Annotated in this window: 50 protein-coding genes and 1 pseudogene (1 of these 51 only partly in view); 19 read left to right on the plus strand and 32 right to left on the minus strand. The window is 67.9% G+C overall.

Translation table 11 applies throughout. From position 1 onward, the window contains the following. On the plus strand, window positions 1-1470 hold the 3' portion of the coding sequence (locus ACR65J_RS14035) for a pyruvate dehydrogenase (RefSeq protein ID WP_440169967.1). Its footprint begins 279 nt before the window's first position; only the last 1470 of its 1749 coding nucleotides appear in the window; its start codon lies off the left edge, out of view; it ends in the stop codon at window positions 1468-1470. A 138-nt stretch (window positions 1471-1608) separates the two neighbouring features. On the opposite strand, the gene ACR65J_RS14040 is transcribed toward ACR65J_RS14035, so the two are convergent. After that, window positions 1609-2466: a hydroxymethylpyrimidine/phosphomethylpyrimidine kinase gene (locus ACR65J_RS14040; RefSeq protein WP_440169970.1), complete on the minus strand. Its 858-nt coding sequence runs from the start codon at window positions 2464-2466 to the stop codon at window positions 1609-1611. A 202-nt stretch (window positions 2467-2668) separates the two neighbouring features. On the opposite strand from ACR65J_RS14040, the gene ACR65J_RS14045 reads away from it, so the two are divergent. Then, the gene (locus ACR65J_RS14045; RefSeq protein WP_440169972.1) at window positions 2669-3397 is read left to right on the plus strand and encodes a queuosine precursor transporter; all 729 of its coding nucleotides are present in this window, start codon (window positions 2669-2671) and stop codon (window positions 3395-3397) included. 57 nt (window positions 3398-3454) lie between these two features. Here the strand turns inward: ACR65J_RS14045 and ACR65J_RS14050 are convergent, their stop codons facing one another. From ACR65J_RS14050 to ACR65J_RS14075, 6 genes are all read right to left on the minus strand, one after another. Further along, window positions 3455-4204, minus strand: coding sequence for a dienelactone hydrolase family protein (locus ACR65J_RS14050; protein WP_440169975.1), 750 nt, complete (start codon window positions 4202-4204; stop codon window positions 3455-3457). Window positions 4205-4239: 35 nt separating this feature from the next. Continuing rightward, window positions 4240-5526, minus strand: coding sequence for a tRNA guanosine(34) transglycosylase Tgt (gene tgt / locus ACR65J_RS14055; protein WP_440169978.1), 1287 nt, complete (start codon window positions 5524-5526; stop codon window positions 4240-4242). 69 nt (window positions 5527-5595) lie between these two features. Further along, complete coding sequence (locus tag ACR65J_RS14060) at window positions 5596-6324, minus strand: SRPBCC family protein (RefSeq protein WP_440169980.1); 729 nt, start codon at window positions 6322-6324, stop codon at window positions 5596-5598. A gap of 95 nt (window positions 6325-6419) precedes the next feature. Next, window positions 6420-7451, minus strand: a complete 1032-nt coding sequence (locus ACR65J_RS14065) for a DUF6707 family protein (RefSeq protein ID WP_440169982.1) — start codon at window positions 7449-7451, stop codon at window positions 6420-6422. Between the two features lie 88 nt (window positions 7452-7539). After that, window positions 7540-8079, minus strand: a complete 540-nt coding sequence (locus ACR65J_RS14070; RefSeq protein WP_141158190.1) for an NUDIX hydrolase family protein — start codon at window positions 8077-8079, stop codon at window positions 7540-7542. A 9-nt stretch (window positions 8080-8088) separates the two neighbouring features. Further along, complete coding sequence (locus ACR65J_RS14075; RefSeq protein ID WP_440169985.1) at window positions 8089-8841, minus strand: VOC family protein; 753 nt, start codon at window positions 8839-8841, stop codon at window positions 8089-8091. Window positions 8842-8946: 105 nt separating this feature from the next. Between ACR65J_RS14075 and ACR65J_RS14080 the strand changes: the two genes are divergently transcribed. Beyond that, window positions 8947-9549: a YdeI/OmpD-associated family protein gene (locus tag ACR65J_RS14080; RefSeq protein ID WP_440169988.1), complete on the plus strand. Its 603-nt coding sequence runs from the start codon at window positions 8947-8949 to the stop codon at window positions 9547-9549. Window positions 9550-9565: 16 nt separating this feature from the next. Here the strand turns inward: ACR65J_RS14080 and ACR65J_RS14085 are convergent, their stop codons facing one another. Continuing rightward, window positions 9566-10924, minus strand: a complete 1359-nt coding sequence (locus tag ACR65J_RS14085) for a glycoside hydrolase family 76 protein (RefSeq protein ID WP_440169991.1) — start codon at window positions 10922-10924, stop codon at window positions 9566-9568. A 134-nt stretch (window positions 10925-11058) separates the two neighbouring features. On the opposite strand from ACR65J_RS14085, the gene ACR65J_RS14090 reads away from it, so the two are divergent. Then, a complete protein-coding gene (locus ACR65J_RS14090) occupies window positions 11059-11853 on the plus strand; it encodes a 3-hydroxyacyl-CoA dehydrogenase (RefSeq protein ID WP_440169994.1) in 795 nt (264 codons plus the stop codon). Next, window positions 11850-13055, plus strand: a complete 1206-nt coding sequence (locus ACR65J_RS14095; RefSeq protein ID WP_440169996.1) for an acyl-CoA dehydrogenase family protein — start codon at window positions 11850-11852, stop codon at window positions 13053-13055. The genes ACR65J_RS14090 and ACR65J_RS14095 overlap by 4 nt, the downstream gene beginning before the upstream one ends. On the opposite strand, the gene ACR65J_RS14100 is transcribed toward ACR65J_RS14095, so the two are convergent. After that, complete coding sequence (locus tag ACR65J_RS14100) at window positions 13052-13894, minus strand: DUF1684 domain-containing protein (RefSeq protein ID WP_440169999.1); 843 nt, start codon at window positions 13892-13894, stop codon at window positions 13052-13054. The genes ACR65J_RS14095 and ACR65J_RS14100 overlap by 4 nt on opposite strands. Here ACR65J_RS14100 and ACR65J_RS14105 point away from each other — a divergent pair. From ACR65J_RS14105 to ACR65J_RS14115, 3 genes are all read left to right on the plus strand, one after another. Beyond that, window positions 13893-14525: a hypothetical protein gene (locus ACR65J_RS14105; RefSeq protein WP_440170001.1), complete on the plus strand. Its 633-nt coding sequence runs from the start codon at window positions 13893-13895 to the stop codon at window positions 14523-14525. The two genes, ACR65J_RS14100 and ACR65J_RS14105, sit on opposite strands and share 2 nt — an antisense overlap. A gap of 113 nt (window positions 14526-14638) precedes the next feature. Beyond that, window positions 14639-17446 (plus strand): phosphoenolpyruvate carboxylase, encoded by a 2808-nt coding sequence (gene ppc / locus ACR65J_RS14110; protein WP_440170003.1) that lies wholly within the window; start codon window positions 14639-14641, stop codon window positions 17444-17446. A 121-nt stretch (window positions 17447-17567) separates the two neighbouring features. Then, window positions 17568-17873: a hypothetical protein gene (locus ACR65J_RS14115; RefSeq protein WP_440170006.1), complete on the plus strand. Its 306-nt coding sequence runs from the start codon at window positions 17568-17570 to the stop codon at window positions 17871-17873. Here ACR65J_RS14115 and ACR65J_RS14120 read toward each other — a convergent pair. Continuing rightward, window positions 17870-18493 (minus strand): DedA family protein, encoded by a 624-nt coding sequence (locus ACR65J_RS14120; protein ID WP_440170008.1) that lies wholly within the window; start codon window positions 18491-18493, stop codon window positions 17870-17872. The genes ACR65J_RS14115 and ACR65J_RS14120 overlap by 4 nt on opposite strands. A 34-nt stretch (window positions 18494-18527) precedes the next feature. Between ACR65J_RS14120 and ACR65J_RS14125 the strand changes: the two genes are divergently transcribed. Further along, window positions 18528-19058 (plus strand): O-acetyl-ADP-ribose deacetylase, encoded by a 531-nt coding sequence (locus tag ACR65J_RS14125; RefSeq protein ID WP_440170010.1) that lies wholly within the window; start codon window positions 18528-18530, stop codon window positions 19056-19058. Here ACR65J_RS14125 and ACR65J_RS14130 read toward each other — a convergent pair. Next, window positions 19030-20037: an RluA family pseudouridine synthase gene (locus ACR65J_RS14130; protein WP_440170140.1), complete on the minus strand. Its 1008-nt coding sequence runs from the start codon at window positions 20035-20037 to the stop codon at window positions 19030-19032. The genes ACR65J_RS14125 and ACR65J_RS14130 overlap by 29 nt on opposite strands. Before the next feature lie 112 nt (window positions 20038-20149). Between ACR65J_RS14130 and ACR65J_RS14135 the strand changes: the two genes are divergently transcribed. Next, window positions 20150-20788 carry a helix-turn-helix domain-containing protein gene (locus tag ACR65J_RS14135; protein WP_440170013.1) on the plus strand — a complete coding sequence of 213 codons (639 nt, stop codon included), beginning with the start codon at window positions 20150-20152 and terminating at the stop codon, window positions 20786-20788. Then, the gene (locus ACR65J_RS14140) at window positions 20785-21477 is read left to right on the plus strand and encodes an SRPBCC domain-containing protein (protein ID WP_440170015.1); all 693 of its coding nucleotides are present in this window, start codon (window positions 20785-20787) and stop codon (window positions 21475-21477) included. The genes ACR65J_RS14135 and ACR65J_RS14140 overlap by 4 nt, the downstream gene beginning before the upstream one ends. Before the next feature lie 47 nt (window positions 21478-21524). Here ACR65J_RS14140 and yczR read toward each other — a convergent pair whose 3' ends face one another. After that, window positions 21525-23006 carry a MocR-like transcription factor YczR gene (gene yczR / locus ACR65J_RS14145; RefSeq protein WP_440170018.1) on the minus strand — a complete coding sequence of 494 codons (1482 nt, stop codon included), beginning with the start codon at window positions 23004-23006 and terminating at the stop codon, window positions 21525-21527. 60 nt (window positions 23007-23066) lie between these two features. On the opposite strand from yczR, the gene yczE reads away from it, so the two are divergent. Beyond that, window positions 23067-23687: a membrane protein YczE gene (yczE, locus tag ACR65J_RS14150; RefSeq protein ID WP_440170020.1), complete on the plus strand. Its 621-nt coding sequence runs from the start codon at window positions 23067-23069 to the stop codon at window positions 23685-23687. Window positions 23688-23705: 18 nt separating this feature from the next. Here yczE and ACR65J_RS14155 read toward each other — a convergent pair whose 3' ends face one another. The 3 genes from ACR65J_RS14155 to ACR65J_RS14165 form a co-directional block, all read right to left on the minus strand. Further along, window positions 23706-24536, minus strand: coding sequence for an Fpg/Nei family DNA glycosylase (locus ACR65J_RS14155; RefSeq protein WP_440170022.1), 831 nt, complete (start codon window positions 24534-24536; stop codon window positions 23706-23708). After that, a complete protein-coding gene (locus ACR65J_RS14160) occupies window positions 24529-29661 on the minus strand; it encodes a DNA glycosylase AlkZ-like family protein (protein ID WP_440170025.1) in 5133 nt (1710 codons plus the stop codon). The genes ACR65J_RS14155 and ACR65J_RS14160 overlap by 8 nt, the downstream gene beginning before the upstream one ends. Window positions 29662-29786: 125 nt before the next feature. Further along, window positions 29787-31373 carry an FAD-dependent oxidoreductase gene (locus tag ACR65J_RS14165; RefSeq protein ID WP_440170028.1) on the minus strand — a complete coding sequence of 529 codons (1587 nt, stop codon included), beginning with the start codon at window positions 31371-31373 and terminating at the stop codon, window positions 29787-29789. A gap of 190 nt (window positions 31374-31563) precedes the next feature. On the opposite strand from ACR65J_RS14165, the gene ACR65J_RS14170 reads away from it, so the two are divergent. Further along, window positions 31564-32037: a DUF4383 domain-containing protein gene (locus ACR65J_RS14170; protein WP_440170030.1), complete on the plus strand. Its 474-nt coding sequence runs from the start codon at window positions 31564-31566 to the stop codon at window positions 32035-32037. Window positions 32038-32160: 123 nt separating this feature from the next. On the opposite strand, the gene ACR65J_RS14175 is transcribed toward ACR65J_RS14170, so the two are convergent. The 3 genes from ACR65J_RS14175 to ACR65J_RS14185 form a co-directional block, all read right to left on the minus strand. Beyond that, window positions 32161-32817, minus strand: a complete 657-nt coding sequence (locus ACR65J_RS14175) for a DUF4232 domain-containing protein (RefSeq protein WP_440170032.1) — start codon at window positions 32815-32817, stop codon at window positions 32161-32163. A 102-nt stretch (window positions 32818-32919) separates the two neighbouring features. Then, on the minus strand, window positions 32920-33681 hold the full coding sequence (locus ACR65J_RS14180) for a YcnI family copper-binding membrane protein (RefSeq protein ID WP_440170035.1): 762 nt from the start codon (window positions 33679-33681) through the stop codon (window positions 32920-32922). A gap of 79 nt (window positions 33682-33760) precedes the next feature. Beyond that, window positions 33761-34393 (minus strand): hypothetical protein, encoded by a 633-nt coding sequence (locus ACR65J_RS14185; RefSeq protein WP_440170037.1) that lies wholly within the window; start codon window positions 34391-34393, stop codon window positions 33761-33763. 182 nt (window positions 34394-34575) lie between these two features. Between ACR65J_RS14185 and ACR65J_RS14190 the strand changes: the two genes are divergently transcribed. Continuing rightward, on the plus strand, window positions 34576-34923 hold the full coding sequence (locus ACR65J_RS14190) for a hypothetical protein (RefSeq protein ID WP_440170040.1): 348 nt from the start codon (window positions 34576-34578) through the stop codon (window positions 34921-34923). Between the two features lie 121 nt (window positions 34924-35044). Here ACR65J_RS14190 and ACR65J_RS14195 read toward each other — a convergent pair whose 3' ends face one another. Further along, entirely contained in the window at window positions 35045-35668 is a 624-nt protein-coding gene (locus tag ACR65J_RS14195; RefSeq protein ID WP_440170042.1) for a TetR family transcriptional regulator, read from the minus strand. Between the two features lie 82 nt (window positions 35669-35750). Between ACR65J_RS14195 and ACR65J_RS14200 the strand changes: the two genes are divergently transcribed. Then, entirely contained in the window at window positions 35751-36530 is a 780-nt protein-coding gene (locus ACR65J_RS14200) for an SDR family NAD(P)-dependent oxidoreductase (RefSeq protein WP_440170045.1), read from the plus strand. Between the two features lie 101 nt (window positions 36531-36631). Here ACR65J_RS14200 and ACR65J_RS14205 read toward each other — a convergent pair. The 8 genes and pseudogenes from ACR65J_RS14205 to ACR65J_RS14240 all read right to left on the minus strand — a co-directional run bounded on the left by ACR65J_RS14205 (window position 36632) and on the right by ACR65J_RS14240 (window position 46380). Further along, window positions 36632-38348 (minus strand): annotated as a pseudogene (locus ACR65J_RS14205) (thiamine pyrophosphate-dependent enzyme). A gap of 38 nt (window positions 38349-38386) precedes the next feature. Continuing rightward, the gene (locus ACR65J_RS14210; RefSeq protein ID WP_440170048.1) at window positions 38387-39904 is read right to left on the minus strand and encodes an amino acid permease; all 1518 of its coding nucleotides are present in this window, start codon (window positions 39902-39904) and stop codon (window positions 38387-38389) included. Between the two features lie 46 nt (window positions 39905-39950). Next, the gene (locus tag ACR65J_RS14215) at window positions 39951-40892 is read right to left on the minus strand and encodes a glutaminase (protein ID WP_440170050.1); all 942 of its coding nucleotides are present in this window, start codon (window positions 40890-40892) and stop codon (window positions 39951-39953) included. Next, window positions 40889-42484: a PucR family transcriptional regulator gene (locus tag ACR65J_RS14220; RefSeq protein ID WP_440170053.1), complete on the minus strand. Its 1596-nt coding sequence runs from the start codon at window positions 42482-42484 to the stop codon at window positions 40889-40891. The genes ACR65J_RS14215 and ACR65J_RS14220 overlap by 4 nt, the downstream gene beginning before the upstream one ends. 242 nt (window positions 42485-42726) lie before the next feature. Then, window positions 42727-43485 (minus strand): maleylpyruvate isomerase family mycothiol-dependent enzyme, encoded by a 759-nt coding sequence (locus tag ACR65J_RS14225; protein ID WP_440170056.1) that lies wholly within the window; start codon window positions 43483-43485, stop codon window positions 42727-42729. Continuing rightward, window positions 43485-44312 carry a fumarylacetoacetate hydrolase family protein gene (locus tag ACR65J_RS14230; RefSeq protein ID WP_440170059.1) on the minus strand — a complete coding sequence of 276 codons (828 nt, stop codon included), beginning with the start codon at window positions 44310-44312 and terminating at the stop codon, window positions 43485-43487. Before ACR65J_RS14230 ends, ACR65J_RS14225 begins: the two co-directional genes overlap by 1 nt. After that, window positions 44312-45454 carry a cupin domain-containing protein gene (locus tag ACR65J_RS14235; RefSeq protein WP_440170062.1) on the minus strand — a complete coding sequence of 381 codons (1143 nt, stop codon included), beginning with the start codon at window positions 45452-45454 and terminating at the stop codon, window positions 44312-44314. The genes ACR65J_RS14230 and ACR65J_RS14235 overlap by 1 nt, the downstream gene beginning before the upstream one ends. A gap of 119 nt (window positions 45455-45573) precedes the next feature. Further along, on the minus strand, window positions 45574-46380 hold the full coding sequence (locus ACR65J_RS14240; protein WP_440170065.1) for an IclR family transcriptional regulator: 807 nt from the start codon (window positions 46378-46380) through the stop codon (window positions 45574-45576). A 48-nt stretch (window positions 46381-46428) separates the two neighbouring features. Between ACR65J_RS14240 and ACR65J_RS14245 the strand changes: the two genes are divergently transcribed. From ACR65J_RS14245 to ACR65J_RS14260, 4 genes are all read left to right on the plus strand, one after another. Then, window positions 46429-47724 carry an MFS transporter gene (locus ACR65J_RS14245; protein ID WP_440170067.1) on the plus strand — a complete coding sequence of 432 codons (1296 nt, stop codon included), beginning with the start codon at window positions 46429-46431 and terminating at the stop codon, window positions 47722-47724. Continuing rightward, the gene (locus tag ACR65J_RS14250) at window positions 47717-48964 is read left to right on the plus strand and encodes an FAD-dependent oxidoreductase (protein ID WP_440170070.1); all 1248 of its coding nucleotides are present in this window, start codon (window positions 47717-47719) and stop codon (window positions 48962-48964) included. Before ACR65J_RS14245 ends, ACR65J_RS14250 begins: the two co-directional genes overlap by 8 nt. Window positions 48965-49079: 115 nt before the next feature. After that, the gene (locus tag ACR65J_RS14255) at window positions 49080-50120 is read left to right on the plus strand and encodes an LLM class flavin-dependent oxidoreductase (RefSeq protein WP_440170072.1); all 1041 of its coding nucleotides are present in this window, start codon (window positions 49080-49082) and stop codon (window positions 50118-50120) included. A 37-nt stretch (window positions 50121-50157) separates the two neighbouring features. After that, complete coding sequence (locus tag ACR65J_RS14260) at window positions 50158-50784, plus strand: alpha/beta hydrolase (RefSeq protein ID WP_440170074.1); 627 nt, start codon at window positions 50158-50160, stop codon at window positions 50782-50784. A 15-nt stretch (window positions 50785-50799) separates the two neighbouring features. Here the strand turns inward: ACR65J_RS14260 and ACR65J_RS14265 are convergent, their stop codons facing one another. From ACR65J_RS14265 to ACR65J_RS14285, 5 genes are read right to left on the minus strand one after another with little or no spacing between them, the layout of a single operon-like run. Next, window positions 50800-51414, minus strand: a complete 615-nt coding sequence (locus ACR65J_RS14265; protein WP_440170076.1) for a TetR/AcrR family transcriptional regulator — start codon at window positions 51412-51414, stop codon at window positions 50800-50802. Between the two features lie 50 nt (window positions 51415-51464). Further along, window positions 51465-52646 (minus strand): NAD(P)/FAD-dependent oxidoreductase, encoded by a 1182-nt coding sequence (locus ACR65J_RS14270; RefSeq protein ID WP_440170079.1) that lies wholly within the window; start codon window positions 52644-52646, stop codon window positions 51465-51467. After that, window positions 52643-52840, minus strand: a complete 198-nt coding sequence (locus ACR65J_RS14275) for a ferredoxin (protein ID WP_440170081.1) — start codon at window positions 52838-52840, stop codon at window positions 52643-52645. Before ACR65J_RS14275 ends, ACR65J_RS14270 begins: the two co-directional genes overlap by 4 nt. Next, a complete protein-coding gene (locus tag ACR65J_RS14280) occupies window positions 52837-54006 on the minus strand; it encodes a cytochrome P450 (RefSeq protein WP_440170083.1) in 1170 nt (389 codons plus the stop codon). The genes ACR65J_RS14275 and ACR65J_RS14280 overlap by 4 nt, the downstream gene beginning before the upstream one ends. A 44-nt stretch (window positions 54007-54050) precedes the next feature. Next, a complete protein-coding gene (locus ACR65J_RS14285) occupies window positions 54051-55775 on the minus strand; it encodes an MFS transporter (protein WP_440170086.1) in 1725 nt (574 codons plus the stop codon). Between the last annotated feature and the right edge of the window lie 102 nt (window positions 55776-55877).

The raw sequence follows: 55877 nt of genomic DNA on the forward strand, positions 1-55877 counted from the left end.
AACCGCTCCGGCGCGCCGGTGGTGGCCATCGCCTCGCACATTCCCAGCAAGCAGATCGGCACCACTTTCTTCCAGGAAACGCACCCGGACCGGCTGTTCAACGAGTGCTCGGTATATTCCGAGCTGGTAAGCACCGCGGAGCAGGCGCCACGGGTGATGCACAGCGCCATCCAGCACGCGCTGGGACTTGGGGGAGTCGCCGTCGTCACCCTTCCGGGCGACATCGCAGGCCTGGAGGCCGTGGGCCCCACGCCGCTCCCGGCTACCTTCCGGCCGGCCAGCCTGGTGCCGGACCCGGCCAGCGTCCAGGCGCTCGCGGACGCCATCAACGACGCCGGCAAGGTGGCCATCTTCGCCGGCGCCGGCGTGGAGGGGGCGCACAGCGAACTGATGGCGCTCGCAGAACTGGCCAAGGCGCCGGTGGGGCACTCGCTGCGCGGCAAGGACTTCGTCCAGTACGACAACCCGTTCGATATTGGAATGACCGGCCTGCTGGGCTACGGGGCCGCGGCGGAAGGGATCGAGGACGCCGACCTGCTGGTCCTCCTGGGCACCGACTTCCCATATGACCAGTTCCTGCCGGACACCCGGACAGCGCAGGTGGACCGGGCCGCGCAGCGACTGGGCCGCCGGACCGACGTCGACATCGCCGTCCACGGGGACGTGCTGCCGACGCTGCGCGCGCTGCTCCCGCTGGTGAAGGCGAAGAAGAGCCGCCGGTTCCTGGACCAGATGCTCAAGAAGCACGACCGGCTCATGAACAAAGCCGTGGGCGCCTACACCCGGAAGGTGGAGAAGAAGCAGCCCATCCACCCGGAGTACGCGGCGTCCCTGCTGGACCAGGTGGCCGCTGAGGACGCCATCTTCACTGCGGACACCGGAATGTGCAACGTCTGGACCGCGCGCTACATCAATCCGCTGGGCACCCGCCGGCTGATCGGGTCGTTCCTGCACGGCTCCATGGCCAACGCCCTGCCGCACGCCATTGGCGCCCAGCTGGCGTACCCCGGCCGGCAGGTCATCTCGGTCTCCGGCGACGGCGGCCTGTCCATGCTGCTGGGTGAGCTCATCACGGCCGCCGCGTACAAGCTGCCGGTCAACGTGGTGGTGTTCAACAACTCCACGCTGGGCATGGTCAAGCTCGAGATGCTGGTGGACGGGCTGCCCGATTTCGGCGTGGACGTCCCGGACGCCAACTACGCGGCCGTGGCACAGGCGCTGGGCTTCCATGCCGTCCGGGTCACGGATCCGGCGCAGATCGAATCGGCGTACCGGGAGGCGTTCGCGCACCCCGGCCCGTCGCTGGTGGAGCTCATTACCGACCCCAAGGCGCTGTCCATCCCGCCGAAGATCTCCGGTTCGCAGGTGATCGGGTTCGCCACCGCCATGTCCAAGGTGGTCCTGAACCGCGGGGCGGGCGAGGCAGTGAGCATGGCGCGCAGCAACCTGCGCAACATCCCCCGGCGCTGACCGGGGTCCAAACCCGCCATCAGATTCTGCCCTTAAATCCGGAACGCGTCTGCAGTGAGTGCAGACGCGTTGCGGATTTAAGGGCGAAAAGTGATGGGGCGTCCTGGGTTTGGAGCCTGGAAGTGATGGGGCGTTTGGTCAGCGGGCGCCGCCCTGCCACAGGGCATCGAAGGGGGCGCCGGAGGCAACACGGTTGCGGATGCCGGCGGTGACGAACTGCTTGGCGGTCCGGGCGGCGTCCAGCGGCGACGCGCCCTTGGCCAGTTCCGCCGTCACGGCGGCCGCGAGCGAGCAGCCCGCACCGGACACCGCCACTTCGCCCACCTTGGGGGCGCTGAGGACTTCGAGGGTTTCGCCGTCATAGAAAACGTCGACGGCGTCCGGGCCTTCCAGCCGCACCCCGCCCTTGGCCAGGACTGCTGCGCCGCTGAGCTCGTGGATACGCACGGCAGCGGCCTTCAGCGACTCCACGTCCGTGATGTCCAGGCCGGACAGCGATTCCGCTTCGAAGTGGTTGGGTGTGACGAAGGTGGCCAGCGGCAGGATCTGCGCTTTCAGGGCCTGGTCCGTGTCCAGCGCGTGCCCCGGCTCCTGGCCCTTGCAGATCAGCACCGGGTCCAGGACAACGTTGGCGAAGCTGTTCGCCTGCAGGGCGCCGGCCACGGTGTTGATGGTGGCAGGGCTGCCCAGCATGCCGATCTTCACGGTGTCCAATGGCGAAGGTGCGCCCGACGCGGGACCGTAGGCCGCCGTCGTCGCCTCCAGTTGGTCGGCGATCACCTGCTGGTCCACCGGCACGAAGCGGTGGTTCCAGCTGTCCTTCGGATCAAAGGACACAATGCAGGTCAGGTTGGCGATGCCGAAGACGCCGAGTTCCTGGAAGGTCTTCAGGTCGGCCTGGGCGCCGGCGCCACCGGTGGCTTCGGAGCCGGCAATGGTGAGGACGACGGCGGGAGGTGCGGCGGACAGCGTGGCGTCAGGGGAAACGGAAGTCATGCACCCATCCTGCCACCCGCCGTCGGACGCCCTCCATGTGGTGACGAACAGCGGACCGCAGCCGGAAGTGTTCAGGGCCACAAGCGGTGGACGATGTCCCTGAACGGGTCCGGCTCGGCGCGGTGCGAGAATGACCCGAGTGCTAATACAACCGGCCGCCCAGCTCGGCAGGCCGGCCAACCACTCCTGAACGGATCCCTCGATGACCCCTGCCCCAGGCCACAGCGCCGTGCCCCAAACCGTCCGGCCAACTGCCGCAGGTCCAGCCGCCAGATTCGCGGACATAGGTTCGCCCTACTTCGGGATCATGCTGGCCGCCATGGCAGTGGTGCTGATCCTGTCGAACATCGGAGCGTCCAAAGGCGTGGCGTTTGGGCCCATCGTCACCGACGGCGGCTTTTTCCTCTTCCCCCTCGCGTACATCCTGGGCGATGTCATCAGCGAGGTCTACGGCTTCAAAGTGGCCCGCAAGGCCATTCTCACCACCTTCGGGCTCTCCGTCTTCGCTTCCCTCTGCTACTGGGTGGTCATTGCGTTGCCCGGCTTCGACGACGAGTACGGAGCTGCCAAGCAGTCAGCCCTTGAAGGCGCACTGGGCCCGGTGCCGCAGATCGTCCTGGCCTCGCTGCTGGCATTCCTGGCCGGGCAGACCATCAACTCCTGGATCCTGGTCCGGATGAAGGCCCGCACCGGGGAGAAGTCCCTGTGGGCGCGGCTCATGGGCTCCTCGGGGGCCGGGGAGTTTGTGGACACGCTGATCTTCTGCAGCATCGCCGCGCCCGTCATCGGCATCGCCGACTTTGGCAGCTTCGTGAACTACGTGCTGGTGGGCTTCGTTTACAAGACCTTGGTGGAGTTCCTCTTCGTCCCGGTCACCTCGCTGGCCATCAACTGGGTCAAGAAGCGCGAGCCCAGTTACGGCGCCGCCTGACCGGAATCCTCCGGCTTGCCGGCAGCTTTCCGGCGAGTTCGACGGCGGACGGCCGGCTTAGGCCTTCAGCGTCCCGTCCAGCAGGGCGCGCAGTTCCCGGAAGTGCCGCTCGGTGGCTTCGGGGTGGAAGGCGGAGGTGTCCGCCATGGTGTAACCGTGCGGCGCCCCTTCGTAGACCTCGTTGGATGCCTCAAGTCCCGCATCCTTGAGAGCCTCGCCCAGGCGGGCAACGGCGTCGGGGGCCATGCTCCGGTCGTGGTCCGCGTGGCCGAATACGAACCGCGCCCGCGCGTTGCCAAGCCCCAGGTGCGGACTGTCCGAATCCTCCGTTGCCAGCCCGCCGCCATGGAAACCGCCGCACGCCGCCACCGCATCCGGGTGCGAGGTGGCGGTGCGGACCGCGAGCCGGGCGCCCATGCAGTAGCCGGTGGTGCCGATGGGACCCGCGGCCACGCCGTCGAGCGCCGCCAGGGCCGAAACCCAGGCATCAATGTCCGGAAGGGCCTTGTCCGGAGTCAGGCGCCCCACGCGGGGGAAGGCAGCCTTGCCGGCGGCTTCCCTGCCCTCCTTGGTGGACATGTCCCCTGCCGGAGCCAGTTCGGCAGCCGTTCCTTCCCGGTAGAAGACGTTGGGTGCGAGCACCACGTAGCCCCAGGCGGCGATGCGCTGCGCCATCTCCTGGATGCGCGGGCGCAGGCCGAAGGCGTCCATGTAGAGGATGACGCCAGGAAATGGGCCGGTTCCGGTGGAAGGACGGGCGACAATGGCTTCGGCAGGGCCTGCAGGGGCCTCGATCTCGATGAGCATTTGGTCAGGATAGCGGAGGGACCCGGGAGCCACGCTCAGGAGTAGTACCGGCCCAGGGTCTCGGCCTTGAATTCGAAGAAGGTGCCGGACTCGATGGCCAACCGGGCGTCGTCCACCATCTTCACCACGAACCGCTCATTGTGGATGGAGATCAGGGTGGCGGACACCATTTCCTTGGCCTTGAACAGGTGGTGGATGTAGGCCCGCGAGTAGTTGGCGCAGGCGTAGCAGTCGCAGCCTTCCTGCAGCGGCCCGAAATCGCGTTTGTACTTCGCGCCGGAGAGGTTGAACCGGCCGTACGGGGTATAGAACGCGGAGTTGCGTGCCACCCGGGTGGGGGAGACGCAGTCGAAGGTGTCGGCGCCGTTTTCGATGGCCGTGAAGATGTCGTCCGGCTCGGAAATGCCCAGCAAGTGCCGCGGCTTGTCCTCCGGCAGTTCCTCGTTGCACCAGCGCACGATGGTGCCCAGGTTTTCCTTCTCCAGTGCCCCGCCGATGCCGAACCCGTCGAACGGCATGGCACCAAGATCGCGGCAGGCCTTCCGGCGCAGGTCCTCGTACTGGGCGCCCTGGATCACGCCGAACAGTGCCTGGTAGGGCTTGGCCGCCCGTTCCTCCGTCAGGCGGAAGTGCTCCTCGAGGCACCGCTCGGCCCACAGCCGGGTGCGCTCCAGTGATTCCTCCTGGTAGCGCCGGGAGTTCTGCAGGGTGGTCAGCTCGTCGAACGCGAACATGATGTCCGCGCCGATCTGGTGCTGGACCTGCATGGAGATCTCGGGCGAGAAGCGGTGGCGGTCCCCGTTCAGGTGGGACTTGAACCAGACGCCGTCGTCGTCGATGTGCGCCAGGCGTTCCTTGCCGGGGGCCACGGCGTCATCGGGGCCGGAGGTATCGACGGACTTCATGTCGATGACCTTCTTGAACCCCGAACCCAGGCTCATCACCTGGAACCCGCCGGAATCAGTGAAGGTTGGGCCGGGCCAGTTCATGAAGGCACCCAGCCCGCCGGCCTCGTCCAGGATGTCCGGGCCCGGCTGCAGGTAGAGGTGGTAGGCGTTGGCCAGCAGCGCCTGCGCGCCCAGGCCGGCCATGGACTCCGGGAGCACGGCCTTCACTGTGGCTTTGGTCCCGACGGCGATGAACGCCGGCGTCTGGATCGCACCGTGCGGGGTGGTGATGGTGCCGGTGCGGCCCAGGAATTCCCCGCCGTTTTCAGCCTTTTGCGCTGCCGACGCTGGGCAGGACTCCGTCAGGCGGGTGCCTACCGTGAAGGAGAACTGTGATTGGGTTTCAGGCAGGGCGAAAGCGGGGTTGGCTGGCACCGTACCAGTGTGCCAGCAAACCGTCCGCGGCCCGTAAACGCGGGCCTCGCAGCCCGCGTGCCCGTAAGCTCAGCTGGCCGGCTCCGAGGCCGGGTAGTTACCGGACCGCCAGGTGTCCCAGGATTTCCGGATGGCGTCGAAGGCGCCGGCGCCAAGATCGTACGTGGAAGCGATGATCAGCGAGCCTTCACCTTCCGCGCGGACATCCTTGATGGCTGGATGGTCTGCCACCACCAGCAGCCCCTCGCCGTGCTCCGCGTAGCTGTGTACCGTGAGCCCTACCTGGTGGCTGGTCCGGTACCAGACCTTGCCGCTGATCTCTTCGCCGGTGTCCAGCGTCAGCTGGTACGGCTCACCCGGCGCCGGCAGGTCCGCCAGTCCCAGCTTGTCGATGGCGGAGCCCTTGCCCTCGGTCAGGTGCAGGAACAGGGTGTGGCGCTTGCCGTGCGGGTGGCGTTCCAGGGCGAAGCGGAGCTGCTGCAGGAAGGTCAGCCAGCCCTGTGTGATGTCCTCGTCCCAGGCAGCCCATTCGGAGTCATGGTCCATGGCGCCGCGGGTGACGCTGACCCGTGTTCCGCCGGCCTCCGGGTGAAGCTCAAACGTGTCCCCGCCGTGCACGGTGAGGCTGGTGTGGTCCGGGGCTTCCTGCACGTCGCTGGAAAAGTAGATCTCCTTGATCTCGGATTCCAGGTCCTCGGCCTGCCAGCCATGCCACTGGGCCACCTTGGACGGTTCACGCAGCATGGTCCAGACCTGCGGCGCGTCGGCGTTGATCACTACGCTGAGATTGTTGGTCATAGCCCCGAATGTACGCCCCGGACATAGCCTCGGGTAGGGGTAATTTCCCTACGCCGGGAGGCGCCTGCAAGGCAGCCCGGAAGACGCCCCGCGGGTCAGGAGCGGACGGCCTCCAGCTCGTTGCTGATGCGCCGTTCCAGTTCGGACATCCCAATAGTTTCCGAGCCGCCGTGAGCCCGCAGGAACAGCAGTGATTCCAGCCGCAGCAGCCGCCATTCACGCTCCGCGTCCTGGTTGGAGTTGTCGATCGAGCGGAAGATTTCCTTGTCGTACAGGTTGGGCTCGTTGAGCGAGCGCTGCCGCACCTTGGCCGCCATCCGTGCCTTGAACGGGTCCGTCTCCTGGTTTTCCGGGGTGCGGATCAGTTTCTCGTAGACCTCGGCGCGTTCGTCCTGGCCATCCTGCCGGCAGATGTAGCTGGCCAGCGCGAGGGCTGCCTCCACCGAGGTCCACCGGCCCGGGTTTCCGTCATAGGGCAGCACGGTGATCAGGTCCGCCACCGACAACGCGCCGTCGGCGTCCTTGAGCGCGATGAACAGTTCGTGCGCCAGGTCGCTGAGGTCCTTCAGGCAGCTTCCCGACTTGAAGTTGACGCCCTTGGAGAGCCTGTCGGTCAGGAGCAGGACGCCCTCCGCATCCGGGTGCGCCTCCGCGGCGGCCTCCACCACGGACTCGGGGGTGCCGGCCGGTGCGGGGATGAGTGCCAGTTCCTCCTCGCTGGGCCCGGTCACCGCGGGCGGCACGGGCGGGAGGGGAGGGACGACGACGGCGGGCGCCACAGCGATGGGCCCGGTCCCGGCGCCGGGCTGCTCCTGCGGGCCGTCGTTGGGTGCGCCGGTCTCCACCGGCGGTGTGGGCTCCGGAAGGTTGGCCGGCAGCGGAAGCTGGGTGACGTCGTCGTGCGCTCCGTCCACCACGGTGACCATGGTGCCGATGGCCACCCGCAGCGTCCCGCCGCCGGAAAGGCTCGCCAGCACCAGTGCGGGGGAGCCGAAGTCGTCGTGCTCAAGCTCCACCTGGTCGATTTCGGCGGTGCGCCGGCCGTCGGGGAGGAGGATGTGGCTGCCGGTGGTCAGAGATCCAGCCTGCTGTTCACGGTGGTGCCTGGCGGCTGGTGATTCGGTCATGGGAGTCCTTAAGTTCTCTTGCGGTCCGCCCTACAGTCTACAAAGGCGGGCACTCAAAACCGGGGACCCCCACGTCCCGGCGGGGTGGTCAGAAGCCCACGCCGGCGAACGCCAGGGCCTGCCGGATCAGGCCGCCGCGGCCGCCGGAAAACTCCATCTGGACGCCCGGGCTGAGGACTTCCTCCGGGGTCATCCAGGTCAATTCCAGCGCGTCCTGGCGGGGCTCGCACTCACCCGTCACCGGGATGACGTAGGCCAAAGACACGGCGTGTTGCCGCTCGTCCGTGAACCCGGTCTGGGACGGTGCAGGGAAATATTCGGCAACCGTGAACGGGACCGGGCTGAGCGGCAGCTGGGGGAATGCCAGGGGGCCCAGGTCCTTTTCCATGTGCCGCAGCAGGGCGGCACGGATGGTCTCGCGGTAGATGACGCGGCCGGACACCAACGAGCGCACCATGGTCCCGTCCGCGTCCGCCTGCAGCAGGGTGCCCACTTCGTTGACGTATCCCAGTGGGTCCAGCCGGACCGGTACTGCCTCGACGTACACCATGGGCAGCCGCCCCCGCGCCTCAAAGAGGTCTTCTTCAGAGAGCCAGCCGGGATTCGGGTCAGGTGTGCGCACGTTCATGCTTAAGTTCTACCCCATGGGGCGCCGCTGGGAGATCCACACCGTGGCGGGCGCGTTGGGGCTGCCTGCATCGGGATTGGCCACATGGAGGGTGCTTCCAAACGCCTCCTCGGTCAGGCTGGCGGTGAGGCCCGCTGCGGTGAGGCGCTCCTGTAACGGTTCCAGGCCGCCGTCGTACTCGAACCCCAAACCTGCCCTGGACGGTCCGGTGGCCGGCCGCACCAGGAGGACGCCGCCGTTTTTGGTTGTGAAATCGGCGGTCTCGTCATTGTCCGGGACGGGGCGGGGGCGGGCGCCGACGTGCAGCAGCGTGCGGACGGCTCCCTCCGGGTCCGGGGTGTACCAGACTGCCGCGACGGCCAGGGCGGGATCGGCGTCGGCGCACTGGGCAAAGTGGGCGGCCTTGTCAGCGAGGAAGCTGAACCCGTCCGGCGCGCTGATCCTGCAGGCTTCGCCGTGGTCCGCGGTGACGAGTTCCGCGGGTCCGGTGCCTTCCGCCGCTTCCCCCTGTGGGGAGTCCTCCTGGGCCGACAGGTTCGTGCGCCGGGCGAACTCGGCCAAGTCGCCCACCTCAACGGCCAGCACGGTCCGGCCATCCTGCCCGGAACCCGCTTCTGCAGGGTGGAGTGCCAGCCGCCCTGAGCCCGAATCGAAGACCGTCCACCCGCCGTCGTCCTCAGTTTGTACCATGCCCAGGGCTGTGAGGAGCTGCTTCCAAGACTCGGTGCGGGAGGTGAAATGGACGGGGCGGACTCGGAGCATGGCGTTGTCCTCAGGTGGTGGACGGGTCTGTAGGGCCATGATGCCACGTGAAGCCCGGGTGCACACGGGCCTTGTGGCATGGGATTCCACGGGCAGAATGGGGCCATGGCCGATGACCTTGAGGAACTGCTGGTGCCCGATGCCGCTGCCTGGCGCGCGTGGCTGGAAGAGAACCACCGGACCAGCCCGGGGGTGTGGCTGGTCCTGCACAAGAAGGGCGGCACGGTGACCGGCCTTGACTACCCTGCTGCCCTGGACGAGGCGCTGTGCTTTGGCTGGATCGACGGGCAGCTGCGCCGCAGGGACAACGAAAGCTCCTTCCAGCGGATGACGCCGCGGCGGCCCAGGAGCATCTGGTCGGCCCGGAACGTGGGGCACATCGCCCGGCTGGAGGAGGCCGGGAAGATGACCGACGCCGGCAGGGCAGCAGTGGAGGCCGCCAAGGCCGACGGCCGCTGGGACGCGGCCTACGGCGGTCAGGCCAACGTCGAAGTTCCCGCAGACCTGGCAGCCGCCATCGCCGCCAACCCGGCGGCGCAGGCCACGTTCGACGTCCTGACGAAAACCAACCTGTTCTCCCTGGTGTACCGGACGAATTCGGCCAAGCAGGCGGCCACCCGGGAGCGGAGGATCGCAGGTTTCGTTGACATGCTGGCCCGTGGCGAGACGCCCTACCCGCAGAAGAAGCGTCCCGCCGGGCAGGACTAGCGGAACTGAGTGCCGGCTAGGTACCGGCCGGGGGAGTGCCGCCGGGAGGGGCGGCGGCGGTGACGGCTGCCGCGGCTTCCAGCGCCATCCATGCCTGGAGCTGGGTGGAAAGTTCGACGGCGGCTCCCGGCGGATACGTTGCTGCCGCCGGTTGGACGGCGTGCAGCGAGAAGACGCTCCTGCCTTCCCGCCCGGCCCCCGCCTCGCCGGCACCCACGGGTCGCCGCCCGGACCAGAATGCCTCAGCGGTGTCGGTGACCAGTCGCGCAGCCGTGCTGCGGGTGGCCTCGGAAAGCCGGCGGTCTGCTGCGGCGAGTGCCAGGTAACGGCAGAGGATCCCGGTGAAGAGGCCGCCGTCGCCGGTTCCTTCACAGCGCAGCACGGAACCACTGCGCAGCACGGAATCACGGCACAGCACGGAACCGCCGGAGCCGGCGGCGGCAGAGGGCCCGGCACTGTCCGCCGGGACGGTCAGCAGCCGCTGCACGGCGTCCACCAGGACCGCCGCCCGGGCCAGGTTCGCCTCGCCTCCCAGTTCCAGGAGTGCGCCCAGCACCGGGCCCTGGTTGTAGGTGTACACCGCCCGTTCCAGCACCACCTCTCCGGCGGGATTCAGGCGGGCGCCGTCAAGGTAGAGGGCCTGGTCCGGGTCGAAGAGGGTGGCGTCAAGCCAGTCCAGCAGCGCCTGGGCCTTGGCGTGCTGGCCGGTGCGGGCATAGAACAGGGCCACCGGCGCCGTGGCGGGGGTGTTCTTGAAGTCCCGCTTCTTGCTCCAGAACGTCCCGCCGCCCAGGTCGTCAGTGCAGGCTGCGTCGAACTGCAGCGTCAGGGCAGCGCGGACGGCGGCGTTGCGGCGGCGGCCGGGACGCCGTGTCTCCTCGGCGAGCCGGTCCAGGCGGAGGGTTGCCAGCGCAAGCCACGCCATGTCGTCGTAGTAGCTGTTCACGAAGGTCAGGGCGTTGCGGAGCCTGATCCCGGTGACCAGCCGCGAGGCCAGGTGCCCCGCGCTGGGCCTGTCCGGGCCGTTGAACCGGGCCGTGGGAGTGGCTCCGCCACCAAGCTCCCGCCGTCCGGTGTCCACCAGGCAGTCAACATAATGAGCCTGCCACCAGTAGTGCCACGGCAGGACCAGTGCGGCGGCGGGTCTGAATCGCCGCAGTGCGGCCACCCACCGCGGAGCGGTTTGGGTGCCCGGCTCCTGCTGTCCGGCCGGGGTCTGTCCTTGCCGCGCCGGATGTCTGCCCTGCCACACCACGGCCCCCAGGTGGGTTCCGGGCAGGAACAGCAGTTTCCGGCCGAACAGGGCGGTCACTGACCGGGCCGCGTGGTTCGCCCTGTCCTGCCAGGCGGTCAAGGAGGTGCTGCTGGACGTCATGCCGTCCACCCTAACCGCGCGGCCGGAGCCGGGAGGGCGGGGGGTGAGTGCGGCGGCGCCGCATTTCAGTTAACATTCATTAACTGTTGCTCGAGGCCGCGCCGCGGCGTGGGGACACGCATCAAGGAGGATGTATGGACATCAAAGGCAGCGTCGCACTGGTGACAGGCGGCGCGTCCGGGCTGGGAGCAGCCACAGCGCAGCGATTGTTCGACGGCGGCGCCTCAGTAATGCTCGTTGACCTCCCTTCCTCGAACGGCCAGGCTCTGGCGGACGAACTCAACGGCCGCGCCGACGCCGGCCAGTCCGCCGTCTTCGCACCTGCGGACGTGACCAGCGAGGCTGACGTGAGGGCCGCCGTCGGGACCGCCGCGGGGCTGGGCCCGCTGCGGATCGTGGTGAACTGCGCGGGAATCGCCACCCCCGGCAAGGTCCTGGGACGCGACGGCGTGCTGCCCCTGGAAACCTTCAGCAGGGTCATCCAGGTCAACCTGATCGGGACCTTCAATGTCCTGCGGCTGGCGGCCGAAGCCATGGTGGCCACCGACCCCGCCACCACTGAGCTGGGCGGCCCGGAACGCGGCGTCATCATCAACACGGCCTCCGTCGCGGCCTTCGACGGGCAGATCGGCCAGCCCGCCTATTCCGCCTCCAAGGGCGCGGTGGCAGCCATGACGCTGCCCCTCGCGCGCGAGCTGGCGCGCTCGCTGGTCCGGGTGGTCACCATCGCGCCGGGCATCTTCGAGACCCCCATGATGGCCGGCCTGCCGCAGGAGGCCCAGGACTCGCTGGGCGCCCAGGTTCCGCACCCGTCCCGGCTGGGCAAGCCCGCGGAATACGCCAACCTGGTGGCGCACATCGTGGACAACGCGATGCTGAACGGCGAAACCATCCGCCTGGACGGCGCCATCCGGATGGGACCGAAATGAGCGCGCCGGACTCCCCGCAGCTGCCGGCAGCCGACTTTTTCGCCGTCGAAGCGATGCTGGGCCAGGCTGAACGGAACAAGCTGGCCGAACTGAGGGATTTCCTGGCCGCCGAGGTGGCACCCTACGCCGGGGACTGGTGGAACAAGGCCGAGTTCCCTGCGCACATCCTGCCGAAGCTGGCCGCACTCGAACTCAGTACGCCCGTGCACCGCGGCTACAGCCACCTGTTCGCAGGGCTGGTCATCGCGGAGATAACCCGGGTGGACACCTCCCTGGCCACGTTCTTCCTGGTCCACCACGATCTCTTTGTCGAGTCACTGCACACCTTCGGCACCGACGACCAGAAGCAGCGGCTGCTGGCCGACGCCTCGGAGCTTCGTACCACCGGCGCCTTCGCCCTCACCGAACCCCTGCACGGCTCCGACGTTGCGGGCGGCCTGGAGACCAAGGCACGGCGGATCTCGTCCACCACAGGAGAAGCGGACGACGACGGCGACACCTGGCTGCTGAACGGCGCTAAGCGGTGGATCGGCAACGGGACGTTCTGCGACTACATGCTGGTGTGGGCCCGGGACGAGGCGGACGGCTCGGTGCGCGGCTTCATTGTGGACGCCACGCTGCCGGGGGTCAGCCGGAGCAGGATCGAAAACAAGATCGCCCTGCGCACGGTCCAGAACGCGAACATCGAGTTCCAGGATGTGCGGGTGCCGGAAGCGGACCGTTTTGCCGGGATCAGCAGCTTCGAAGACACCAAGGAACTGCTCCGCAGCTCCCGGATCATGGTGGCCTGGCAGGCGGTGGGCCAGCAGCTGGCGGCGTTCGACGTTGCGCGTCAGTACGCTGTGGAACGCCAGCAGTTCGGCCGGCCGCTGGCCCATTTCCAGCTGATCCAGCAGCAGCTGGTGACCATGCTGGGCAACGCCGTGGCCAGCATGTCCATGATGGCCGGGATCGCCAGGCTGCAGGAGCAGGGCACCGCCGGCATGCCGCAGGTGGCGCTTGCCAAGTCCTACCTCAGTGCGCGCATGCGGGAGACCGTGGCGATGGGCCGCTCCATCCTGGGCGGAAACGGGATCGTCACCGACTACCGGATGGCCAAGATCTTCGCGGACGCGGAGGCCATCTACACGTACGAGGGCTCGTTCGAGGTCAATACCCTGATCGTGGGCCGGGCCATCACCGGAATCTCAGCCATTTCCTAAGCCGGATATGGTTCTTTCTCGCCGGCCTCCACCCGGATATCGAGGCTGTTGTTCTTCACCGGCATGGGGCACGTGCCGTAGGGGGTGAAGGCGCTGGGGTAGTTGATGGCCCGGTTGAAGTCCAGCACCACGGAGCCGTCAGGCCGGGGCCTGGGGAGTGAGAGCTTCCGCCACTCATCGGTGGTGCCGCCGTTGGTTTCGTCATGGAACGTGACGGTCAGGGCGCCGAGTTTCTCTTCCTCCGCCTGGAGCCGGAATTCGTGGCTGCTGCCGGGGAGGCGGAACACCACCTCGCCTACGCTGCGGTGCACGCCGTCAACCAACGGGTTCGCGGTGCCGATCGGCACATCCACCGGTGTCGGGTACGGTTCAAACCGGCCCGCCACTTCCCAGTCCGGGTTGTAGGGGTAGGTGGGGACGCCGTCGAATTCCGTGAAGACCGGTGAGGCGTTGTCCCGGGTGCGGATGGCGTACCGCCCGCCGCGCATGGCCAGCTCCACCACCACCTGGTGCCCGTCGGAGCCGCCGAACTGCACCCACATCAGCGAATCCTCGTCCGCCAGGACGGCTGATACGGTGCCGTCCACCTTTTCCCCCGTCCCCACCAGCGTGAGTCCGTCCGACGGGACTGCGGTGAGGAACGCCGTCGTGCCCGTGGCGTCGGTGGACCACAACCCAGGGGCAAGGTCGACGGCGGTGGGTGCGTCTTCGAGCCACTGGAAGGAGGTCAGGGTGAGCCAGCCGTGGGGCGTTGCCAGTGCCTTGTTGCGGTTGGCGCGGAAGCGCTGCCAGCGTTCCACCTTTGCGGCGGGGGTGGTGGCGGCTGGGATGCTGGTCATGGTTCCTTCCGGTTGCGTCTGCCCCCGCTACAACCGCCGGCCGGGCATGTTCATTCCGGCACTGGTTCTTCTGCCGGGGTTGAATAGGCGGGTGGACATCCTTGCCGGAGTGAATCGGGAGTGGCTGGCCGCCCTCACCTGGCTGGCGGCGGCGCTTGCCGGCGTGGGCGTGCTGGTGTGGCGGCGCCGTCGGGCGGACCTCGCAGCGCTTACCGCCGTCGTCGTCTTCATGGCAGCCAACGCGGGAGCCGGCATTTATGTCCTGAACCACTTGGCCGACGGCCGCTGGGGCGGGGATGCGCAGGCAAAGCTTGCCCCGCCCACGCTCTCTGGAACGCCAGTGGTGGGCCAATTCCTGCAGCCCCTCGACGGCGCCTTGGCAGGCATGGCCGGCGGCGTCAACGACTTCATCGATTTCCGCGCGGCGCTGCCCGTGGCAATGGACTTCTTTGCGGCCGCCGGCTGGGCCCTGGCCCTTTTGGTGCCGCTGGTGCTCGCCGCCGCCGTTGTCCAAGGCCGGAAGGCCCGCCGTCGCAATGCGGAGGCTGCTGCCATGTGTGGTGAGGTGGAAAAACTACGGGCTGAACTCGACGCCGTCAAACGGCATGTGGGATACCGCGACATGTTGTGAGACGGATTCCACAGAGGCGCGGCACCGGGGGTAGCATCTTTAGCTAGTAACGTGGCTCACAGTATCCAGCGCAGTGTACGAGCCAAGTCCGAATCCCTCGAAAGATTGTTTCAATGGCTCACACTGCAACACCTCCCGAGACCGACCTTGCCTCCGAACTGCGCGCTGATGTCCGGCGCGTGTCCACCCTGCTGGGCGAATCGCTGGTCCGCCAGCACGGACCGGAACTCCTGGACCTCGTGGAGCAGGTACGGCTCCTGACCAAGGAATCCAAGGAAGCGGCGCGCGGCGGTGCCCACGCCACCGGGCCCTGGAGCGCGCACGACGTCGTCGCCCAGGTCCGGGAACTCCTCGGCTCCCTGCCCATCGAGCAGGCAACCGACCTGGTGCGTGCCTTTGCCTTCTACTTCCACCTGGCCAACGCCGCCGAACAGGTGCACCGCGTCCGCGGGCTCCGGACCCGGGCCGAAAAGGACGGCTGGCTGGCCAAGACCGTGGCGGACATCGCCGCGCAGGCCGGCCCGGACGTGCTGCAGGAAGTGGTCAACGGGCTGGACGTGCGTCCCATCTTCACCGCCCACCCCACCGAGGCGTCCCGCCGCTCCGTCCTGGACAAGATCCGGAAGCTTTCCGATGTCCTGTCCCAGTCCACTGCCGAGGGGTCCACCGGCAGGCGCCGGCAGGACCGGCAGCTGGCCGAGATCATCGACCAGATGTGGCAGACCGACGAGCTGCGCCAAGTGCGGCCCACCCCCGTGGACGAGGCCCGGAACGCCATCTACTACCTGGGCGGCATCCTCACCGACGCGATGCCCGAAATGCTGTCCGAACTCTCCGAGCTGCTGGGCGAGCACGGCGTCACCCTGGCCTCCAAGGACGCTCCCATCCGGTTCGGCTCCTGGATCGGCGGCGACCGTGACGGCAACCCGAATGTCACCGCCGCGGTGACCCGCGAGATCCTGCAGATCCAGAACCAGAGCGCCATCCGGATCAGCATCGGCATGATCGACGAACTGATTTCCATCCTGTCCAACTCCACGGCCCTGGCAGGGGCGGACCAGCCGCTCCTGGACTCCATCGACGAGGACCTGAAGAAGCTGCCCGGCCTGGACAAGCGGGTCCTGGAGCTGAACGCCCAGGAGCCCTACCGGCTCAAGCTCACCTGCATCAAGGCCAAGCTCATCAACACGGGCAAGCGGGTGGCCGCCAACTCGAACCACGAGCATGGCCGCGACTACAGCGGAACCGACGAGCTCATGGCGGACCTGAACCTGCTGGAGCTCTCGCTCCGCAACCACTCCGCGGCCCTGGCGGCGGACGGCTCCCTGGCCCGCGTCCGCCGCGCCATCGCCTCCTTCGGCCTTCACCTGGCCACCCTGGACATCCGCGAACACGCTGACCACCACCATGACGCCGTTGGCCAGCTGATGGACCGGATCGGCGGCCCCGGCCTGCGCTACGCCGAGCTGAGCCGTGAGGAGCGCTTCGAGGTGCTCGGCTCCGAGCTGGCGTCCCGCCGCCCGCTGTCCGGCCACCCGATCAAGCTCGACGGCGCCGCCGACGGCACTTACGACGTCTTCCGCGAGATCCGCCGGGCCCTGCGCATGTACGGCCCGGACGTCATCGAGACCTACATCATCTCCATGACCCGCGGCGCCGACGACGTCCTGGCCGCGGCCGTCCTGGCGCGCGAAGCCGGCCTGGTGAACCTCTTTGGCGACAAGCCCTACGCGAAGCTGGGGTTCGCGCCGCTGCTGGAGACGGTGGAGGAACTCCGGGCCTCGGCCGAGATCATCGACCAGCTGCTCTCCGACCCCTCCTACCGCGAGCTGGTGCGCCTTCGCGGTGACATCCAGGAAGTGATGCTGGGCTACTCGGACTCCAACAAGGAATCCGGCGTGATGACCAGCCAGTGGGAGATCCACAAGACCCAGCGCAAGCTGCGCGACGTCGCCGCCAAGCACGGGGTGCGGGTCCGCCTGTTCCATGGCCGCGGTGGGTCCGTGGGCCGCGGCGGCGGGCCGACCTACGACGCCATCCTGGCCCAGCCCCACGGTGTCCTGGAAGGCGAAATCAAGTTCACCGAACAGGGTGAGGTCATCTCGGACAAGTACTCCCTGCCCGAGCTGGCACGCGAAAACCTCGAGCTGTCCCTGGCCGCCGTGCTGCAGGGGTCCGCCCTGCACCGGGACCCGCGGACCTCCGAGGACCAGCGCGAGCGCTACGGGCACGTCATGGAAGCCATTTCGGACGCGGCCTTTGACCGGTACCGGACGCTGATCGACCACCCGGACCTGCCTGCCTACTTCATGGCCTCCACCCCGGTGGAGCAGCTGGGCTCCCTCAACATCGGTTCCCGCCCGTCCAAGCGGCCGGACTCCGGCGCCGGGCTGGGCGGCCTGCGTGCCATCCCGTGGGTGTTCGGCTGGACCCAGTCACGGCAGATCGTGCCCGGCTGGTTTGGCGTGGGCTCCGGGCTCAAGGCGGCACGCGAGGCCGGACACTCCGCGCAGTTGGTGGAAATGATGGACCACTGGCACTTCTTCCGCTCGGTGCTGTCCAACGTGGAAATGACGCTCGCCAAGACCGACATGGACATCGCCGGCTACTACGTGGCCACCCTGGTTCCGGAGGAGCTGCACCACCTGTTCCGGACCATCCGCGAGGAGTACGAGCTCACCGTTGCCGAGGTCCAGAAGCTCACCGGCGAAAACCTGCTCCTGGACGCGCAGCCCACGCTGAAGCGCTCCCTGGAAATCCGCGACCAGTACCTGGACCCCATCAGCTACCTCCAGGTGGAACTCCTCCGCCGTATCCGCACGGAAGGCGAAATCAGCGGGGCCGAAATCGACGAACGCCTCCAGCGGGCCATGCTCATCACCGTCAACGGGGTGGCAGCCGGCCTCCGCAACACCGGGTAGAAACGCCCGCTCACTTTTGGCGGCTTTCCCCGAAACCCCCGCTCACTCTCCTGAAGAGAGTGAGCGGGGGTTTCGGTTTTGCACGCCGGATGTGAGCAGGCGTTTGGATAGGGTTGGGAGTATGCCTTCCTTCCAGACCCGCCTCAAGATCACCGGGCTCCGGCCGGGGAATCCACCGGAAGCCGTCATGGACGCGGCCGTGGAGGCGCTGGGCACCCGCCACCACGTGGAGGCGCACCAGCTGCAGATCGCCGGGGGAGTGCCGCAGCTGAACCTGCGCTTCCTCGTGGAGGCGAGGGAGTACAGCGGTGAGAACCGCCAGGCGGTGGAATCGGCAGCCATGATGCGCGACGCCGTCGAACGCGTTGCGCTGACGGGCCCGCTCAGCGTGTTGCGGCGTAGCCGCGGCAGGTGGCTGCCCGTCTAGCCTGCGTCGGGGAGGGGCTCGTCCTCCACCGGCGAGCGGTTGCCGCGGCGGCGCGTGACGAGGATGCCCACCACGGCGCCGATCACCAGGCCGAGCGCCACGCCGATGAGGGAGCTGGCCCAGAACGGCAGCTTGGTGGTTGATCCGGTGAAGTAGCCCAGGCCCACCAGCCAGCATGCCCACAGCACGGCGCCCAGGCCCGCGCACAGGCTGAAGCCGCGGACGGAAACGTTGGCCACGCCAGAGGCCGCCGAGGTGGCAAGCCGGCCGCCGGGAATGAACCTGGCGCCGATGATGGTGCCGTACGTTGAGGAACGGCCGGCCTTGGCCAGTGCCGCATGGATGCCGCTGTGGATGCGCCGGCCCCACTTCCACCGGTCCAGGACATGGCTCAGCCGCCGCCGGAAGAGGTGGAACACCAACATGTCGCCCAGCCACGACGCCACGGCCGCGAGCACCAGCACCAGGAACACGTTGGCCCGGCCGTCCGCGGACAGGGCGCCCCCGGTAATCACCAGCATCTCGGACGGGATGGGTGGAAAAATGGCATCGCCAATCACCACGGGGACGACCCAGAAGTAGAGGGCCGTCCCCCAGCTGTCAACGCTGCCGAAGTCCATTGCCACAAGGTACCGCACTTGGGAAACTGGCGGCATGCGGATCTCGGTTCTGCAGGGAGACATTACGCAGCGGCGGGTGGACGTGCTGGTGAACGCCGCCAACTCGTCGCTGCTCGGTGGCGGGGGAGTGGACGGGGCGCTGCACCGGGCAGCCGGGCCGGAACTGCTCGCGGCATGCAGGGAGCTGCGCGCCACAGGACTGCCGCACGGCCTCCAGACGGGCGCTGCGGTGGCAACACCCGCGTTCCGGCTGCCGGCCCGCTGGGTGATCCACACGGTGGGCCCCAACCGCCATGCCGGGCAGACCAACCGCGTGCTCCTGGTGTCCTGCTTCAGTGAAAGCCTTCGGCTGGCTGACACTTTGGGTGCCCGGGAGCTGGCCTTTCCGGCCGTGGGCGCGGGGGCCTACGGGTGGAGCGCCGTGGCCGTGGCGGAGGCAGCGCTGGACGCGGTGACGGGTTACCAGGCCTCACATCCAGCAAGCGGGCTGGAGCTGGTGGAATTCGTGCTGCGCACCGCGGAGGTGGAGGCGGTGTTCAGGGACGTGCTCGGGCCGCTTCGGTGAGTTCCAGCCTGCTGCGGTATTCCACAGGCGAGCCGGAGATTGGATCAACGAATTTGATGCCGCGCGCCAGGAGCTGGAGCGGCTTGGCGTAATCGTCGGGGGCCTTGTCCAGCAGGTCCGGGTAGAACGCGTCGTTCACGATCCCCAGTCCCAACGAGGCCATGTGGACCCGAAGCTGGTGGGTCTTGCCGGTGTGCGGCTCGAGCCGGTACCTGGCCAGGCGCTGTCCTGTCCGAATGGCGGCTGTGCCAGTGGCGCCCGTACCGCCGGCACCGGTGCCCGCGGCACCCGCCGACGGGCCGGCGTCGAACGTTTCCATCCTCTCAATCCTGGTTTCCGCGTTCGGCTCGCCGTCGATGACCTCCGCCAGCAGGTAGCTGCGGGACTTGGTCATTCGGTTGCGGACCACCACGGGAAAGTCGACGGCGGGGTGCCCCGGGGCAGGCTCGGCGGCGGACACACACTCGTACTCCTTCTGCACCTGCCGCTTCTCGAAGAGCACCTGGTACTTGCCCCGCGTTTGCGGGTTGGTGGAAAAGAGCAGGACACCAGCGGTCATGCGGTCCAGCCGGTGCATTGGGATGAGGTCCGGCAGGTCGAGCTGGTTCCTCAGGCGGACCAGGGCGGACTCCTGGATGTAAGTGCCGCCCGGGGTGGTGGGCAGGAAGTGCGGCTTGTCCACCACCAGCAGGTGGTGGTCCTGGTGCAGGATGCTGATCTCCACCGGAAGCCGCGTTTCCGGCGGCAGGGTGCGGTAGTACCAGATGAAGGTGTGGTCTTCGAGCTTGGTGTGCCGGCTCAAAGGGATGCCGCCCTCGCCAACAATCTCGCCGGCGTCGAACCTGTCCTCGATGCCTTGGGGGTCGATGTGGCCCCAGCGGTGCATCATGTAGTCCATTGCGGTCTCCCAGGGACCCTCCTCCGGAAGGCGCAGGCGCGTGGCGTTGACGCCGTCGCGCACGGGGAGGGGGGATTGCATCACCGGCCCATTCTACCGGCGCTGCTTTGGCCGGTCTGGCCAGCAGCATCCACCCCCTCCGAACACAAAAAAGTTCTTGACAAAAAAAGTTGTCGGTTGGCACACTTGAGGCATGCAGGACATCGCCGTCATCGAGGACCCGGCAGCCGCCGAAGCATCCTTGGATCCCATCCGTACCCGGATCCTGCGCGAGCTGGTCCAGCCGGCCTCGGCCACGCAGCTGGCGGTGCGGATCGGCCTGCCCCGGCAGAAAGTGAACTACCACCTCAAGGCACTGGAGCGGCACGGCCTGGTGGAACTCGTGGAGGAGCGGCGCAAAGGCAATGTAACCGAACGGGTCCTGCAGGCCACCGCCGCCTCCTACCTCATCTCACCCTCAGCGCTCGCCGCCGTGTCCCCGGACCCGGTCCGGTTCGCCGACCGTTTCTCGGCGTTTTGGCTCCTGGCGCTCGCCGGGCGGATGGTGCAGGAAGTGGGAAAGCTCATCGCCGGTGCCGCCGCTGCCAGGCAGAAGCTGGCCACGTTCGCGATCGACGGCGACATTACCTTCCGCACGGCGGCGGACAGGGCGGCATTCGCCGAGGAACTCGGCATCGAGGTCACACGGCTGGTGGACAAGTACCACGACGGCGGCGGGCCGCCCCGGGGCCGGCGGCACCGGCTCGTGGTGGCGCTGCACCCCGCCCTGAAAGAGGCCAGTGCCGTCAAAGCAACCAAACAATCCATAGAAGGCAAGGAGCAGGACAAATGAGCGAGAAACGGGACTTCGAAATCGTCCAGGACACCGAACTGCCCGGCACTCCCGGGCGGGTGTGGGAAGCCGTCACCAACGGAACGCCGGCCTGGATGTTCCCCACGGACCAATGGCCGGCAGTCAGGACCGTGGAGGAGTACCCCCACCACCTGGTGTCGCGGATGGACGGGCCGGACGGTTGGTTCAACCAGCTGGAGCACGTGCTGGAGCCGCTCGACGGCGGCCGTGCCACGCTCCACTACGTCCACAGCGGCATTTTCGCGGACAACTGGGACCAGCAGTACGACGGCGCCAGCCGCCACACCGAGTTCTACCTGCACACGCTGGGCCAGTACCTGCGGTATTTCGATGGCCGTCCCGTGGTGTTCACCGATGTCCAGGCCCCTGCGGCGTCCCAGGCAGCGGACGGCTTCACCCGGCTCCGGGATGCGCTGGGCGCCGGTTCCGTGGAGCAGGGCGCCTTGGTTGATGTGGAGCTCGACGGCGTGGGGCGCCTGGCGGGTGAAGTGGACTTCTCGAATGAGCACTTCCTGGGCATCCGCACCCCGGACGTGATGTACCGGTTCTTCGGCCGCAATGCATGGGGCGCTCCCGTTGGCATGACGGTGCACGATTTCAGCGGCGCTGGTGACACGGAGACCACGGCCAAGGCCTGGGGAGCCTTCCTGGAGCGCGTGTACGGGTAGCTCCCGCTTCCCGTTCCGGCGATTCCAGCGCTTCCAGTAGCGGTTGGTCAGGCTATGGCGACGGCGGGAGCCTGGGTCAGTGAGCGCCGCAGCTGGGGTGCGGCGTCCAGCCGGTCCTGGGCCGCCCGCAGCGCCAGGACTGCCGTCTCGAGCTTGTCCGGCGGGAGGGTGAAGGGCAGCCGCAGGTTGCGTTCAAAGGCGCCGCCGATGCCGAACCGGGGCCCGGCCGCCAGCCTGATGCCGTAGTCCGGGGCCAGGACGGTCAGGGCCGTGCTGATGGGGGCGGGCAGCCGGCACCATAGGGAGAGGCCGCCGGCGGGCGGCGTCACCTGCCAGGTGGGAAGGTGCTCCGCGAGGAGGCCGAGCAGTGTGGACCTGTTGCGGCGCAGCGTCTGCAGCAATGCGGGCAGGGGCTCCTCCAGCGCCCGTACCAGGTGTGCTGCCGCGAGCTGTTCCATGACGGGTCCGCCCAGGTCCAGGGTGGTGCGGGCGGCGGCAAACCGCTGGATCATGGACTCCGAGGCGCGGATCCAGCCGGTGCGCAGCCCTCCCCAGTGGGACTTGCTCAGTGACCCGATGGACACCACGGTGCTGCCGAAACCGGCCAGGGGAGTGGTGGCAATGCCGTCGAGGTTGAGGTGGCGGAGGGTTTCGTCCGCCACCAGCACGGTTCCGGCCGCGGCGGCCGCGCGGGCCAGCCGTCGGCGCTGGGCATCGGGCATGATCATGCCGGTGGGGTTGTGGAAATCCGGGACCAGGTAGGCGAGTTTTGGCTGTTGCTGGACCATGGCGGCTTCCATTGCGGGCAGGTCCCAGCCGGATTCGGCGAAGGCTACCGGGACCGGGCGGCACTTGGCGGAACGGATGGCATCGAGCGCGTGGGGATAGCTGGGGTGCTCCACCAGGATCCGGTCCTGCCGGTCTGCCAGGGTGCGGATGATGATGGTCAGGGCGTGCTGGGCGCCCGAGGTCACCATGATCTGGCCCGGCTGCGTTGGTACCCCGGCAGCTGAATAGCGGTCCGCAACCGCCTGCCGCAGCGGCAGCAGTCCCAGGGCGTCGTAGCCAAAGCCCGGCAGCAGCGCGGGCAGCTCCGTCAGTGCTGCGGCGAAAGCCCGGTGCACCACTTCGCCACTGGCGGGCAGCGCCGAATAAGCCAGGTCCACCAGTCCTCCGGGCGCGGTCAGTCCGGGTGCTGCCAGGGGACCGGCGGAAGGCGGTTGCGGACCGAACAGCGCCGGGCCAAAGGGGGTCAGCTCGGGAATGCGGGTCTTGCCGCGGCTGCCCTGGCCGCTGCTCAGGAAGCCCTGGTCCCGGAGGCTGGCGTAGGCGGCGGTGACGGTGGTCCGGCTGACTGCCAGGGTTGAGCAGAGTGAACGCTCGCTGGGCAGCGCGGTATCGAGCGGGATCCGGCCATCGAGGATGAGCAGCCGCACTACGTCAGCCAATTCGCGGTAAGCCGGCCCGGTTCCGCTGTTCCACGGGCCAAGGAGGCGGGACAAAGCGAGGGCAGAAAGGGCAGCAGCCATGTAGCCAGTATCTCAGACTGGATGTGGAATTGAATGCCAGTTTGCTGCGAGCATGGATCCATGATGACCCGCAGACTCGTCCAGCTCTTAATCGGCCTTGCCATGTACGGCATCTCCCTGGCCATATTCATCCGGGCAGGCCTGGGGCTGGACCCGTGGGACGTGTTCCACCAGGGACTGGCCAACCGGAGTGGACTGAGCATCGGGGTGGTGGTGATCGCCGTGAGTTTCCTGGTGCTGCTGCTGTGGATCCCGCTGCGCCAGATGCCCGGCTTTGGAACGCTCTGCAACGCCGTTCTGGTGGGCGTATTCGCGGACATCGGGCTGGCAGTGATCCCGCCGGTGACCCACCTGGCCGGCCAGATCGGCCTCCTCGCCGGGGCGGTGCTGATGAACGCGGTTGCCTCGGCCTGCTACATCGGCGCAGGCTTTGGGCCCGGTGCGCGCGACGGGCTGATGACGGGTTTGGCCCGGCGAACAGGATGGACCGTCCGGTTCTCCCGCACCCTCATCGAGATCACCGTGCTGGCGGCCGGCTGGCTTCTCGGCGGATCGGTCGGCGTGGGCACCGTGGTCTACGCCTTGGCGATCGGTCCCTTGGTGCACGTCCTGCTGCCGCGGTTCATAGTCGTGGCCAAGGACCACGCAACCGCCAAGGAATCCAGCACCGCGAACTGCTGACGTCGCCCGGGCAGCAGGTCAGGCGGGAGGGGGCTGGCATTTCGGGCAGAAGTAGATGTCCCGCTCCTCTTCGCCGTTCGGCTTGCCCAGGAGGCCACGCTGGATGGGTGTACCGCATTTCAGGCAGGGCCGCCGTTCGCCCCCGTACACCCAGTAGCCGGGCCTGCCGGCCATCCTGCCCACAGGCAGGCCCCGGGGGTTGAGGATGGTGACGCGGCGCCCCGGGCCCAGGTTGACCTCCAGGAGCTGCTTGGCGTCGGTGATCATGGTCCGCACGTCCTCGACGTCTGAGACCGGAGTGGCGGGGTGGACTCCCGACAGGAAGCAGGCTTCGCAGCGGTAGATGTTTCCGATCCCCGCGAGATTCCGCTGGTCCAGGAGCGCCACACCGATGGGAACCTCAGGGCGTGACCGGACGCGGCGTTCAGCCTCGTCCAGGTCCCAGTCGGGGCCCAGCAGGTCCGGGCCGAGGAACCCAACGAGGGAGTCCTCGTCGGCGGTGGCCACCACCTCAACGATTCCAAGGGAGAAGCCGACGGCGTCAGCCACGGCCGTGCGCAAAACGCACCGGGCGGTGAAACCCGGCTTGCGCCACCTCCCGCCGGGCGGATAGACCTGCCAGGCTCCTTCCATCTTCAGGTGCGAGTGGATGGTCAGCCTTTTGGCGTCCGGGCTGACCACCCGCATCAGCAGGTGCTTGCCCCTGGGGATCACCTCGTCGACGGTCCAGCCGGACAGGTTCAGCGTGGCGAACCGGGGCACGCGGAAATCCGAGGCAATCAGTGTCTGTCCCGCCAGGGCTTCATGCAGTTGGCGGGCGGCCCGCCAGACGGAATCGCCCTCAGGCACGGATCCTCAATCCCTTCGGTGTGGAGTAGGCGCCGGCGGCGCTAAGGGCGACGGCGACCGGGGTATCCAGGATGCCCTGGCCGTTCACCTTCTCCATGATCAGCTTGTCCACTGCTCCCCGGGTCACCACACCCACCAGCGCCGCACCTGCCGCCGCCAGGACGGCGTCGTCTTCGCTGAAGGCCAGCAGGGTCTTGCCGCCGCGCTCCACGTAGAGAACGAGTGCACCGTCCACCAGCACAACCAGGGCTCCGGCTTTCCGGCCCGGCCGGTGGCCGGTACCGGCGTCATCCTGCAATGCCGGCCAAGGGAGGGCCGCGCCGTAGGGGTTGGCGGGATCGGTGGCGGCGAGGGCCAGGGCTACTGGTTCGGCCTTGGCCAGCTGGGTGTCCTCCGAGTAGGAGCGGAGCCGGTCCACCGTAGCCGGCACGGCGAACTGGGCGGCACCAAGGTGCTCGATAAAGTAGCCGCGGCGGCAGCGGCCGGCTTCCTCCAGCCGGGCCAGCACCTTGTACATGAGCCCGAAACCGCCCAGGATCTGCTCAGCCATTACAGAGCCCCTGGTGACCACGCCGTAGCGGTCCAGCAGCAGTTCCGCGGTGGCGCGGGCATGGATGGTGGCATCGAGTTCAGGCTCGGGCAGGGCAGACCAGCGGCCCGCGGCAGTGGGCGGGGTGGAAGCCCCCTGCGACCCGTATCTGCCACCCGACAGTCCGGGGGATCCCATGAGGCCAGTGCCATGGGAACGGCCCAGGCGGCTGAGCCGCGGTGCCCTGGAACGGGGGGCGCGGGCCACTTGGCGGTGGGCTGTGTGGCCACCGGCAATCAGGGCCCGGACAGGGGCGAACGTGTCCCCGGTGATCCTGCCGGCCCAGGCGAGGTCCCAGAGTGCACCCACCACCTCCTGGTCACTGAGGACGGCATCCATGCCCCCGGCCACCTCGGTCAGCTGGCGGAAGAAATACCCGCCGCCGTTGTTCCGCAGGTGGTCCAGGAGCCGGTGGCCGGCGTCCCCCGGCTCAAACTCGGCTGATGGGTTGAGCGTCAGTTCCACCGAGTCCGCCAGATGAAGGCTGATCCAGCCGTCATTCCCCGGCAGCGCCCCGGCCCCGGACCAAAGCACTTCACCGGCCGCCATCAGTTCATCCAGCATCGCGGGCTGATAGTTGGACACCCGCGTAGCCAGCACCAGGGGTTCCCATGCCGAGGCGGGAACGGGAACCCCGGAGAGCTGGTCAATCGCGGTAATGATGCCGTCCAGTCCCCGCAGCGAGGGCTGGCCGCGGCCGCCGCCCGGGGTCCTGACATGCTGCCATGCGGGCAGGAAGCGTCCGTAGGCGGCAGCGTCCACCGGCTCCACTTCCGCGCGCAGGGCGGCCAGCGAACGACGGCGGAGCTTGCGCAGGACTTCGGCATCGCACCATTCGCTGGCGATGGTGTGCGTGGTGCCGGCGGGGGAACCGGCAGCAGGGGCCGGCAGTTCGTCCGTTGGCTGTGTTCCGGCCGCGAGGCCGGACTCCTGGGCGGATTCCTGGGCGGATTCCTGCGTGGATTTCAGGGCTGTGCCGTCGTGCATTGGGGCGGGCTCGGGCTGTGCGGCCCCGGGCGGGGTCGCGTGCGGCCTGAATTCGCCTTCCACCACGCGGCCGTCCGCCGCCAGGCGTTTCAGCGCGGTGCCCACCACGGCCGCGCCCAGGCCCAGCCGGGCCGCGGCCTCCGCGGCGGTGAAGGGGCCATGGGTGCGGGCGTACCGGGAGACGAGGTCGCCCAGGGGATCGGCAACCGGCTCAATGAAGGCCAGCGGAACACCCATCGGCAGTGGCACGCCGATGGCATCGCGGAGGCGGGCTGCGTCCTCCACCGCAGCGTAGCGTTCCACGCCGCCGATGTTGACCTTGATGGCACGGTTGGCCCGCTGCAGCGCCAGGAGGTGGGCGGCGGCTTCCGCCGCAGTGGCGGAGGGGGTTTCGGCGCGTGCAGTGTCCACGGGCTCAACCACCGGTTCGCCGGACTCATTGACCGCGGTTTCGCCGGGCTCATCCACCGGGGTTTCGGCAGGTTCCAGCCGCCAAGCGGCCTCTTCCGGATCCAGGGGCCCCAACAGCCGCAGCAGGTCCGCCATGCCTTCCATTCCGCGTGCACGGCGGTCCGGGGCCAGGCGCTGGAGCTCGCGCTCGGTGGCGTCGATGACCTTGGCGTCCAGGAGTTCGCGCAGCTCCACCCGGCCCAGCAGCTCATTGAGGAGCGTGGAGTCCAAGGCCAGGGCGGCGGCGCGCCGTTCCGCGAGAGGGGAATCGCCCTCGTAGAGGAACTGGGCCACATAGCCAAAGAGAAGGGACTTGGCGAAGGGTGAGGGCTGTTGCGTGGTGGTCTGCACGATCCGCAGTTCCCGCCGCTCCACCGACGCGGCGATGTCCTTCAACGCCGGCAGGTCGTAGACATCCTGCAAGCACTCGCGCACAGTCTCCAGCACGATGGGAAAGGTGGGGTATTTCCGGGCCACATCGAGCAGCTGGGCGGACCGCTGGCGCTGTTGCCACAATGGCTGGCGTTTCCCGGGGGTCTGCCGCGGCAGCAGGAGCGCACGGGCCGCGCATTCCCGGAACCGCGAGGCGAACAGGGCGCTGCCACCCACCTCGGCGGTGACGATCTGCTCCAGTTCCTCGGGATCGAAGAGGAACAGCTCGGCGCCCGGCGGCTCGTCCTCCATCATGGGCACCCGCAGCACAATGCCGTCGTCGGCCGCCATGGCCGAGCCGTCCAGGCCATAGCGTTGGTGGAGCCGCTGCCCCACGGCCAGGGCCCACGGCGCGTGTACCGGCATGCCGAACGGGCTGTGCAGGATGACACGCCAGTCGCCCAGTTCGTCGTGGAACCGCTCCACCACCAGCGTGGTGTCGCTGGGGACCACTTCGGTGGCCTGCTTTTGTTCGGTGAGGTACTGGATGAGGTTGTTCGCGGCGAAGTCGTCCAGGCCGCTGGCCTTGCAGCGTTCGGTGGCAGGGCCGGCATCGGACGCGGACAGTTCGCGGACAAACGCGCCCAGCGCGCGGCCCAGGTCCACCGGCCGGCCCAGGGAATCGCCCTTCCAGAACGGCAGCTTGCCGGGCTGCCCGAACGCGGGGGAGACCAGGACCCGGTCGTGCGTGATGTCCTCGATTTTCCAGCTGGTGGCGCCCAGGGCAAAGACGTCGCCCACCCGGGACTCGTAGACCATTTCCTCGTCCAGCTCGCCCACGCGGCGGCCGCCCTTGGGAGCCCGCGCCGGTTTGCCGTCCTCGGAGGGGGAAGCGGACCCCTCCTGTTCAGTGCCGATGATGTAGACACCGAACAGGCCACGGTCAGGAATGGTGCCGCCGGACGTGACGGCCAGGCGCTGTGCTCCCGGACGGCCCTCAATGGTGCCGGCATTTCGGTCCCAGATGATCCTTGGCCGGAGCTCGGCGAATTCGTCGGACGGATACCGCCCCGCCAGCAGGTCCAGGGTGGCCTCGAACGCCGACCGGGGCAGGGAAGCGAAAGGTGCCGAGCGCCGGACGGTGCTGAACCATTCCTCGACGTCGATGCTGCCCAGGGCCGTGGCAGCCACGGTCTGCTGGGCCAGGATGTCCAACGGGTTGGCAGGGATGCTGAGCCGCTCGATCTTGCCGTCCAGCATTCGCTCGACCGTGATGGCGGTGTGGACCAGGTCAGCCCGGTGCTTGGGGAAGAGGACGCCCTGGGAAATTTCGCCCACCTGGTGCCCTGCGCGGCCCACCCGCTGCAGGCCGCTGGCCACCGACGGCGGCGACTCCACCTGCACCACCAGGTCCACGGCACCCATGTCAATGCCGAGCTCCAGCGATGACGTGGCCACCACGCACCGCAGCCGCCCGGACTTGAGGTCGTCTTCGATCAACGCGCGCTGGTCCTTTGATACGGAACCGTGGTGGGCGCGGGCCAGCACCGGGTCCGCCCCGGCAGAGCTGCCGGCCTGGGCCATCATGTGTGCGGGCGTGGCGGTTGACGCTGGAACGCCCGACGCCGGTCCCCCCACAGTGCCCGGCCCGGCCGCCTGCCCTTCCAGACCAGGATCGTCCCAGCCGCCACCCACCGCCATCAGCTGGCGCTCGGCGTAGATCTCGTTGAGCCGGGCCGTAAGGCGCTCGGCGAGGCGCCGGGAGTTGGCGAAGACGATGGTGGACTGGTTGGCCAGCACCAGGTCAACGATCTTTTCCTCCACATGCGGCCAGATGGACGCCTGCGGCTGCAGCCCGGATGCCGGGCCGGAGTCGAACGCCCCGGCTGCGCCCTGCAGGTCCGACATGTCCTCCACCGGCACGGATACCGTCAGGTCCCAGTTCTTCCTGGCCGGCGGCGCGACGATCTCCACGGTCGCCGAGCCCGCAAGGAACTGGGCCACGAGTTCCTTGGGCTCCACGGTGGCGGAAAGCCCGATGCGCTGTGCGGGTTTGGGCAGCAGGGCGTCCAGCCGCTCCAGGGATACGGCAAGGTGTGCACCGCGCTTGGTGCCGGCCACGGCGTGGACCTCATCGATGATGATGGTGTCCACCTCGGCCAGGGTCTCCCTGGCCTTGGAGGTGAGCATGAGGAACAGCGACTCGGGTGTGGTGATGAGGATATCCGGCGGGTTGCTCAGCAGCCCGCGGCGCTCGGCTGCGGGAGTATCCCCGGACCGGACTCCCACCGTGATCAGCGGCGCGGGAAGTCCAAGCCGCTTGGCGGTCTGGGTGATGCCGATCAGCGGGGAGCGCAGGTTCCGTTCCACGTCCACGCCCAAGGCCTTCAGGGGCGAAATGTAGAGGACGCGGGTCTTGCGCTTGGGTGCCCGTTGGCGTTTGCCCTTGGCCGGCGCCTCTGCAGCGGCAGGCTCAGGGGTGTGGGACGCCGAGACCAGGAGCCGGTCCAGCGCCCAGAGGAAGGCCGCGAGGGTCTTTCCCGAACCGGTGGGGGCCACCACCAGCGCATGTGAGCCGGAGGAGATGGCGTTCCAGGCCCCGGCCTGTGCAGGTGTCGGTTCCAAGAACGCGCCCAGGAACCAGTCCCGGGTAGGCCGGCTGAACTGGCCCATCGGCGCAGCCGTAACAGAGGCGCCACCGCCGGCAGGACGCTGTTCCTGGTTCATGCCTCCATCATGCCCCAAGGCACCGACACCCAACTCCGTGACGGCTACAGGCTCCGCCCCCAGCAGAACCCCGCCGCCTCCAGCCCACACCGCTTATTGGTATGCCACACATGATGCGGTGCCGCTTACACAGTCCGGGCCTCCGGCAGGTCCGTGGTGGCAGGGCCCTCAAGCAGCTTGCCCTCGTTCGTGAAGCGCGAGCCGTGCAGGGGACAGTCCCACGTCTGTTCGTTGTCGTTCCAGTGCAGGATGCCGCCCAAATGGGTGCAGACCGCCGACAGCCTGCACGTGTTTCCGCCAACAGTGGACACGGCCACGGGCCGGTTGCCATGGCGGTAGACCTTGCCCTGGCCTTCAGCGGGGGCGGCGGCGGATGCAGCACCCGCGGGGACAGGTGCTGTGGTGGCAGTCTCCTCGGAAGCGGGCATGGCAGGCCGGTCCTTGCCCCGCTTCAGGCCGTCGAACCTGCGTCCCTCGGCAGTCACCTTCCCCCAGTCCGAGGCCAGCCTGGCTGCCACCCCGGCGTTCAGGGCGACGGCGGAGAACGCCCCGGCCGGTGACGTGACGCGGTGGTGGATGGTGTCTGCCCAGGGCACCTGCCCGCCGAGGATGTCCGCCGATATGCCCAGTGCAGCGGCGACGGCGTTGGTCATGCCCCATTTGTTGTAGCCGGTGCCGAAGTAGATCTGGCCCTTGCCCCGGGGGAGCTTGCCGAAGAACGGCATGAGGTTGGTGGGCATGTAGTCCTGCGCGGACCATGTGTGGGTGGTGGCGGCGCCGGGGTAATGCTTTCCTGCCCAGTCCAGCAGGCCGGTGAGGTGGGCCTTCTCAGAGTCCGTCCTGCCCACCTGGTGGCCGTGCCCGCCCACGAGCAGCAGGTTCTTCCCGTCCACTTCGTAGTCGCGCAGGGAATGGGTGGGCTGTTCGACGGAAATGTACATGCCCGGCGGCGGCGCCTGGTCCTCCTGCAGTTCCAGTGCTGCTGCGTAGGAACGGCTCGGCTTCAGCTTGGCGAAATACAGGCCGCGGTCCAGGACCGGGATGCCGGTGGCCAGCACTACCCTGTCCGCCCGGACGCTGCCCCGGTCGGTCCGGACAGCAGAGGGTGTGTCGCCGGTCACGTCCCGGAGCCGCACACCGCTGACGACGTGTCCGCCCCGGCTGCGGATGTCCGCCATCAGCGCATCAAGGACGTCCATCGGGTTGATCTGGGCCTGGTCTCGCAACCGGACCGCGCCGTGGACAGGAAACGGCAAGCCGGCGTCGCGCACGTAGTCCACGTCCAGCCCTGCAGTTCCCGCGGCGCTGATCTCTTCCCGCAGCTTCTCGGTTCCTTGGGCGGACGCAGCGTACGTGTAGGCGGTGCGGCGCTGGAAGGGCACTTTTTGTTCCTCCAGGTAGCGCAGCAGCCAGGCCTGTCCCTCCCGGTTACCGTCCACGTAGGCCTGCACCTGTTTCTGCGAATACTGGCGGGCGAGCTGGGACAGGAACGTTCCCTGCAGCAGGCTGACCTTGGCGGTGGTGTTGCCCGTGGTGACGGCCCCCGGGTAACGGGCCTCCAGCACCAGCACGCTTTGCCCTGACCTTGCCAGCAGCAGGGCGGTGACCAGTCCGGTAAGCCCCGCACCCGCCACCACGGTGTCGTATTTGGAGTCCGGCTCGAACGGATCAGAGACAAAAGGATCCCTGCGGTCCAGCCAAATCGACGTCATGCCAGTCCAACCTGCCTTCGGTCCAATGCCCTCACAAGCCGTTTTTGTGATGGGTCCGTTATGCGCTCCTGCTACCCGCGGCGTATTTGCTAAGTATACTTACGATGTCGGGGTTTAAGTCTATGGTCGGCAGTATTGGTCACGCATCGCCCGGCAGCCAGAACGCACAACGACACAAGCAGGAGATGTCATGACAACCATGAATTCCGGCGGTCGCACCGTGGGCCGGACCAATATCCAAAAAGCCACCCTTGCCATGGGCGTGGTATTCCTCCTGGTGGGGGTCCTGGGGTTCATCCCGGGCATCACCTCCAACTATGAATCCTTGGGGTTCGCCGGACACGGATCCGGAGCCCTTCTCCTGGGTATCTTCCAGGTTTCGATCCTCCACAACATCGTCCACCTGCTGTTCGGCATCGCGGGCATCGCCATGGCGCGCACCGCCGCTGCCTCGCGGAACTATCTGGTGGTGGGCGGAGCCATCTACCTGGTGCTCTGGCTCTACGGCCTGCTCATCGGCCAGGACAGCGCCGCCAACTTTGTCCCGGTCAACACTGCGGACAACTGGCTGCACTTCATCCTGGGCGTGGCCATGATCGGGCTGGGCGTGGCTCTTTCCCGCGGCACCGCCCGTGCCGGCCGCACCACCACAGCAACGCGGTAGGCACTGAAAGGGCCGCGTCGGAGCGGAAGCGTCCGACGCCGGCCCAACAGCAGAAAGGCGGCCCGGCCTATCAGCCGGGCCGCCTTTCTGTCATTCCAGGGGCATTCATAAGTGGCCTGGCGGTCAGGCGGGCTGGAATGCTCCGATGCTGAGCAGTGTGATTTCCGGGTTGCTGCAGGCTGTGGTGGGCTGCGGGATGAACAGTGAGTCTGTGTCCTCCGGCGGGTAGATCCGGTAACCCGCGGCGTCCACGGCCGCGCAGTCCTGGTAGTTGCGGGCCTGCGTGTAGCGGAGGACGGCGGTGCCGGTCTGGCCGGGGGCAAGGAGGACGTCCACGACGCCGGCCGAATCATCCCGTGTTGCCGGGGCGCCGATTGGGGCGCCGGTGGCGTCTGCCACCAGGGAGACACCGGGATAGCCGCGGAGGATGCAGGGGTCGGAGCCCTTGTTGGTGAGGTTGAGCTTCATGTAGACACTGCCTGCCGCGCCGCCACCGGAGGCATCGGTGGCGGCGGTGAGCCCCGCGGCCTTGCATAGGCCGGGTTCGCCTGCCGGAGTAGTGCCGGGGGCGGGTGAGGCCGGTGTGGCGGTGGCGGGCGACGAAGACGCCGGAGGCGGCGTGGACGCCGATGCCGTGGGGGACTGGCTGGCCTGCCCGGTGGCGGGCGACGTCGTCGTCTGGGACTGCGGCTGGCTTGGACCACACGCGGTGAGCAGCAGCGCTGCCGCTGCGGCCGCCGTCGTCATGGCAAACCCCTGGGAAATTTTCTGAGACCTCATGGCACCACCTTCGCGGTAGCCGTTGCCCGCGTCAACGATGCCACATGCAGTAGGCACAATTTGATGCCCGGATCGTGATGATCCGGGCATCAAATTGCGTCCTTACTCGTTGCCGGCCGGCCCGGGGCCGGCCACGTCACCGGCCTCTGCGCGGCGTGCGCTCTTGCTTCGGAGCAGGGCGGCGCCGCCCAGGACCAGCCCGCCCACGCCGGCGGCGAGTCCGGTCCAGCTCCGGGCCTCGGCACCGCTGTCGGTCACAGCCGCGGCCTGGCTGGTCCCGTGGGCTGCGCCAGCTGCCCCGTGGGCGTCTCCGCCGGCCGCTGCGGTGAGGGTGATCGAGGGCGCGGGCGCCTTCAGGTCGTGCGGGTCCTGGCCGTCGGCGGTGATCTGTGACCAGTCCGTCTGGCCGCTTTCGCAGGTCTGCAGCGTGGGGAAGTGCAGGGTTGCGCCCGCACTGTCCGGCAGATGGACGGACAGGACCAGGGCGTCGCGGAGTTCGGGGCTCAGCGGCGTCTTGGCTGTATAGACAATCTGGCTGGTCCGCTTTGTGATCGACGTACCGTCCGGGAGCTTGCGGGGCTCGGCGAACTGTTCGGTTACCTTCTCCGCGGTCCAGTTGGGATTGACCGTGGGCTGGGCATCGTTCAGCTCCTGCGGCAGCGTGATGGCCACTTTGGTGGTGGGGGACGTATCGCAGCCGTGGGGGATTCCGAACGTTAGCAGCGCGTAGGAGCCGGCGTCGGTCTTGTCCGGCGTCACCCCGACGTGGGCTGAAGCGCCGGCCGCTGCGGCGAGAAGCAGGACGGCTGAGCCGGCGGCGGCTGCGGAGGCGGTCAGGGTACGGCGAAGCAATGGGGTTGTCATGGGTTGCCTTTCGGGCGCACGCCCCTGTCGAGGCGCGCAAAAGTCTGGTCCCCGGCGCCGGGAAAGCCGGTGCCGGGCTTTAAAGGGGGAGCACGACGGCGGAAGGCGGGCCGCGCCGGCTGTCTTGGCGGAGGTTGCGCCAGGGGGCGCGCCGCAAGGGGGCGTGTTTGAACAGTCCGTCCAGGCGGACGGCAGGCAGCGGTGCGACGGGGCGGGGAAGGCCGGCGAAGGGCCGCAGCCAGCCGGCCAGTGCCCACAGGGCGGTTTCGCCTTTGGCGAGCAGCAGTGCGCAGCCCATCGTCGCTGCCGCATGCGCCCCGAGCATCAGGGGCGCCAGGCCGGGGTCGGCCGGGCTCAGGTGTTCGGTCAAAGGAGCAAAACCGTGCAGCGCAAGCAGGCTGTCGCTGTGCAGGTGGGCCGGCGCTGCCCTGGCTGCCACCCCTGGAAAGGGGGTGGAGAAGGCAGTGAGGAGCTCGTGCAGGGCCAGCTGTCCGCCGCCCAGGAGCGCGGCGATGGCGGGGAAGGAGAGCCGGAGCCGGGTGGCGACGGTGCTGACAAGCGCGGTCAGTGCCAGTACGGCAAGGAGGATGACGGGGGCCGGCAGTTGGCCTCCACCGGCTACGTGGGCGCCGGCGGCCAGGGCCAGGGTGCCTGCCGCCAGGGCAGACGCGCGGAGGAGGTGGAAGGGCGTCCGCGGAAGGGAACCATGCACGGCTGCTCCTCCTGCTGTCAGCCGGCACTGCACATTGCAGGCCGGATCCCCTTGCTGGTCCGGAACAAAAGCTCCGGCCTTCCAGATTCTACCGGCATAAGCAAGGGGGCCGGGGCCTGTGACGGCGTTGAGGGGCGGCGTTAGACTGCCAGCGTACGTGTTGGCGATCGAAGGAGAAGTTCATGGACTACACCGGAAGCCAGTCGGAGAAGGTCATTCACGCCGGTGAACTGGGCCGCAGCCACATCGGGCAGACAATCAGCTTCCAGCCGAACGAGTTCACCGTCGTCTTCGGGAAGCTCGCAGGGATTGCACGGACGGAAGCCATGGTCTACCTGTCGCTGACGGGAGTGGGAAACGGCACCCACCTGAAGGATGAATACGATTTGCCCGTGACCCATGATGTCTACGTGCCGGTGGACGTCATTTCCAACGCGGAGTCCACCATCAAGGACCTGTTCGGGAAGGTCCAGGAGAACCTCCGCGGTGGCGGCCACAAGGGCGGCGAGGACCGGACGGACCGGCTGTAGCCTGATGAAGAGTGTGAAAGGGAAGGCCGGCACATTTGTGCCGGCCTTCCCTTTCATGAGCTGGTCTCGGTGAATCTGCTGCGTGCAGGGGCGGTTCCATTCCCGGCCATGCACGCCAATGTCAGGCGGCCGGGATCCGGAGGACTTCTGCCGCCGCCCGCAGGTAAGGCGCGGGGTCGGCGTCGGTTCCGGCAGCCCATTCCAGCCACGCCTGGAAGGTGGCGGCGATGAAGGCGGCGCACACGTACCCCGCTGTTCTTTGCGGCACACCGGCTGCCGAGAGGTAGGCCAGGGCCTCCCGGCGCTGCGCCCCCAGCGCCTCATGGCTGTGGCTGAGCAGTTCCGGGAGCTCTGCAATGAGCCGGAGGCGCGCCCGCGCCAGCCCTGGATCAGGCAGAGCGGCCGCCCCGGCAGCCACCGCATCGGCGAGGCCGCTGATAGGCGGGCGGGGCCGGGCTGGACTGCCGGCGCCGGTGTCCCCCGTGCCGGTGTCCAGGGCGCGCAAAGATGCCTGGAGGGCCGGTTCCATGCCGCCCCACACCAGGTCCGCCTTGGTAGCGAAGTAGCGGTAGAGGCTCTTCCTCCCGATTCCCGCTGCCTGGGCGATGTCCGCCATGGAGGTGTTGCCGTATCCATTGCGGGCAAACAGGTCCATGGCCATGCGTGCCACTGAGTCGGCATCGATCGTCGCCGGCCTGCCCGCCGCGCGCGTGGTTTCCCCGTCCACTGCTGTGCCTCCATCCATATCGCGTACCATTGCCGCCCTTCCATAATGACACTGCGTGTCATAAAGTGTGGCCATTACGCTCCCACTCTGGAAGGACATCATGGGCAACGACGCATCATGGCAGGAAGTGGTTACACAGGGCCGTTTCGCCGGCAAGACCGTTATTGTCACGGGTGCAGGCTCCGGCATCGGGAAGGCAACCGCGCTGCGGGTTGCGAAGGAAGGCGGCCGGGTGATCGCTGCCGATGTCAGCAAGGAGCGCCTGGACGAACTGGTGGAGCAAAACCCGGGGCTTGACCTGGTTCCGGTGGCGGGGGACACCTCGACGGAAGAAACAGTGGCCGCCGTGGTGGCGGCTGCCGGCGGACGCGTGGACGCATTGGCGAACGTTGCCGGCATCATGGACAAGTTCGCCCCGATCCATGACGTCGATGACGAAACCTGGGAGCGCGTCTTCCGCATCAACGTCACTGCCCTGATGCGGCTCACTCGGGCCGTGCTGCCGCTGATGCTGGAAGCAGGCGCTGGCTCGGTGGTCAATATCTCCTCGGAAGCCGGGCTGCGGGGTTCCGCCGCCGGCGCAGCCTACACCGCGTCCAAGCATGCCGTGGTTGGCCTCACGAAGAATTCGGCTGTCATGTACGGACCCAAGGGCCTGCGCTTCAATGCCGTGGCCCCGGGCGCCACCCTCACGAACATCGTGGCCGACTGGGGATCGCAGATGGCGGCCGAACGGCTGGGCCCGCTGATGCAGGCCAACATCCCGGCGCCCGCCACCGCCGCCCAGCTCGCTGCGTCGATCACGTTCCTCCTCAGCGACGACGGCACCAACGTCAACGGCGCCGTCCTCGCGTCCGACGGCGGCTGGTCGGCACTGTAGGCGGCGCCGGCGCTGCCCGGCGGCAGTTAAAAGCAAGCGGGCGACGGCGGGAGGTCCCGCCGTCGTCCGCGTCCCTGTGGGGCCGCTCGGGCCTGCTGCGATTAGTACGCCTTAACCCGCTGCTCCACCACGAGATGGATCAGCGCAAACACGCCATCCCTGTCGATGGCCGCCAGCGCCGCATCCAGGGCGGCCGGCACGTACCGGTCTTCGGTAACGGTGATGCCGAAGCCGCCGAAAGCCCTGGCCATCAGGGCAAAATCCGGGTTCTTCAACTGCGTTCCGGACACGCGTTGCGGGTAATGCCGTTCCTGGTGCGTCCGGATGGTGCCGTACTCCTGGTTGTCCATGACCACCACCAGGGGCGTGGCGCCGTACTGGGCCGCAGTGGCGAGCTCCTGCCCGTTCATGAGGAATTCGCCGTCTCCGGCGATGGTCACCACGCGCCGTCCGGGCCCGGCCAGTGATGCGGCGATCGCGGACGGCACCGAGTACCCCATGGAGCCGTTGCGGGCGCTGATCATGGAGGCGTAGCGACGGGTGGGGAAATACCGGTGGGCCCAGTTGGTGTGTTCGCCGGCCCCGAACGTCACCATCGCATCCCGGGGAAGACGCGGCACGAGGTTGGCCATCAGGGTGTCCATCCTCGCCTGGCCGGGAGCCGGAGCGGCCGGAGGAAGCGCAGCGAAGGCTTCCTGCTCGGCCCGCATCCGTGCCGTCCAGGCCTTCCACTCCTCCTTGACCGGCAGGTCGATCTCCTCCAGGTCGCGGACGAAGGCGTCCGGTTTGGCCAGGATCTGCCGCGACACGGGCCCTGACCGCCCCCGTAGCGACGGGTCCGCCGTCACCAGGAAGTTCTTCTTGCTCCAGTCCTGCCGGCACACGAATCCGTCAGTGATCACATCTCCCGGCACCGTGCCCACGAACACCAGGAGGTCGGTCTCCTCCAGGAGGTCATACGTGGGCCGCGGCCGGCCGTATCCGATGGGCCCCACGTAGGACGGCGAATCGAAGGACACCGTCCCCTGCGTCCGCCATTCGGCGGCGGCCGGGATGTGGTGCCGCTCCAGCCAGGCGGTGAAGCGATCGGCCGCCTCCTGCGTCCAGTCGTTGCCGCCGGTGACGAAGAGTGGCTTGCTGGACACCGCCAGGGCAGCCTTGAGCGCTGCGGAGTCCGTGCCGCTCAGGCCCCCCCGCGGCTACGGGTATGGCGGGGTGCAGTGCGGGACTTATCTGCTGGCGGATGACGTCCTCGGGCAGGCCGACAACCACGGGCCCGGGCCGTCCGCTCATCGCGGCGAACATGGCTTCGGCCACGATTTCGGAGGCGCGTTCCGGATGGTCCAGGACCATGACGCGCTTGGCGCCGGTATCGAACCAGGACTTGATGTCGAATTCCTGGAACGCCTCCCGGTCCCGGTGGGCAAACGGGATCAGGCCCACGAACAGCAGCATGGGGGTGGAGTCCTGCCAGGCGGTGTGCAGGCCCACATGCGCATTCGCGGCCCCCGGTCCCCGGGTGACCATCGCGACGCCGGGACGCTGCTGCATCTTGCCGTCCGCCTCCGCCATGTACGCGGCCCCGCCCTCATGCCGGCAGACGATGGTTTCGATGCTGGACTGGTGCAGGCCGTCCAGCACGTCGAGGAAGCTCTCGCCGGGAACCACGTAGGTGCGTTCCACGCCGTGGGCCACCAGCGAATCGACAATGACGTGCCCGGCGGATTTAAGGGCCGGCACCACGGGTTCCTGATGATCGACGACGGCGGCGGGCAGGGGAAGGGAGTCGGTCAGGGTGGGCTGCGGTTCTGGTGTCATGGTCTTTCTTTAGCTCGAAGGGTGGCGGAGGGGCCTGGTCAGGAGATGGGCGCCCGGTTGGCGATCACGGGCGATGTCCCGGTGAAGCCTTCGCGGGTTTCGGCGATTTCGCGGATGCGGTGGCGGCAGGCGTACCAGCCAACGACCATGAGGATGGAGGCGATGGCGGTGACGAGCATGGTCAGGGGGGAGTCGATGAAGACCATGACCAGGACGCCCACCAGGAAGACCAGCGACAGGTAGCCGGTGTAGGGGGCGCCGAACATCCTGAAGGAGGGGCGCTCCACCCAGCCTTTGTCGGCCCAGCGTTTGAGCTGGATCTGGCACAGCACGATGGTGGCCCAGGTCATGATGATGCCCACGGAGGCGATGTTCAACACGATCTCGAACGCCTGGGCCGGAACCAGGTAGTTCAGCGGAACACCCAGCAGGGACACCACGGCGGTGATGGCAATGCCGCCGTAGGGGACACCTGCTTTGTTCATCCGGGAGGCGAACTTGGGGGCGGAGCCGTTGACGGACATGGAGCGCAGGATCCGGCCGGTGGAGTACAGCCCGGCGTTCAGCGAGGACAGGGCTGCGGTGAGGACCACGAGGTTCATGATGACGTCCACGCCCTGCACCCCGATGGAGCCGAAGAACGTCACGAAGGGGCTGACGCCCTTCTGGTAGGACGTGAACGGCAGAAGCAGGGCCAGCAGGATCACCGAGCCGACGTAGAACACGGCGATGCGGAAGACCACGGAGTTGATGGCCTTGGGCATGATCTTTTCGGGGTTCTCGGTTTCGCCGGCGGCGGTGCCCACCAGTTCGATGGAGGCGTAGGCGAACAGGACGCCCTGCATGAGGATGATCATGGGCAGCAGGCCGTTGGGGAAGATCCCGCCGTTGTCCGAGAGGAGGTTGATGCCTACCTGCTGGCCGTCCACGGGGGTGCCGAAGATGACGAAGTAGGTGCCGATGATCAGGAACGCGACCAGCGCGGCGACCTTGATGAGGGCGAACCAGAATTCCATTTCGCCGAAGACCTTCACCGAGACCAGGTTCAGGGCCAGGACCACGATGAGGGCGGTCAGTGCCCAGGCCCACTGCGGGACGTCGGCCATCCAGGGGACGTAGTTGCCGAAGAAGTGCATGTAGAGGGCGGCGGCGGTGATGTCCACGATGGTGGTGGTGGCCCAGTTGATCCAGTAGAACCAGCCGGAGACGAACGCGGCTTTTTCACCGAAGAATTCGCGGGCGTAGGAGACGAACGAACCGGACGAGGGCCGGTGCAGGACCAGTTCACCCAGGGCGCGGAGGATCAGGAACGCGAAGAAACCACAGACGGCGTACGCGATGACCAGGGACGGGCCCGCGGCGTTCAACCGGCCGCCCGCGCCCAGGAACAGGCCGGTACCGATCGCACCGCCGATCGCGATCATCTGGATCTGCCGCGGCTTGAGATTCTTGTGGTAACCCTTGTCCTCCGCGTGCAGGGAGGTCTCTGACGCATGCGCGTGACCACCATCGATAACGTGGTCGAACTCAACCTCTTCATTGGGGTTGTTGGGCATGGGGTATTCCTTTCGATCCGGGGAAGATCTTGCTGGAGGGGGAAACTTAGAAGACTGACCAGCCGGTGCGGTCGGAGAGGTCGGCAAGGGCTGCGGTGCCGGCAAGGGAGTTGCCCTTGGCATCCAGCCGGGGACTCCAGACGCAAATGGCGCACTGGCCCGGGACGATGACCAGAATGCCGCCGCCTACCCCGCTCTTGCCGGGCAAACCCACCCGGTAGGCGAATTCGCCGGCGGCGTCATACATGCCGCAGGTCAGCATGATGGAACCGATCCGTTTGGCCTCGCTGGGGGACAGTACCCTGCCGGATGTTCCCTGACCGTTGTTGGCGAGGAACAGGCCGGCCTTGGCCAGCTGAACGCAGGTCATCATGATGGAGCACTGGCGCACATAGTTCTCCACGACGACGGCGGCCGGCCGGGTGAGGTTGCCAAAATCCTTGAGGAAGTGCGCCAGGGCCAGGTTGCGGCTGCTGCTCTCCAGCTCGCCGGCAGCGGTGGCCTCTTCAATGAACGGGACCGGTCCTCCGGGGTTACCCGCCTGTTCGGTGAGGAACCGCAGGAGTTGCGTGGCGGCGTCGGGCGCCTCTTCCAGCAGGTGGTCGGTGACCACCAGGGCGCCTGCATTGATGAAGGGATTGCGCGGAATGCCCTTTTCGGCCTCCAGCTGGACCAGGGAGTTGAAGGACGTTCCAGAGGGTTCGCGCAGCACCCGGGACCAAAGACCTGTGGACCTTCCGCCCTGCAGGGCCATGGCCAGGGTGAACACCTTGGAAATGCTTTGGATGGAGAAGGGAACGCCGGCGTCCCCGGAGCTGAAGACCTCGCCGGAGGTGGTGGCAACAGCGATTCCGAAGCGGTCAAACGGGACCGTGGCCAGGAAAGGAATGTTGGTGGGAACGCTGCCGGCGTTCTGCCGGGGCCGGTGCCGCCGGACGATGTCCTCGAGGAGGAGGCCCAGGGGCGGTGCGCTGAGTGTGGTGCTCATTTCCTGCCTGAATTGTCGGTGGAGGAGGCCCACTCCTGGAGATGGAGCAGGGCCACCAATGAGTCGCGGGGGTTGCCGAAGTCCAGGCCGGTGACCCTGGCCGCCTTGGCAACGCGGTAGTAGACCGTGTTTTTGTGCAGGTTCATGCGTTTGGCGCACTCGGAGACGTCGAAGCAGGCGTCGAAGTAAGCCTGCAGGGTCGCGGCGAGGTCTGCATCCTCCTGGAGCAGCCCCGCCATGCTGCGGTGCCGGAAGGGTGAGCTGTGGAAGTTCCGGACAGCCTCGCGGTAGAGGATCTCCGCCTCGAAATCGTCAACGGTGGCCACCGTGCCCGGTGTGGCGTTCCGCACGCAGGCCAGCAAGGCCTCCGTGATGCCGGTAACCCGGTGGATGGACAGCAGATCAGGCGCCAGCGGTCCGACGGCGGCGAAGGGAGTGATGCCCAGGTGTTTGCGGGCATCCTTGACCACCGCCTCCGCAAGGGACCTCAGCCCTGCCTCCGCCGTGCTGGACTGCAGGTCCGGCATGATGACGGCGGTGTCACCATTGAACTGGCCCACGACGGCGGACGCCTTGTAGGCGGCGGCGTGAATGGAGGCCAGGTTGGCCAGTTCGCCGTGCTTGAGCGCGGCGTCGTCAGCCCGGGAATCGGCGTCGGACATGCCGATCAGGAGAAGTGCCGCGGGACGCTCCGAGGGGATCTTTCCACTGTGGGCGCTGGCCGCTGCCTCGGCGGGGCCTGACAGGATCCGGGCAACCCGGTCTTCCCGCATGTGGACGGACTGCTGGTTGCGGTAGCGGATCAGTTCGGCGGAAACCCTGGCTGCGGATCCGGTGAGGACGTACTCCACGTCAGGGCCGAAACCCTCTCCGGTCTCCTGGAGCCAGATGTAGCCCATGATCCGTTCCCCGGCGAAGAGCGCGATGGCCACCCGTTCACGCAGCCCGTCCTGGGGCCGGGCAGGTACGCGGACCGGTTGCCGGGTGCGGTGGAGTTCGCGGTATGCACCCAGGTCCTTGAGCAGCAGCTCGTACTTCCGTGGGCCGCGGCGGGACAGGATGGACGCTTTGCGGAGCTCGTCGATGTCGTTGGTGACGGTGGAGTATGCCAGGACCTTGTTGGCGGCGTCCTCGATCAGCACGTGGCTGGAGGTGAGCCTGGCCGTGGTCTGGGCGATGGCGAACAGGTCTTCCTCGAGCAGGGTGAGGACTTCGCTCTCGTAGCTGCGCGGCTGGATCCGGTCCTTGGCGATGGACAGCAGGCGGTCCCAGTCGGCGGCCGGATCAACCAGCAGGAGGCCCGAGCCCGCTGCCTGCAGGAGTTCTTCCGCTTCGGCGAGGTCTTCGCGGTTGCCCTTGACGGCTACTACCGGTGGCGGGTCTTTCAGGAGCCGCCGGAGCGCCGGCAGCGCGGAGCGGCCGCGGACACCGATGAGCAGGACAAACGCGCCGGCAGCCTGGACGGACTCGTCGTCGGCGTCGACAATCAGGAACCGTTCAATGGCCGGAGCGGAGGGGGCTGGGCGGAGGATGAGGCTGGCGAAGCCGAGGGGGAGATCCGTGAGGATGTCATCCACCGTAACCGCGGCCATTGGTTTTCCTTTTGCGTCGATCCCGCCGGACAGCTCTGTCCGGTCACTTCATGCTATCCAGCGGCCGCCGTCCTGATTATGGGCCCGGTCCCAAACGCAGGGGCGGATTTTTGGTTTGCAGCCCGAGGCGAAGGCCAGCGGCGCGGGAGGAGCCCGGACGGCACGACAAAGGCGGGCCAACGTATGCTGGCCCGCCTTTGGTGCGGTGTGGCACATGGCTTGCCCGGGCGCTCGATCTACAGCTAGATCCAGGCCGGTGCCGGAGGCGCGGGGGTGGTGGATTCGCCGTCGCGTTGCGCCGTGGTGCCGTCCCTGCCGCGGCCGGTGGCCCACTGTGCAATGGCGGCCAGGGAGCCGGACACCACGGTGGGGGAGGCGGCTGCCGTGTCCCCGAAGGTCAGGGCGTTTGGCTGTCCAGTGACTTCGACCACCAGGTCCTTGTCCGTGCCGCGGGCGTGCCAGGCGCCGGTGATGTCCGCCAGCAGCCGTTCCAGGACCGGGGCCGGGATGTCCTTGAACGTGGCCCCGTTGTCCAGGTCCACGGCGTGCACCCACACCTCCCGGGTCCGCATCCACACGGTTTCCTCGGCGGGAACCACGCGGCCCTGGACGGTTTTGACCTTGTGGTGCCAGTTGTCGGCGGGCAGGTCGCGCCATTCGACGTTGAGGTGCACGGCGGAGTGGTCGAACAGGTTCCGCAGTGCGATGGGGGAGAGGGTGGCGCCGAAGTCGATTTCGTGGTTGCGGACCTCCACCGAGGGGTACATGGGGGTCTCCACGCCGGTGGCTGCCCATTCGACCAGCCGCGCGATGGCCCGCGCGTTGTAGCCCACGTGGGCTACAACGTGGCGGCGGGTCCAGCCCGGCAGGAGCGAGTTCCCGTCCAGTTCCGCGTCGTTGAGCTCGTTGAGCTTGCGGGCGAAGAACGCGGTGCCGCGGCGGGCCTGCAGGAGCCCGTCGAGCAGGACGGGATCGGTGGTCTGGTCGTGCCGGGCAACCATCAGGCTTCCTTGACCACGCGGTTGGTCAGCTGGCCCAGGCCCTCGATGGTGGTGACCAGGACCTGGCCCTCCTGCAGGTAGCGCTTGGGGTCCTGGGCGTGGCCCACGCCGCCGGGGGTGCCGGTGGCGATCACGTCGCCCGGGTTCAGGGTGATGATGGTGGAGATGTAGGAGACCAGGAACTCCGGGGTGAACACCAGGTCCGAGGTGGGGGTGCTCTGCTGGACTTCGCCATCCACGGCGGAGGTCATCAGCGGGCCGGCCGTGAACTCGTCCTTGGTGACCAGGGCCGGCCCGAACGGGGTGGACTTCTCCCAGGTCTTGCCCTGCAGCCACTGGATGGTGCGGAACTGGTAGTCGCGCATGGAGACGTCGTTGAGCACGGAGTACCCGGCGATGTGCTCAGCGGCTTCGGCTTCGGGGATGCGGCGGCCGGCCTTGCCGATGACGACGGCGAGTTCGGCTTCCCAATCCACGGTGTCCGATTCCTGCGGCAGGGCCAGGTCGTCATTGGGGCCGATCAGGGATTCGGCGTATTTGGCGAACAGGGTGGGGTGCTCGGGAACCTCCCGGCCCATTTCCTTGATGTGGTTGCGGTAGTTATGGCCCACGCAGATGATCTTGCCGGGGGCGGGCACGACGGCGGCGAGGTCGGCGCCGTTCAGGGCGTGGGTTGCGCCGTTGGCCGCCTTCGCCGTGGCTTGCCAGTTGGGGTCCTTCAGCAGGGCCCCGACGTCTGAGAAGCCGGGAATCTCGGTGAGGGTGTCGCCGTCCTGGCGGACTGCCGCGGTGCCGCCGTTGTCGAGGCGGAGGGTGAGGAGTTTCATTACTTGGTGCGTCCTTCGATGTAGGTGCGGTTGAAGTTCAGGCGCTCAAAGATGGGTGCGTCGCTGAACCGGAACAAATCAAACTCCGTTTGAGAACCTGCGTCGGCCTGCAGGGACCAGGCGGCCCAGGACGGGACCACGAACAGGTCGCCCTTGGCCAGGACCCGGGTTTCGCCGTTCAGGGTCACGGTGCCGGTGCCTTCGAAGACCTGCCAGACGCTGGAGCCCACTTCACGGACGGTCTCGGTGGTGGCGCCGGCGCGGAGGCGGTGGAATTCGGCGCGGATAGTGGGCATGACGTCCCCGCCGGTGGTGGGGTTGGTGTACCGGATGGCGGCGTGGCCCTGGGACACGGTGGCGGGGTGGCCCTCGTCCTCCAGGAGCAGTTGCTCGCGCAGCGCGGCGTCGGTGTGCTTCCACCGGTAGGCGGCGATGGGGGAGTTGGTGGTGTTCTCCAGTCCGGAGAGCGGGCGCAGGCCGGGGTGGGCCCAGAGCCGTTCGGAACGGGAGATGTCCGGGGTGGCCTCGTCGGTGACGCGCTCGGTGCCGAATTCGAAGAACCCGGCATCGGCGTAGTGGACGAACGGGATGTCCAGGCCGTCGATCCAGGCCATGGGCTCATCGGTGTCATTGTGGTGGCCGTGGAAGTTCCAGCCCGGGGTGAGCAGGAAGTCGCCGCGGGACATGCGTACGGGATCGCCGTTCACCACGGTCCACACGCCTTCGCCTTCGACGACGAAGCGGAAGGCGTTCTGGGAGTGGCGGTGCTCCGGGGCTGTCTCCCGGCCGCCCAGGTACTGGATCGCCGCCCACAGGGTGGGGGTGGCGTAGGGGGTCCCGGCCAGGCCAGGGTTGGCCAGGGCGATGGCCCTGCGTTCCCCACCACGGCCCACGGGCACCAGGTCGCCGGCGCGGGCGGCGAGCGGGTACAGGTCATCCCACCGCCACACGTGCGGTACCGCCTTGGGGGACGGGACCATGGGCATCAGGTCCGCGATCTCCGTCCACAGCGGAATCAGGTTTTCCTTGGTGAAATCCTTGTAGAGCTGCTCCAGCTGGGCAGCCTCCTCCAGGGTGGGCTCGGGAACATGGTGTTCCTGCGCCACGGATTCGTGCGTTTGGTTTTCAGCGCTGATGGACACTGGCCTTCTCCTTGCGTGCGGACTGAGTGCGACGTGGATTCGACCCTAAGGAAGGCTGGCTGTGATCTCCAGCATATTCTGTCTGCCAGAATTCTTTTCGAGGCATCCTGTGGAAAGCCTCAGGGGTGCTGTGCCCCGTCCACCGGATTGGCCGCGATGTCCATCTCCAGCTGGCGCCGGGTTTCCATCATCACGCCCACCAGCCCGGCGTCGAACAGCCGCCGGAACCTTGCCACGGGAGTGGCCACGCTCAACGCGCCCACCACCATGCCCGTGCCGTTGTGCAGCGCCATCCCAAAGGCGCTGATGCCCTCCTCGGTGCCCTCGAAGTTGGCGGCGAATCCGTTGGCCCGCACCGACTCAAGCTCGCGCAGGAATGCCGGGTACTCGGCGTCGGGAATGTAGTCGCCGGCCAGCTCCGCGTTGGGGCTGCGGAACAGCTGTTCCAGCGCGGCCGGTTCCAGCTCGGCCAGGATGGCCTTCCCGCCCGACGCCTTGTGCGCCGGGAGCAACGTCCCTTGGCGGTCCCCGACGCGCAGGATATTCGAGCTTTCCACCGTGTCCAGGAAGCGGACCTTGGTGCCCACCCGGATCATCAGGTTGACAGTCTCGTTGGTGCGGGCGCACAGGACTTCCATGTGGGGCCGGGATATGTCCCGCAGCTGCCGGGTCCAGCTGAACCCGGCGGGACCTGCTCCCATCGCCGGGCCCGGTACGTACCGGCGCGTTTCGTCCTGCACTGCGAAGCCGCGGTAGACCAGCATGGCCAGGAGCCGGTGGGCAGTGGACGGGGCCACGCCCAGTTCCGCCGCGGCGTCCTTGAGCCGCAGGCTGCCCACGTCCCGCAGGAGTTGCAGCAGCTGCAGGGCGTTGTCCACCGCTTCGATCGAGTAGGTGGGCTTCCGGCGGGCAGGAAGATTCTGCATGACAGAATCTTATGTGCGGAGCGGTACGGCTGCCAGCACAGTGGTGGGATGAATCACACAACTTCCGCTGCAGCGCCGCAGCGCATGGCCGCCCCCGCTCCGGGCGCCGGCCGTTCCGGGTTTCCCCGGCGTTCCGTGCTTGCCGTCCTGGTGTGCTGGCTGCTGGTCGTTTTCGACGGCTACGACCTGATCGTTTACGGTACGGTCCAGGGCTCGCTCATCAGCGACACCGGCTGGGGCCTGACCAAGGCCACCGCGGGCACCATCGGGTCGATGGCCTTCATCGGCATGATGATCGGAGCGGTCTTCGCCGGCCGCATGTCCGACACCTGGGGCCGCCGGCGCACCATCATCGGCTGCGCCGTCGTGTTCTCCCTCTTCACCATCCTCTGCGCCTTTGCCCCCAATGCGCCGGTCTTCGGCGGCCTGCGGCTCCTGGCAGGCATCGGCCTGGGCGGCCTGGTGCCCTCAGCCAATGCCCTGGTGGCAGAACTCGTTCCCGCGAAGTGGCGGTCCACCATCGCCACGCTCATGATGTCCGGCGTTCCCATCGGCGGCTCCATAGCCGCACTCGTCGGCATCCCGCTGATTCCCGCCTTCGGCTGGCCGGTCATGTTCCTGGTGGCCGTCGTCGCCCTGGTGGTGGTCATCCCGCTGGGCATCCGCTACCTGCCGGAGACGCTGGCACCGGGCCCCAAGGGCGCAGCCCCGGGCCGCACCGCCAAGGACGCCGTCGGGTTCGGGTCCCTGCTTCGGGCGCCCTATCTCGGCATCAGCCTGCTGTTCGCCATCGGCACCCTGGTGACCCTCTTCGCCTGGTACGGGTTGGGCACCTGGCTGCCCAACCTCATGCAGTTGGCAGGCTACAACCTCGGGTCCGCCCTGACGTTCGCACTGGCCCTCAACCTGGGTGCCGTGGCGGGCTCGGTGCTCACCGCCTGGGCCGGCACCCGGTTCGGCCCCATCCCCACCGCGATCGCGGCAGCGGCCGTGGCCGCCATCGGATTGCTGGTCCTGGTGACCGGGCCACCCGTCGCCGTCGTCTACCTCATGCTGGTGCTCGCCGGCGTGGGCACGCATGGCACCCAGTGCCTGATCATCGCCGCCGTGGCAAGCCACTACCCGGCACACCTGCGCGGCACCGCCCTGGGGTGGGCGCTTGGCGTTGGCCGGATCGGGGCCGTGGCAGCGCCCCAGGCCGGCGGGCTCCTGCTCGCAGCGGGCCTGGGCGTGAACTCAAACTTCCTGGCATTTGCCGGAGCAGCCGCAGCAGCAGCAGTCCTGCTCGCAGCCGTCGGTACCAAAATCAAGAAATCAACAGCAGTAGGAGTTTCCAATGTCTAACGTCAAAGCGTCTACCGACGTCCTGGTAGTGGGCGGCGGCATGGCCGGGCTTGCCGGAGCGCTGGCGCTTCGCGAAAACGGCGCCGACGTCACCCTGGTTGAAGTGGCACCCGCCTTCGGCGAAGTCGGCGCCGGCCTGCAGATGGCCCCCAACGCCTCCCGCGTGCTCAAGCGCTGGGGCCTGCTGGAAAAGGCGCTGGAAATCGGCGTCCAGCCTAAGCACCTGGTGTTCCGCGACGCCATCACCGGCGAGGAGCTGACCCGCCAGGCCCTGGGCGGCGAGTTCGAGGAACGCTACGGCGCCCCCTACGTTGTCATCCACCGCAGCGACCTGCACCGGATCCTGCTCGAAGCCTGCCAGGAAGCCGGCGTCACCCTGGTGAACGACGTCCTGGTGCAGAAGGTGGAGACCGACGGCGACCGCGCCCGCGCCTACACCGCCAAGGGTGAGGTGTTCGAAGCCGACGCCATCCTGGCAGCGGACGGACTGAAGTCCACCCTCCGCGCCACCGTCGCCGACGACGGCCCGGTCAACTCCGCCTACGTGGCGTACCGCGGCACCGTGCCCATCACCGAGGAAACCCCTGCCGCGGACCTGGAGGACGTCATTGTCTACCTTGGCCCGAACTGCCACCTGGTCCAGTACCCGCTCCGCAAGGGCCAGTTGCTCAACACCGTGGCAGTTTTCAAGTCCCCGTCGTTCGAACGCGGCGAAGAGCAGTACGGCGGCGTGGACGAACTCCAGGCAGCCTACAAGGACTGCGTCCCCGCCGTGCAGGAAGCCCTGAAGAACCTGGCCACCGGCATCCGCTGGCCCATGTACGACCGCAACCCGATCGAGAACTGGGTCTCCGGCCGCATGGCGCTGATCGGTGATGCCGCCCACCCGATGCTGCAGTACCTGGCCCAGGGCGCCTGCCAGGCGCTGGAGGACGCGGCAGTGCTCCAGGACGCCGCGCAGAATAAGGTCTTCACGCCCGAAGGCATCGACGCCGGTGCGTGGAAAGATGCCTTCCGCGAGTTCAACGAAACCCGGGCAGCCCGCACCGCACGCGTCCAGACCACCGCCCGGATCTGGGGCGAGTCCTGGCACGTGGACGGCGTGGCACGCGTCCTGCGCAACATGCTGTTCAAGAGCCGCGGCGACAACAACTTCCAGTACAACGACTGGCTGTACGGCCGCGACGTACCCGGTGCCCCGGCGGAGGTTCCGGCCGGCGCAGTGCTGGTGGAAGCCTAAGCACCGCGATCCAAGGCGGGCGTACGACGGCGGGTGGCTCCCGGCGTCGTACGCCCGCCTTTTGCTTGGCTGCTGGGTGCCGGAATACTTCTGTAAAGTTGAATGTTCAACAAATATGGACTTTGGCATTTTTACTTTTGGCGAACTGTCCCGCAACGGACACACCGGGCTGGCCGAGTCGCCGCACCAGCGGCTGGAAGACATTATCCGGCTGGCCAAGCTGGCAGACCAGGCAGGCATCAGCGTCCTGGGCCTGGGTGAGCATCACCGCCACGACTTCGCCTTGTCCGCCCCCGAAATGGTGCTGGCCGCGGTTGCCCGCGAGACGACCAACCTGAGGTTGAGCACAGCGGTCACCGTGCTTTCCACCCAGGACCCGGTGCGGCTCTTCGAGCAGTTCGCCACCCTGGACCTGGTGTCCGGTGGCCGCGCGGAGATCATCGCCGGCAGGGGCGCTTTCATCGAGTCCTACCCGCTGTTCGGCTACGACACCGCGGATTACGACGCCCTCTTCGACGAAAAGCTGCGCATGCTGCTGAAGCTTCGGGACAACGCCTCCCTGGACTGGCAGGGCACGTTGACCCAAACCATCCCCGGCATGGACATTGCCCCGCGGCCGCTCCAGGAAAAGCTTCCCGTCTGGGTGGGAGTGGGCGGAACGCCGGCAAGTTTCGCCCGCGCGGGACGGCTGGGCCTACCTTTGTTTGTTGCGCTGCTGTCCGGACCCGAGCGGTTCCGCCGCCTGGTGGAGCTGTACCGGCACACCGCGGCCGAGGCCGGGCATGACGCCTCCGCCCTGCCGGTGGGTGCCGGCGGCCACTTCTACGCGGCGCCCACCTCCCAGCAGGCACGCGACACCTTCTACCCCTATTACCGGGCCTACTTCGAGCAAAACATGCCGAGGCCCGTGGACCACTTCCCGCGCTCCACGTTCGATGAATGGTCTGAACCCGGTGGTGGCCTGTTGGTTGGAAGCCCCCAGCAGGTGGTGGAGAAACTCCTCGCCATCCATGAGGCGCTGGGCACCAGCAGGTACATGGCCCAGATCGGCCTGGGCGGGCTGCCGTTCGCTGAGACCGCGCGTTCCATCGAGCTGCTCGCCACCGAAATCATGCCCGCCGTCAACCGGGAAATCGGGGCCCCGGCCCCTGCCTGACCCAAGCCATTTCCACCACCAACACCAAGGACACGATATGCACGCACCGTTCGCGGAACCCACCGTCGCCTGGCAGAGCCCCGACGATCCCAACCGCCCGCTCGTGGTGCTGCTGCACGGGCGCGGATCGGACGAATCAGGAATCATCGGACTGGCCAACCACCTTCCCGCAGGCCACTCTTACGCAGCCGTCCGGGCGCCGATCCCGGCAAGGGGCGGATTCGCCTGGTTCGCGAACCGGGGGACAGGGCGCCCCGTGGCCGAGTCCCTGGCCCAGACAATGGAATGGTTCCGTACCTGGCTGGACCCGATCGCCCCGGAAGGACGGCCGGTGATCCTGGTCGGCTTCAGTGGCGGTGCGGCGTTCGCGGGCGGGTTGCTGCTGGCTGATCCGGAACGTTTTGCAGGCACCGCCGTCCTTTACGGGACGCTGCCGTTCGAGGCTGGTGTCCCAACGTCCCCGGACCGGCTTGCCGGCGCTCCGGTGTTCCTGGCCCACGGTGGCGCCGACACCGTCATCCCGGCTGACCTGCTGAACCGCACCTGGGACTACCTCCGGGGGGCCTCAGGGGCGGACACCCACTCCCGCAAGGATCCGGGCGGACACTCCCTCACCGCGGAAACTGCCGCCGAACTTGCCGCCTGGATCACCGAACGGGCCTGACTTCCGCTGCCCTGGTCAGCCTTCGTCGCAGAGCAGGTGGTACCAGCTGTCCGCCAGCACTTCCAGGGCGTGCTCGCGGTTCGGCTCCATCTTGCGGCGGGTCCACAGCGTGGCCACGTAGTCGAGCTGCGTGAAGGCCAGGGTGCCGCGGATATGGCGGGTTTCCCCGGCGAAGCGCCCGGCGAGCTGCATGCCGCGGACCATGTCCGTGATGACTTCTTCGTGCCAGCGCTCCACCATGCTGCGCACCTCGGGGTCCACCGCCGCGGCCTCGTCGAGGACGTCAAGGTAGGGCCGGAAGACCGGCCACAGCGCTGCCCGGGATTCGAGCCAGGACAGGATGCCGGCCAGCTTGCCGTCCTGCACCACCTGCACCAGGTCCGGGGCGGTTGATCCACTGTCGGGGCCGTCGGCGCGCTCCAGGACGGCGTTCACCCGGGCCATGAAGTCCCGCATCAGGTCTGCGCGCGTGGGGTAGTACGCGTAAAAGGTCACACGGGTGGTTCCGGCTGACGCGGCGATCTCATCGATGGTGGTGGCGGCGTAGCCCTTTTCGGTGAAAAGCCCCAGCGCCCGTTCCACGATGGTGTCCCGCGTGAGCTGCTTCTGGGCTTCGCGCAGCGATGGCATAGCGTCAATCCTAACGTGCAGTCCGGGCGCTGGAGCCGGGGGTGGCGGCCTCAGGCCGTCACGGGTTCGGCCGGCCGGGCCACCTGCGACCCCGTGTTGGCCAGCCGCCGCAGCTTGGGGATGGGGATGCGGTAGTTGATGGCCGCCGCAGTTCCGGAGCCATCGGCATGTTCCCAGCGCAGCAGCGCCGAATCGGTGTCGGCGCCCTGTTCCTGGAGGTCCGGTGCTCCTTCCACTGGCGTGAAGCCCACCGATTTAAGCGACAGTCCAAAGGCTTCCGTCCAGAAGTAGGGCTGGAATTCCAGCGGCGGTGCGTCATCTCCCAGGAGGAGGCCGACGGCGGCGGCCTTGGCTTGGTCGATCGCGCTGGTCCATAGCGGGACCCGGCTCAGTCCACGTTGCGTGGGGAAGAACGCCACGTCACCGGCAGCCACGATGTCCGGCCGCACGCGGCCCCGGGAATCGACCCCCAGGACGCCACCGGTGAGCAGGCCGGAGCCTTCCAGCCATTCGATGTTCGGCACGTCGCCAATGGCGCTGACCAGGAGGTCCGCTTCCAGGACCGTTCCGTCGGCCAGGGCCACCTGCGGGGCGGTCCCTGACCGGATGAGCCGGACCTTTGGGCCACGGACAATCCGGAGCCCGCTCGTGCGTGCGGCTGCGGTGAAGATGCCGGACAGGTAGCTGCCCAGCTGCCGCACCAGTGGTTCCCCGTCCGTCACCAGGGTGACGTCGCAGCCGCCGTGCAGGCACCCGGACGCCACTTCCATGCCGAGCGGGCCTCCGCCCACCACGATCACCGACGGGCGGGCGGCCACCAGTTCCTTCAGCCGGACGGCGTCCTCCAGGGTGCGCAGGGTCAGCTCGCCGTCGTGGCCCGCCTCTGTGCTGCCGCCCAGCCGCCTGGCGCGGGACCCGGACGCGATCACCAGCCCGTCGTACGGGATGCTCCCGCCGCCGTCGAGCCTCACGACGCGTGCCCCGGCGTCGAGTCCTGTGGCGCTGACGCCCAGCAGCTCGCTGGCGCCGTGCGTCGGTGCCGGCAGCTCGTGCGCCGCCGGCCCGTCTCCGCCGTGGAGCAGCGCCTTGGACAGGGCGGGCCGGCTGTAAGGGGAGTGGCGCTCAGCGCCCACCACCGTGAGTTCGCCGTCGAAGCCGGCCGTCCGCAGCGAGTCGCAGGCAGTCAAACCAGCGATGCCGTTGCCGACGACGACGATCCGGCGTGCCGTCACGCCGCCACCAGTTTCAGGGCTGCTACGGGGCAAACGCGAACCGCGGCCTTCGCTGCCGCTTCGGCCTGGTCCCCCTCCACGTCCGGGACGTCGATGACCAGTTCGCCGTCGTCGTCCAGGTGCATCAGCGCGGGCGCTGCTTCCTCGCAGAGGCCGTGGCCCTCACAGCGCGGCCGGTCCAGTTCGATCCTCATGCTGCTTCCACCTCCAGTACCTGGAGCTGTTCGAAGCTCCTGGTGATATTGCTCGGCACCCGGTACCCCTCGCCCAGGGACAGTGATTTCACCCGCCGGGCCAGGGCTTCAACGATGGCGTGCCCTTCCAGGCGTGCCAGTCCCTGGCCGGCGCAGCCGTGCGGACCGTAGCCGAAGGACAGGTGATCCACCGGGTTCCGGGTCACGTCGAAGGTGTCCGGGTTGTCATAGTGCCGCGGGTCCCGGTTGCCGGCACCCAGAAGGATGCCGAGCTGGGCGCCTGCTGGAACGGTCACGCCGTCGAGCTCCACCTCGCGGGTGGTGGTACGGCCCCAGATGTGCAGGGGTGTCCAGTAGCGCAGCACCTCGGCGAAGGCCGCGGGAACCAGTTCGGGGTTGTTGCGGACCAGCTCGAGCTGCTCCGGGTGGCGGCCAAACAGGGCCACGATGTTGCCGATGGAGGCGATGGTGGTGTCGACGCCGGCACCCAGGTATTGGTGGATGATGTGGCCTGCGGAGCCCTCGGGGATGTCTCCTCGGGCCTCGGCGTCGAAAATGCCGCGGCCGATGGAGCCGGGCGCCAGGTCCTCCGCGGTGACAGACGAGCACCAGCCGTAGAGTGCACCGGCAATGGGGAAGCTCTCCTGCGTGCGGTGGTTCAGCGGGCCGATCACCTGCATAGCGGCCTGGCCCCAGCGCAGCATGTTGTCCTTGACGTGGCCGCCGAACCCGATCAAGTCCGCCACGATGTCCAGCGGGAAGGCCCGGGCCAGGGAATCGATGGCGTCGAAGGAGCCGGTGGACACCAGCTCGGCAACCAGCTTGTCCGCCTTCTCGTCGATGGTCACCTTAAGGCCGCGCAGGGCCCGGGGCGTGAGGTTCGCCGACAGGGTGGCCCGCAGCTGGGTGTGCATGGGCGGATCCGAGGCCAGCGAAGTGCCCTGCAGTGCCTCGTTCACCATCGGGTTGAAGCCAAGCGTGGTGGAGGAGAAGGATGCGGGATCTGCCAGGACGTCGCGGATGAGGTCGTAGCGGGTGACGGCGTAGAGGTTGTTCTTCGGCAGGTGGACCACGCCGCCCAGTTCACGCAGCGCGGCGTAGGTGGGGTAGGGGTCCACCGTGATGTCGTCATCCCAGATGTCGATATCGGATTCGATGGGGTTCACAGTTGTCTCCTTGCGGATAGTCGGGGTTTCGGGGCCTGGACCGTTCATGCCTGGACGGCCTCGGCGTTGGCTTCTGTGGTTTCGGCGACGGCGTCGGCCGTGGGGGCTGATGAGCGGGAGCTGATGAAAAGGGTGAGGACGGCCGACAGGACGGCGGCGATGCCCGCCGCGAGGTAGACCGTCTGGAAGCCCTGGCCCAGGGACGTCCCCGCCACACCCTGGATCTGGGGCTGGACCGAGGCCAGGGCCTTCACCATTCCGTTCACGGCCTGGGCGGGGGCGCCGCTGGCAGCGGCCTGGCCGGAGAACTGGGCAACGACGCCGTCCCAGCCGGACAGGTAACCCAGCGGCGGTACGTGCGAGAGCCCGGCCACCGCTTCAGCGGGCAGGCCTGCCCCGCCAAGAATTCCTGCCAGGGGGCCGGCGAAGGCGGTTGCACCGACGCCAAACGCGATGGCGGAGCCGATCACGGGACCCAGGGCGAAGCCGAGGTCGCGCAGCAGGTTGGTGGTGGCCGATGCCATGCCGATGTGCTGCGGTTGGACGGCGTTGATGGCCACGGCGGTGATGGAGCCCACCGTGAGTGCGAAGCCGATGCCCAGCAGGAGCAGGGGAGGGATGAAGGCGGCCCACGGTGTCCCGCCGAAAGCTTCGGGCGTGCCCAGCGGGAGCGTGGACAGCCAGAAGGCGGAGGCTGCCATGAAGGCGAAACCGGCCGTGAGCACCCACCGGGGTGCCACATGGTGGATCAACCAGCCCACCACCGGAATGAATGCGAACGCCGGCCCCTGGATGAAGACGAACAGCACGCCCACTTTCCAGGCCTCGGCCAGGGCAAGGCCGCCCACGGCGACGCTGGTGCTGTAGCAGACGGCCAGGAAGGCGAACATGCCGGTCACGGCCACGATTCCGGTAATCGAGTAGGCGCTGTTCCGGAACAGGGACAGGTGGACCAGGGGCTGCCGCGTCCGTGTCTCGATCACCACGAAGGCAACCAGGAGGGCAGCACCCGCAACATAGCCGGCGATGACCTCGGTGCTGCCGAATCCGGCGTCGACCGCCTGCACGGTGGCAAAGAGCACCGCAATCAGGCCCAGCGCCAGGGTGGCCTGGCCGGGCACATCGAGCTTTCGCCCTTCAGCAGCAGCAGAGTCTTTCGCCCGGGTTGCCATGACCAGGACGGCGACGGCGATGGCGGCGGCGATGTAATAGGCCACCCGCCAACCGCTGAAGGCGTTGGGGGCGCCCGCCGCGGGACCCGGAACGGTGAAAGCCTGTGACGTCAGGCCCGCCAGCATGGGCGAAATGACCGCGCCCAGCGACAGGAAGCCTGCCCAGGTGGCGATGACCTTGGCCCGCGCCCGGTGGTCCGGGGTGATGGCCGCGATCATGGACAGTGAAATGGGAAAGAGGATGCCGGCGCCGATGCCGCCCACGGCCTGGGCCGCGATCATCATTTCCGTGTTGACTGCCAGGGCCGCCAGGACAGATCCTGCGATGCTCACTGCCGCACCGGCGTAGAGCAGCTTCCTGCGGCCGAACAGGTCACCCAGCAGGCCCCAGCTGAGCTCGAACACCACGATGCCCATCATGAACATGCCGGCGATCCAGGTCAGGCCGGATCCGGAGGTGCGGAATTCGACGGCGAAGGTCCCGTTCAGTGCGCCGGGCAGGGCATTGGTGATTTGCGCCAGGGTCACGGCGCTGTATGCGGTGATGAAGGTGGCCCGGATCGAGCCGCGGCTCGAAATGGTGGGGATCAGGCTCATCGATGAAACTCCCTTGTTCCAATGCGAAGTTGAGTGTTGTTCCCAACAGTCTGTAGTGATGTATTACACAGTGTCAAGGAAATTCCGTAATGAAAGTTTCCT

It is taken from the genome of Arthrobacter sp. SAFR-044 (genome assembly GCF_059414985.1).

Bases quoted from the DNA above. Each gene is read 5' to 3' on its own strand.
- ACR65J_RS14195 (WP_440170042.1), bottom strand. From the start codon at position 35,668: ATGGATGGAGGCACAGCAGTGGACGGGGAAACCACGCGCGCGGCGGGC.
- ACR65J_RS14240 (WP_440170065.1), bottom strand. From the start codon at position 46,380: ATGCAGAATCTTCCTGCCCGCCGGAAGCCCACCTACTCGATCGAAGCG.
- ACR65J_RS14125 (WP_440170010.1), top strand. From the start codon at position 18,528: ATGCGGATCTCGGTTCTGCAGGGAGACATTACGCAGCGGCGGGTGGAC.
- ACR65J_RS14180 (WP_440170035.1), bottom strand. From the start codon at position 33,681: ATGACAACCCCATTGCTTCGCCGTACCCTGACCGCCTCCGCAGCCGCC.
- ACR65J_RS14065 (WP_440169982.1), bottom strand. From the start codon at position 7,451: ATGACCGAATCACCAGCCGCCAGGCACCACCGTGAACAGCAGGCTGGA.
- ACR65J_RS14285 (WP_440170086.1), bottom strand. From the start codon at position 55,775: ATGAGCCTGATCCCCACCATTTCGAGCCGCGGCTCGATCCGGGCCACC.
- ACR65J_RS14260 (WP_440170074.1), top strand. From the start codon at position 50,158: ATGCACGCACCGTTCGCGGAACCCACCGTCGCCTGGCAGAGCCCCGAC.
- ACR65J_RS14175 (WP_440170032.1), bottom strand. From the start codon at position 32,817: ATGAGGTCTCAGAAAATTTCCCAGGGGTTTGCCATGACGACGGCGGCC.
- ACR65J_RS14210 (WP_440170048.1), bottom strand. From the start codon at position 39,904: ATGCCCAACAACCCCAATGAAGAGGTTGAGTTCGACCACGTTATCGAT.
- ACR65J_RS14130 (WP_440170140.1), bottom strand. From the start codon at position 20,037: ATGCAATCCCCCCTCCCCGTGCGCGACGGCGTCAACGCCACGCGCCTG.
- ACR65J_RS14225 (WP_440170056.1), bottom strand. From the start codon at position 43,485: ATGGTTGCCCGGCACGACCAGACCACCGATCCCGTCCTGCTCGACGGG.
- ACR65J_RS14060 (WP_440169980.1), bottom strand. From the start codon at position 6,324: ATGACCAACAATCTCAGCGTAGTGATCAACGCCGACGCGCCGCAGGTC.
- yczE (WP_440170020.1), top strand. From the start codon at position 23,067: ATGATGACCCGCAGACTCGTCCAGCTCTTAATCGGCCTTGCCATGTAC.
- ACR65J_RS14075 (WP_440169985.1), bottom strand. From the start codon at position 8,841: ATGCTCCGAGTCCGCCCCGTCCATTTCACCTCCCGCACCGAGTCTTGG.
- yczR (WP_440170018.1), bottom strand. From the start codon at position 23,006: ATGGCTGCTGCCCTTTCTGCCCTCGCTTTGTCCCGCCTCCTTGGCCCG.
- ACR65J_RS14245 (WP_440170067.1), top strand. From the start codon at position 46,429: ATGAATCACACAACTTCCGCTGCAGCGCCGCAGCGCATGGCCGCCCCC.
- ACR65J_RS14135 (WP_440170013.1), top strand. From the start codon at position 20,150: ATGCAGGACATCGCCGTCATCGAGGACCCGGCAGCCGCCGAAGCATCC.
- ACR65J_RS14170 (WP_440170030.1), top strand. From the start codon at position 31,564: ATGACAACCATGAATTCCGGCGGTCGCACCGTGGGCCGGACCAATATC.
- ppc (WP_440170003.1), top strand. From the start codon at position 14,639: ATGGCTCACACTGCAACACCTCCCGAGACCGACCTTGCCTCCGAACTG.
- ACR65J_RS14090 (WP_440169994.1), top strand. From the start codon at position 11,059: ATGGACATCAAAGGCAGCGTCGCACTGGTGACAGGCGGCGCGTCCGGG.
- ACR65J_RS14105 (WP_440170001.1), top strand. From the start codon at position 13,893: ATGGTTCCTTCCGGTTGCGTCTGCCCCCGCTACAACCGCCGGCCGGGC.
- ACR65J_RS14190 (WP_440170040.1), top strand. From the start codon at position 34,576: ATGGACTACACCGGAAGCCAGTCGGAGAAGGTCATTCACGCCGGTGAA.
- ACR65J_RS14070 (WP_141158190.1), bottom strand. From the start codon at position 8,079: ATGAACGTGCGCACACCTGACCCGAATCCCGGCTGGCTCTCTGAAGAA.
- ACR65J_RS14230 (WP_440170059.1), bottom strand. From the start codon at position 44,312: ATGAAACTCCTCACCCTCCGCCTCGACAACGGCGGCACCGCGGCAGTC.
- ACR65J_RS14250 (WP_440170070.1), top strand. From the start codon at position 47,717: ATGTCTAACGTCAAAGCGTCTACCGACGTCCTGGTAGTGGGCGGCGGC.
- ACR65J_RS14045 (WP_440169972.1), top strand. From the start codon at position 2,669: ATGACCCCTGCCCCAGGCCACAGCGCCGTGCCCCAAACCGTCCGGCCA.
- ACR65J_RS14085 (WP_440169991.1), bottom strand. From the start codon at position 10,924: ATGACGTCCAGCAGCACCTCCTTGACCGCCTGGCAGGACAGGGCGAAC.
- ACR65J_RS14265 (WP_440170076.1), bottom strand. From the start codon at position 51,414: ATGCCATCGCTGCGCGAAGCCCAGAAGCAGCTCACGCGGGACACCATC.
- ACR65J_RS14255 (WP_440170072.1), top strand. From the start codon at position 49,080: ATGGACTTTGGCATTTTTACTTTTGGCGAACTGTCCCGCAACGGACAC.
- ACR65J_RS14080 (WP_440169988.1), top strand. From the start codon at position 8,947: ATGGCCGATGACCTTGAGGAACTGCTGGTGCCCGATGCCGCTGCCTGG.
- ACR65J_RS14040 (WP_440169970.1), bottom strand. From the start codon at position 2,466: ATGACTTCCGTTTCCCCTGACGCCACGCTGTCCGCCGCACCTCCCGCC.
- ACR65J_RS14215 (WP_440170050.1), bottom strand. From the start codon at position 40,892: ATGAGCACCACACTCAGCGCACCGCCCCTGGGCCTCCTCCTCGAGGAC.
- ACR65J_RS14200 (WP_440170045.1), top strand. From the start codon at position 35,751: ATGGGCAACGACGCATCATGGCAGGAAGTGGTTACACAGGGCCGTTTC.
- ACR65J_RS14160 (WP_440170025.1), bottom strand. From the start codon at position 29,661: ATGAACCAGGAACAGCGTCCTGCCGGCGGTGGCGCCTCTGTTACGGCT.
- ACR65J_RS14100 (WP_440169999.1), bottom strand. From the start codon at position 13,894: ATGACCAGCATCCCAGCCGCCACCACCCCCGCCGCAAAGGTGGAACGC.
- ACR65J_RS14120 (WP_440170008.1), bottom strand. From the start codon at position 18,493: ATGGACTTCGGCAGCGTTGACAGCTGGGGGACGGCCCTCTACTTCTGG.
- ACR65J_RS14095 (WP_440169996.1), top strand. From the start codon at position 11,850: ATGAGCGCGCCGGACTCCCCGCAGCTGCCGGCAGCCGACTTTTTCGCC.
- ACR65J_RS14275 (WP_440170081.1), bottom strand. From the start codon at position 52,840: ATGAGGATCGAACTGGACCGGCCGCGCTGTGAGGGCCACGGCCTCTGC.
- ACR65J_RS14140 (WP_440170015.1), top strand. From the start codon at position 20,785: ATGAGCGAGAAACGGGACTTCGAAATCGTCCAGGACACCGAACTGCCC.
- ACR65J_RS14115 (WP_440170006.1), top strand. From the start codon at position 17,568: ATGCCTTCCTTCCAGACCCGCCTCAAGATCACCGGGCTCCGGCCGGGG.
- ACR65J_RS14165 (WP_440170028.1), bottom strand. From the start codon at position 31,373: ATGACGTCGATTTGGCTGGACCGCAGGGATCCTTTTGTCTCTGATCCG.
- ACR65J_RS14220 (WP_440170053.1), bottom strand. From the start codon at position 42,484: ATGGCCGCGGTTACGGTGGATGACATCCTCACGGATCTCCCCCTCGGC.
- ACR65J_RS14050 (WP_440169975.1), bottom strand. From the start codon at position 4,204: ATGCTCATCGAGATCGAGGCCCCTGCAGGCCCTGCCGAAGCCATTGTC.